Raw genomic sequence first — 57671 nt, 5'->3', positions numbered from 1 at the left:
ATATATCGATTGTGCCAATGCTTCCTCAGAAGCAGCTGTTTTTTTATACCACTTTTCATAGTCCGCAGCCGATTTAAGTCTGAGGTCCCCAGAGATATCAATAACCTTCAAGCCAGCTGCCAGAAGCTTTGGTGAAAGTTCTGCACTCACACCAGCTGGTGTCGCCAAGAACACAACGTCTGCTTTGCCCGCAATCAAGTTAACATCAAGCACATCTAGAATATCCACAACCACTTCCTGCAAGTGTGGAAAATGCTCCGCAAGCGGCGCCCCTGCATTAGAGGTCGAGATGACCGAAGTAATCTGTACCAAAGGATGCGCCTGCAATAAACGAATCAACTCCGCACCACCATAACCCGTGGCTCCAATAATAGCCGCCCTAACTCCATGACTCATTCGAATTTCCCTCCCGATGTTCCGAAAATATATGTATTATTATACAGTCGTATACATAATAATTCAATGAATTTTTTTATGCGGATTTTGACAATTAGATTGTGCCTGTGCAAGGCATTTCAAGGCTTTTTTACATTAAAATCGACAAATCTTTTATTCTTTGGGTTCCTGCCTTCCGACAAGAAGTATACATAATATGCATCAATTAAACGTAACATGTGCATAAAAACAATGCTTTCTCATCGATACCCGTTTGATTGTCAAATCAATTATCACAAATTATACGCTATACAGGCAAATCCTGTATGTGAATATTTCAAGTTATTCAAGAAGTGTGGGTAAGTAATATGGTTATCCACAGATTATGCACACTTTATCCACAAGCGACTCTTTCCTTAACAAAGTTATGCACAAAAAGACGCACCTTAAGTGCGCCAATCTATCACAAAGCTTCTCGCTATGCATGTCGTTTGAAACCTTCCCCTAGAACCTCATTCGTTTCGCTCAAAATGACAAAAGCCTGCGGATCCACCGACTGGACTAGTGTTTTCAATCGACTTACTTCATTTTGTTTCACAACGACCATTAAGACCGTTCGCGATTCGCCTGTAAATCCTCCGGACCCATTAAGCTCCGTAAGTCCACGGTCCAAATCATATAAAATCGCCTTGCGTATGGCTTCTGTATGATCAGAAATAATGAAGGCCACTTTGGCATAGTTGAAGCCGAGTTGAACGATATCTATTGTTTTCGTGGTGACAAATAACCCAATCAATCCGTATAGTGCATTTTCCGGTGTAAAAACAAGCGCTGAACCTAGAATGACCAGACCATCAAAAATCGCTACCGAGAAACCTAAACTTAAGCCTGTGTATTTATGTAGGATTTGAGCAGCCAGACCGAGTCCGCCTGTAGACCCGCGTCCTCGGAAGACGATGCCGAGTCCAAGTCCAACGCCAATACCTCCATAGACAGACGCGAGCAAGGGATTTTGCGTTGGTACCCCTAAATGGCTTGTTACAAGTACGCACAGTGGAAATATAACCGACCCGACAGCCGCCTTAACCCCGAATTGCCCGCCAAGCAGCCATAGGGCTAACAAGAAAATCGGTATATTCAGGGCCCACTGCGTAATCGCTGGATTCAGACCCGTCAAATGCTGAACAATCGTAGAAAGACCTGAAACCCCACCCGTCGCAATTTGATTCGGGTTCAAAAAACAGTTAAAACTAGCCGCCATAATCAGCGAGCCGATCAGCATCAATATATACTCAAATACGGTATGTGCTGGGCTTCCTATCCGTATTCGCGGTTCTTTTCTGGGCACGAACGGCCCTCCTCTCGGTACCAATTAAACATGCCCATATCCCTTGTAGCATGTGTTTCAAGCCTACTCCTACAACAAGGGTGCACTCATATTTTTACCGTAAAATATCTCGTCCATCTCCCACTTTACACTTTCCGTAATGTCCTTCTGCTCGGCTACGCTCAGCTTGTCTTTCGTATAACCGAACAAATAATTGTTTAAATCAAATTTCTTCAGCTTACATTTCGTATGAAAAATATTTTCCTGATAGACGTTCACATCAATCATGTCGTACATGCTTTTAATTTCCTCAGGAATGTAGTTCTGAATCGAACTAATATCATGATCAATAAACAGCTTATGCCCGTTGATATCCCGAGTGAAGCCGCGAACCCGATAATCCATCGTCATAATATCCGTATCGAAGGAATGGATTAAGTAATTCAGTGCCTTTAGCGGCGAAATTTCCCCGCATGTAGATACATCAATATCCGCCCTAAACGTGCTAATCCCTTCATCAGGATGATATTCCGGATAGGTATGAACAGTGATATGGCTGGTGTTCAGGTGCATAAGCACCGTCTCCGGCAGAGGCCCTGGGGATTCCTCAAATGAAGCGTCAGGAGCGCCCTCCACAGGACCCTCAGAAACCAACATCGTTACGCTTGCTCCTTGCGGATCATAATCCTGCTTGGCCACATTGAGCACATGAGCACCGATGATATCCGCGACCGCTTTGAGAATTTTGGTTAGCCGGGCTGCATTGTACTGTTCGTCAATATATTCTATGTAGGCTTCGCGCTCTTCTTTGGTTCTGGTGTAGCAGATATCGTACATATTGAAGCTCAATGATTTTGTAAGGTTGTTAAAGCCGTGCAGTGTAATGCGCTGCTCTGTCGTAAGTGTCATGTTTCTTCTTCCTCCTTGTTGTTCCATCCTACTCTTTCCTTACCCAAACCCTGAATGACATTAAACTTGAAAAAATCCTACACCTTTCAGATGTAGGATAAACGTCTATTGCTCTATATATGCGTTTTGCGATTAGTAATGGTTCGGTGCACCAAGCTCTTCCAGCACACAGCTCATGTACCTGTTCTACTCCGGCTTCCGAATCTGATGACGCAGGTAAGCATCGATGAACATATTGAGATCTCCATCCATCACTGCGCCAATATTACCTGTTTCCGCTGAAGTCCTGTGATCTTTGACCATGCTATAGGGATGAAACACATAAGAGCGAATCTGGCTTCCCCATGCAATGTCAGACTGCTCGCCGCGAATCTCTGCGAGATGCTTCAGCTGCTCTTCGATCTTCCGCTCGTAGAGCTTGGAACGCAGCATCTTCATCGCTTTCTCGCGGTTCTTAATCTGCGAGCGTTCTTGCTGACAGCTCACCACGACACCCGTTGGTATGTGCGTTATCCGCACAGCCGAATCCGTGGTGTTGATGTGTTGACCGCCGGCGCCGCTCGCGCGGTACGTATCGATCTTGAGATCCTCGGAGCGGATCTCTCCCACATCCGTGTCGTCTTCGATCTCCGGCATGACGTCACACGACGCAAACGAGGTGTGACGACGACCGGAGGCGTCGAACGGCGAGATCCGAACGAGGCGATGCACGCCCTTCTCCGCCTTCAAATAGCCGTAGGCGTTGAAGCCTGTGATCTGCAGCGTGACACTCTTCACGCCGGCTTCGTCGCCGGGCAAATAGTCGAGCACCTCGACTTTGTAGCCCCGCTTCTCCGCCCAGCGGCGGTACATGCGCAGCAGCATCTCCGCCCAGTCCTGCGACTCGGTGCCGCCCGCACCGGGATGCAGCTCCAGGATCGCATTCAGCCGGTCATACGGCTGATTGAGGAGCAAGCCTAGCTCGAAGGATTCGAGCTTCTTCTTCAAAGCATCGATGCCTGACTCAATGTCTTTCGCTAGGCCTGCATCGCTCTCCTCTTCCTCGAGCTCGACCATGACCTGCAGGTCGTCGAACTCGTTCGAGAAGCCTTGGAACTGATCGACGACACTTTTGATGGCGTTGAGGTCCGCGATAGTCTTCTGGGCACGATCATTATCGTCCCAGAAGTCCGGCGCCCCCATTTTTTCCTCAAAATCCCCGATCGCTTCAAGCTTATGATCTAAGTCAAAGAGACCCCCGTAATTCGGTTAGTCGCTTTGCTGTCTCTCTTAAATCCTGTTTTACTTCTGGTTCCAGCATGTCTTACACCTCTTTTATTCTCTTGTGCCTAGGTTATACAGATCATGGTAGCAAGATAGCAGCGATTAGCTGCCTTGTCCGTGGCACTGTTTGAATTTCTTCCCGCTGCCGCATGGGCATGGGTCGTTGCGTCCAATACGCTGCTCATCGCCGCGCACGAGCGGTTTCTTCCCGCCGGCTTCATTCTTCGTATCCACCGCTTGACCTTCGGCTACTGCTTGACGCTCCAGGTTGCTTTGTACGTGAGCCTTCATGATGTACATCGCGACTTCTTCGCGGATATTCTCAATCATCTCTTGGAACATCTCGAAGCCTTCGAATTGATACTCACGCAGCGGATCCGTTCCGCCGTAAGCACGAAGATGAATACCTTGGCGCAGCTGATCCATCGCATCGATGTGATCCATCCATTTGCTATCTACCGCACGAAGAGCAACGACCTTTTCGAATTCACGCATGAATTCTTCACCAATCTCTGCTTCACGCTCATCATAACGTTTGCTAACGAGATCTTTGATGTAGTCAATAATCTCTTCTTGTTCTTTGCCCCAAATATTTTGATCCGTAATCTGGCCTTCTTCAGTTAAGAAGTTGTTGTTCACGAAGTTAGCCACTTCCTGAAGCTCCCACTCCTCCGGAATTTGTTCCTCCGGACAGTGCGCTTTCACGATGCGTTCGATAACCGCGTTGATCATACCTTCGATGACTTCACGAATATTTTCGGACTCCAGCAGCTCACGGCGCTGTTTATATATGATTTCCCGTTGTTGATTCATTACATCGTCATATTGAAGAACGACTTTACGAACGTCGAAGTTGTTACCCTCAACACGTTTTTGGGCCGATTCCACTGCACGCGTGATCAATTTGCTTTCGATCGGTTGATCTTCTTCCATACCGAGGCGGTCCATCATCGCCATGATGTTATCAGCGCCGAAACGTTTCATCAATTCGTCCTCAAGGGAGAGATAGAACTGTGAAGAACCAGGGTCACCCTGACGGCCTGCGCGTCCACGCAGCTGATTATCGATCCGTCTGCTTTCATGACGTTCTGTACCTATGATATGCAGTCCGCCTGCCTCATGTACGCCTTCACCGAGCACAATGTCCGTACCGCGACCCGCCATGTTCGTTGCGATCGTCACAGAGCCTGGTTGACCTGCGCGTGCTACGATTTCAGCTTCTTCTGCATGATACTTCGCATTCAGTACTTTGTGCTGAATGCCTTTCTTTTTGAGCATCTCCGACAATTTCTCAGAATTCTCAATAGACACAGTACCTACAAGAACTGGTTGGTTAAGCTTATGACGCTCAACAATTTGTTCAACAACCGCCTTGAACTTACCGTTCTCTGACTTATAGACCACATCCGGCAAATCCTTACGAATCATCGGACGGTTTGTAGGAACAATGATAACTTCAAGACCGTAAATTTTCTTGAGCTCTTCTTCTTCCGTTTTCGCAGTACCTGTCATACCCGCTAGTTTGCGGTACATCCGGAAATAGTTCTGGAATGTGATTGTCGCCAGCGTCATGCTCTCATTCTGAACTTGCAGCTGCTCTTTGGCCTCAATGGCTTGGTGCAGCCCATCACTATAACGACGGCCTGTCATAATACGGCCCGTGAATTCATCAACAATCATGACTTCGTCTTCTTGTACCACATAATCCACATCGCGTTTCATAATGAAACGAGCCTTGAGCCCTTGCGTCACGTGATGGTTGATATTCACATTCTGATGATCGAATAAGTTCTCAATGCCGAATGCCCGCTCCGCTTTAGCTACCCCTTCTTCAGTAAGAGCTACGGAACGCACTTTAATATCAATTGTGTAATCCTCTTCTTCTTTCAACTTAGCCACAAAACGGTCAGCCGCATAGTACAAGTCTGTCGACTTAGCAGCCTGTCCCGAAATAATCAACGGCGTTCTCGCCTCATCGACCAAAATGGAGTCAACTTCATCGATAACCGCAAAATAAAGCGGACGCTGAACCATCTGCTCTTTGTAAAGAACCATGTTATCACGCAAGTAATCAAAACCGTATTCGTTATTCGTACCATACGTAATATCACAAGCGTAAGCTGCTTGCTTCTCCTCATGTGACAGGTCATGGAGATTAACCCCAACTGTCAAACCGAGGAATTCATAGATCTGACCCATCTCGGCGCTATCACGTTGAGCCAAATAGTCATTGACCGTAACTACGTGTACGCCTCTTCCAAGCAAAGCATTCAAATAGACAGGGAGTGTTCCAACGAGCGTTTTCCCTTCCCCTGTTCTCATCTCCGCGATACGGCCTTCGTGAAGCACCATACCCCCGATGAGCTGAACGTCGTAATGACGTTTACCTAGTACACGTAAACCTGCTTCTCTAACGACAGCAAAAGCTTCCGGTAAAAGATCATCAAGTTCTTCGCCTTTTTCCAGGCGGTTTCTGAACTCAGTTGTCTTGCCTTTTAATTCCTCATCGGACAGCGGCTTAATGCTAGCTTCTAGGTCGTTGATATAATCAACGGCCTTGAGCATCCGTTTAATTTCCCGTTCATTGGAATCACCAAAAATTTTCTTCACTAGTCCTAGCATCGGTGAACCCCTTTCCCTTGCATTCGTATCCTTAAATTGTACCACTTTTGACGGTCTTGCCGCAACAAATGACCATTCTTACATCTGTATAAACCATCCACACTAGGTGAAAAGAGCACGTTTTTACTTATTTTCTATAGTATTGAATCGATGTTCCGATTGCATGCATGAGAAAAAGCTTAATTCGACAGAATCGAATCAAGCTCATTTTTTGTTTTAGGGATGTCTCGAGTTGCTCCGCTTTCTTATTAAACAGCCGGCTCAATCAGACCATACTTACCGTCATCTCGTTTGTAAACTACATTGACTTGATCTGTATCCATGTTCGAAAAAACGAAGAAATTATGGCCTACCATGTTCATTTGTAGAATCGCTTCTTCCACATCCATCGGCTTCAAATCGAAGCGTTTGTTGCGGACCAGTTCAAAGTCATCTTCCTCGTCCAAATAAGTGACAGGCGATGTTTCAACCTTAAATAAATCACGCTTGCCGCCATCTTGGCGAATTTTTCGATTCGTCCTCGTCTTATGCTTACGAATCTGGCGTTCCAACTTGTCCACGACCAAATCGATCGACGCATACATATCATTGTTGCGTTCTTCAGCTCGCAGCAGCACGCCTGTCAGGGGAATACCTACCTCAATCGTTTGTAAACCTTTAACCACACTTAGCTTTACTTGTACATCAGATGTAAGGGGAGCTTCAAAATACCTCTCTAGTCTGTTCAATTTCTTGTCGACATAGTCCCTGAGGGCTTCAGTTACTTCAAGGTGTTCTCCGCGAATGCTAATCATCATAGTTAAACATCTCCCTTCCTTCTTACATTATACTACATTCAACCCCCATCTTCATAATTCCTTTAAATTCCGAGCACACTATTTGCGCAAAAAAACACCCTAGAATAAAGCCCCAGGGTGCCAGTTAGTTCAGTAGATGTATTCAAGCGGCACAAAACGTACCGGAAGCTTATATTCTGCTTACATTAGCGGCTTGTGGTCCACGTGCGCCTTCTACGATGTCAAACTCAACAGCCTGACCTTCGTCTAACGTTTTGAAGCCTTCTGATTGAATCGCTGAGAAATGCACGAATACATCCCCGCCATCTTCACGCTCAATGAAACCATAACCTTTTTCTGCATTAAACCATTTTACTTTACCTTGCATAACGTACACATTCCTTTCGTTTTAAAAAATAATAAAATGTAAGCCCTTACTTTTCGACTATATCACCAGCCCGCTTGACCTGTCAATTTCTAACTTACCATTTGATGAAATATTTTGAAAATTCGGGTATATACAAGCCGTGGATAAGTGCAGAATTTGTAAAAACTTGTCGTATCGGGCTTCTTTACATTTTATCAACAAAGTTATGCACAAAACTGTACACATTATCCACAGGTTGAATTAGAGTTTATTCACAGGTCTAGTGTCTATTACGTATGGGTAGTACACATGTACAAAAGAAAAAGCAATCCAAACCAGTTGAACTGATTTTAGATTGCTTTTCTCATTCTTACTTCTGCACTTTAACAGTTGTTTGGCCAATAACTAAGTTACCATCCACATAACAACGGAACTCGAGGGTTACCTCAGATGCTGTCCAAGAGAAATCAGAACGTTCAAATTTAAACTGCCCTTGCTTCGCTTGGTTGTAGTAGCCGTTGTTGCTGGTCAGTGCTTTTACTCCATTAACTCTTGCTGTATTTAGATCGAAACCTTGGCTGTTCATGCCATTTGGCAACTCTACACGAACTGTGAAGACGCCATTGTTGCCTTTAATAACCTTTGGAGTAACCTCAATCGTTGCTGGTACATAAACTGTAATCTTTCTCTCGATTGTTGTACTCCATCCAGCACCATCTGTCGTAGTAACGGCGATCGTGTAAGTGCCCGGATTAGCTAATTGCAAGGTTTCTCCTTTAGTTAGAACTACTTCTGAAGCATTGTTAGGACCTACTACTGTCATTCTCTCAGAAGCAATACCTGACTGTTCATCTTTTGCCAAGTATGCCAATTGAACAGATGAGCCTAGTTTATACTCACTATTTACATCCATACTAATGACTGGTACTGTTTTATCAATCTTTACTTCTACAGTTCTTGCGACTTCTGTGTTGCCTGCTTCGTCAACCGAGTAGAAGGAGATTTGATTAATTCCTTCTTTCTCTACCACGATAGACGAGCCTTCCACATAGTCCGAACCATTTACTGCGTAATAGGTTTTCGCTACGCCGCTATTTGCATCTGCAGCTGTAAATGTTACAGCAACATTTTCTTTAAACCAGACAGTCGGTGTATTCGAGCTTGTTACTGGTGCTGTTTTGTCGATCTTTACTTCTACTGTATATGCAGCTTCTTTGTTACCTGCAGCATCGACTGAGTAGAAGGAGATTTGGTTCACTCCCTCTTCATCTACCACAAGGGACGTACCTTCTACATAGTCCAAACCATTTACTGCGTAGAAAGTTTTTGCCACGCCGCTACCTGTGTCTGTAGCTGAAAGTGTCAATGTTACATTTTCATTAGACCATGCTGAAGGTATGTTGGAGCTGGTTACTGGTGCACTTTTATCGATCTTCACTTCGACGGTTTGTGCAGCTTCTACATTTCCTACTTCGTCAACCGAGTAGAAGGAAATTTGATTGACACCTTCTTTGTCTACTACAAGAGTTGTCCCTTCCACATATTCCGTACCGTTTACTGCATAATAAGTTTTCGCTACACCGCTATTTGCATCCGCAGCCGTAAATGTTACAGCTACATTTTCTTTAGACCAGACCGTTGGTTCATTTAAAGCGGTCACTGGTGCTGTTTTATCAATTTTCACATCGATTGTTTGAGCTGCTTCTACATTGCCCGCCACATCAACTGTGTAGAAGGAAATCTGGTTGATGCCTTCTTTGTTAACTACAAGAGATGTGCCTTCTACATAGTCTGTACCGTTAAATGTGTAGTAAGTGCTTGCGATGCCGCTGCCTGTGTCTGCCGCTGTAAGTGTTACAGTCACATTCTCTTGTGTCCAAGCTGTAAGAGCATTAGCATTTGTCGTTGGTGCAGCTTTGTCAACCTTCACTTCTGTCGTTTGTGTGGACTCAACGTTGCCTGCCACGTCAACCGAGTAGAAGGAAATTTGGTTGACTCCCTCTTTGTCTATTACAAGGGATGTACCCTCTACATAGTCAGAACCGTTCAGTGCGTAGTAAGTTTTCGCAACTCCACTAGCAGCGTCTGCTGCTGTAAACGTTACAGTTATATTTTCTCTAGACCATACTGACGACGGTGCATTCGAGCTTGTGACTGGCTTGGTCTTATCAACTTTAACGGTAATGGTTTGTACCGCTTCTTTATTGCCTACTTTATCCACAGAGTAAAAAGATACTTTGTGAATGCCTTCCTCAGAAACCGTAAGTGAAGTACCTTCTACAAATGCTTGATCATTTACAGCATAGTAAGTTTTCTGAACACCTGTATCATCATCAGTAGCAGATAAAGTAACTACATGACTGGAATTTGTCCAATCAGACGATGCCTGAGCTGTAGTAGTAGGTGCTGTAGTATCCAGGATTAACTTGGCTAGGACTGTGTTAGACGGCTCCGATTCTCCAAATGAGTTACTATATGAAGTCACATAGTACTCGTGATCCGCATAGGACAAGTTAGAAACCGTGTAAGATAGATTGTTCAAGTTTTTCGTTAAAAGAACTGGTTTGCCATCGATGATTTCATAAACATTATATCCATTAGCATAAGTGATGAAATCCCAAGTAATGCGAGCACTTGTATCTGTTAATAGCTTCAAGCTTGCACTTGGCGGCTGCATAGTTGGATACACAATTGTTTCAGTTATTCTATTAGAAGCAATTGACTCTCCAAACCGAGTGTTATAAGCCGTTACTTCAAAATAGTGGATATCTTCAGTTAAGTTATAAATAGAATAGGTTAATGCAGTTCCCTTATACAATAATTGCCGTACTCCATCTGTTACTTTGTACACACGGTATTCATCTGCCCAAGTTACCACCGGCCAAGTGAATGTCATGTTGTTAGCATTAAACACCGAACCTTTCAGAATCGGAGGCTGGACAACAGGCCACACTAGATTGAAGTGGATTACGCCTGCTTTTGGCGATTCACCGAAAGTATTGTTAACGGAGTTCACCTCGTACGTGAAATCACCTTCCGGCATGTTGGTAAACGCTGCTGTCGTGCCTGTTACTGTTTTCACCAGTTCTCTTTCACCATTTTGAATTCGGTAAACTTTGTAAGAAGTGGCATAGGTAGCAGCAGTCCATCTTAAGGTAAAATCATTACCTTTTGTTATGCTGTAGGTCGGATTAGCCGGTGCCTGCATAATAGGGAAAACTAAATTGAAAATAACCTGTTTACCTTCATGGGATTCACCGAAGCGATCACTAAAAGAGTGAACTTCATACGTATACTCCCCTGCAGGCATGTTATTGAATGCTGTTGAAGTACCAATCTGTGTTTTTTTCAACTCTTTTTGACCATCAATGATTTGGTAAACTTTATAACTTGTGGCATAAGGAACTACATCCCACTTTAATGTAATGTTATTACCTGCTGTTATCGTTTGCGTTAGAGTTTCGGGTGCCTGCATCTCCTGGTATTCCAGGGTCAACGCAGCTATACTGCCTTCCGAAGATTCTCCAAAACGATCACTATAAGAGTATACCTCAAAGCGGAGATCACCGGCTGCAATTTTTATGTAAGTGACAGCAGTTGTGGTTAACGTACTTTTCAACACTTTTTGACCATCAATGATCTGATATACTTTGTAAGCTGTCGCAAAAGGTACTGCATCCCATTTCAATGTGAGATCATTACCGTTCGCAATACTGTTTGTCAAATTTCCTGGAGCATCCATATTTGGATATACTAAATTGAAGCTAACTTGACTGCCTTCTTGCGATTCTCCAAATCGAGAACTTACTGTGTGCACTACATACGTATGATTTCCTGCCACTACATTTGTTAAAGTAGTTGTTAAAAATAGTCCCGACTTCCTAAGAACCTTTTGATTATCTATGAGTTCATATACATTGTAGCTTGTTGCATTTGTTGCAGCTGTCCAAGTAAGAACAATGTCATTCCCTTTTTGAATCTTATACGCAAGATTAGTTGGAGGCACTATGATCGGATAAACGACGGTAAAGGATACCTGAGTGCCCTCTGCTGATTCACCGAAACGGCTTGATACCGAGTGAACCTCATATTTGTATTCCCCTGCAGGCATATTCGTGTGTGTCACGGTTGTCCCTGTTACTGTGCTCTTTAAAATTCGTTGTCCATCTACAACCTGATACACTTTATAGCTGTTCGCATTGGTTGCAGTTGCCCATGTCAATACGATGTCATTCCCATTTTGAATCTTATATGCAAAATTATCCGGCCGTAGCATTGGCACATCTGCTAGTGTAAATGAGACCACGCTACCTTCCACAGACTCACCAAAACGACTTGAGACGGAATGAACTTCATAATTATAATCCCCACTAGCCATCTTGGTGTATGTTACAGTCGTTCCTGTCACTGTACTCATTAAGACAGGTTGTCCATCAACGATTTGATATACTTTATAGCTATTAGCGTAAACTGCACTATTCCATGTTAATACGATATCGTTAAGGTTTTGAACTTTATATGTAAGATTACCAGGACTCGCCATCACAACAGCTTCTAATGGAACGGATACCAGACGCCCTTCGGCTGATTCACCGAATCGTGTTGAAAAGGAATGAATCTCATACGTATAATTCCCCGCTGGCATGTTCGTATAAGAAACAGTTGTTCCTGTTACTGTACTCTTCAACTCGGGCTTACCATCAACGATCTGGTACACTTTATAGGAATTAGCATTCGTAGCGCTTGTCCATGTTAGAACGATATCGTTGCCGTTTTGAATCTTGGATGTAAAGCTGTTAGGAGGCAGCATAGTTACCTCACCAACGGTTACGCTTATGCTACTGCTTTGTGTTGATTCGCCAAATCGATCACTGTAAGAACGAACTTCATAGCTGTAATCCCCGGATTCCATGCCGGTGTACTTTACATTTGTTCCGCTTACCGTGCTTTTAAGAACTAGTACAGCATCAATGATTTGAAATACTTTGTAATTCGTTGCGTATGGTACGGCACTCCAACTTAGATTAATATCATTAAAGTTTGTAACTGTAGATATTAGATTGCTTGGTGCCGTCATAACTGGATGAACCAGTTCAATTTGTTTTGTTGTAGATATAGATGATTCACCATACATGGAGTTAGCAGATGTTACTGCAAATGTATAGGTACCTGCAGTTGCATTAGTAATTGTATATGTACGTCCTGTTGTAGAAGTGACTAACGTCTGCTGACCGTTTCCATCAACATTGTAAAGCTTGTAAGATTGCGCGTGCTGGGAAGCTCCCCAATTTACCACGATATCATTTCCTTTTTGGACAGCAGCAGTTAACGTTGTCGGTGCCAGCATATCCGGATAGTCGATCGAAACGGTTATCGGTGCACTCGGTCCAGATTCTCCATCCGAGCTCAATGTTGATACAACATAACGGTACGAACCTTCTGAGAGGTCATTCCTCATATAGGTTGCACCAGTTACTGTGCCAAGCAGCATCAGCTGTCCTTCCGTTATTTCATAAAGATTGTAACCTGTCGCCCCGTATACCGGATCCCATGTAATCTTCACATCATCCGGGCTCAAAGCAGTGTAAGCTAGATTACTTGGCGGCAAGATTGAACTATTTGCTGCAAATGCACTGGCCGTCGAAAATAGTAATTGGAAAATGAGTAGAAATGATATCAATACCGACAACTTACTTTTCATTTTATTCGACATCGTTTTGTCCTACCTTTCGATTTGCATGGGTATTTAAGCCTAATAAAAAAGAACCTTTACAAGGTTCATAGAGGATCTTCTATGATTCCTTGTGGCAACCGGCTGCCATCCACGTTAACGAAACTGTGGTTAAGGCCCATAGCTTTGCGTATCATGGTTTCCCATGATTTGCCTTTATCACTGGGATATTGAGACTAGTACAATACTATACCTATCTCTATAATAGTACTTTTATGCTAGTAGTGTGAATAGGTATATATACCTATATCGGGATAATATGTCGAGAAAGATAGTTTGTCGCCGACTCTATACGGATAAACAAAAAAACCTCATGCCGCGGCAAAAGGTTTGAGAAGGGAATAATCAACTATTTCTTTTTATCAAAAAAAGCACCATACGGAGAAGACGAAGCACCATATCCTCCATACTGTTTATTAACAGCTTTACTAATTTTAATATTAGCTAGTTGGGATTCTAATTTTTTCATCTCCCGATCCATAATCGGGACTATCTTCTTATCAAATTCATAGGCAGGCTGAAGATAGGTTTGTTTTTGAGCTTCTGTTAAAGATACCCCTTCTGCAAACAGTCCTGATAACTGATCAATTATTACTTGTCTTTGATCCAAGAGCTCTATCCATTCCTCTGGTTCACTCTCTTCGTCTAGAACTCTCTCCTCCAAGGAAATAGTAAGCTTAAGTAAGTCGCTTAGCAAGGAATCCAGAGAAATAATATTCATTTATTCCTCTCCTTCTACACTCGTTGTTTGGACATAATCATAGCTTCCTTCCACGTATCACGAAACTGCGCGAATAAGTCTTCTATTTCGTCTAAAATAGACCCATCTTTATTGATGTTCGACTCAATCATTCGACGATTCATGTAATCATACATCATAAGAAGTTGTTCCGATATCGGGTAGGAACGATCTAACGTAATAACCAATTCACTGATAATATCCTGCACCCGAAGATTGAATTCGTTAGCTTTATCCAATTTTTTTTCTTGAAGAGCCAACTTTGTCTGTTTAATAAACTTAATTGCACCATTAAAGAGCAAAAGAGTTAGTTCTCCAGGAGTCGCTGTAGTCGCTTGATTGTTTTGATATTTCTGCGCTGCAGTAATCATGATTAATAGCTCCCTTTAATTCTTAGTTTGTTCAGCCAGATTGTTGTGCTAACCAACTGCTTTGGGAGTTAGCTTTACTCATCGCCGTTTCCATTGCACTAAACTGTTTCCAGTAGCGGTCTTCGATGTTTTTGAGGCGGGTTTCCCATTTATTTATGTCAATACCGATTCTTTTTAGATCTTTACCGATCGTACTGCTTTCTGAAAGAGAAACAGAGCTTCCTGCTTTTTCGGTGAGTTTACTCATGGAAGTATTAAGTTGATCATACAGCCGTTGCGCTAACCCGCTCTCATTAAATTTGGTAGTAGCATCTGTTGAACTACTAGATTTCGTGAACAAATCCATTACTTTGCTTCCATTTTGAGAAATTGCTTCACGTAGTTTGCTATCCGAAATATAGAGCTTTCCTTTTTCCGAATAAGTACCTGTTGTAATTCCAATTTCACTAAGAGTATCAAAATTAGAATCAACACCAGCAGCTGTTACTTTAGTCGAAAGAGCTTGGCGCATTTGAGATAGTGCACTATTGAGCATGGTATCTTGGCGCAACAAGCCACTCTTCGCCTTTGTCTCCCATTGTTCAATTTGCTTTTCAGATAACGATTCTTTTTCCTCATCTAATAGTGGCTTATAATCGAGGTATTTGGATTCACTTACTTTAACGTTAATCTTATCAATAATCTCGTTATATTTATCTACAAAGCCTTTAATGGAGTTGAAGACGGCATCCTCATCAGCTTTTACATTTACTGTGGTTGTTCCAACAGCTTTCATGTTAAATTCAACCCCGTCAAAAGTGAAAGTAGGACTACTGACGTTATAGGAAATACCATTAATTTTAACTGTTCCCGCAGTAGCGTCTTTTGAAAGTTGAGATCCAGAATCTGTAGTAAACGTCTCTGACGTACTATCAATCGTACCAACAGACAAGTTAAGTTTATTACTGGCTCCAAAGTCAGCACCGACGAGACCAATCGAAACAGCCGTACTTGCACCACTAGTCGTTGTTGTAATAGTAATGGATTTGTCATCTTGAAGATAACTAGCAGTAACTCCCGTTGTAGATGAAACATCATTAACTTTAGTTAGTACACTGCTAATTGTATCGGTGGCAGTGACATTAATGGTAGTCGTACCTATCTTAAAATCAAATGCCTCTCCAATCGCGGTAGACGAATCAGCTAAGCCGGCAGTGGTAAACTTCACAGACGCAGCCTTAGCCACTTGAGAGAGACTTGTTACCTCCACACTATATGTAGATAAGCTTGGAGTACCCTTTTGTATAGCAGAAACAATCGCGCCATTATCAGATGTTACAGCCTTTTTTAAGTAGGTACCTTGTAACTTAATGTCAGATGTCGTTTTCCTTAAATCTAGTAAAAGAGCGTTCATCTCTCTATACTGATCACGTCTCCACTCCTCCGATTGCTTTTTTTGGAGAAGTTTGTTTAAGGGAGCTTTCCTAGCGTTCATTAAACTCTTAACTATGGATTCTGTATCAAGCCCTGAAACTAAGCCACCCATACGAATGGAACTTACCATATTACTTCCACCTACCTCTTCTCATCTATTAGAAAACCGAGCTTGCTTTTCATTTCAGCAACCATATCTAACACTTTTCTAGAAGGGACTTCCCGTACAACTTCCTGTGTCTGGTCATCAACCACTTGAACATAGTATTCATTCAATCTATCATGTAGGACAAAGCTAAGATGTGTATTGCTAGATTGCATGAATTTATTTAGATCTCCAATTGATTTCTCTAACTCCAGTCTTGTATTTTCCTTAATTGGAATATTCTCTGCTTGTTCTGCTGGGACAATCACTTTGGTTTCCACAGGACCCCCTATCACCTTATCCGTCCTTAAAGATGAACGTTCAGGATATGATTGAGAGATACCGCTCACTGAATTAATAGAAGATATATGCATATACTCGCCTCCAGTTTATATCTATTACCAATACTATCGGATATTAATTGAATATATTTTAGGGTAATGGAGAAAAAAATTGATAATTTTAAAAAGTCTCTATGGTAAAATTCAGACGTTATCTGAGGAAGCGGTGGGGGTATAAAAAAGAGACCCTAGATAATGATAATCTAAGGTCTCTCTTTGTTTGACAAAAATTAACGAAGAAGTTGAAGTACGCCTTGTGGCTGCTGGTTTGCCTGAGCAAGCATCGCTTGCGCTGCTTGAGACAAAATAGAGTTTTTGGTTTGCAACATCATTTCCTTAGCCATGTCAACATCACGGATACGTGATTCAGCTGCAGTCAGGTTTTCTGAAGTTGCTCCTAGGTTATTAATGGTGTGTTCTAATCTATTTTGTTGTGCTCCAAGTGTTGACCTTGTGGTATTAATCGTATCGATAGCAGTTTCAATAGCTGCTGTTGCGGAAGCACTAGATAAAGTTAGAGCACCTTGAACAACCCCAACTGCAAACACATCTAGATCATTATCACTTACTACAATATTTTTTGTTGCTGAGAATACAGTTGCAGAGTTAAACTCGGTTGTAGTGATGTTTTTATCGATTTCTGCTCCAAGTTGCGTCATTTCAAGTTCAAGATTTGTTATATCTGATGCACTATTAGTTCCGTTTGCTTTTTGAACGGAAAGTTCTTTCATACGAACTAACATATCACTTACTTCGTTTAGCGCACCTTCTGCTGTTTGAATAAAAGAGATACCATCTTGTGAATTTCTTTGAGCTTGATCCAACCCGCGGATTTGTCCACGCATTTTTTCGGAAATGGATAGCCCTGCAGCATCATCTCCAGCACGATTAATTCGAAGACCAGAAGCCAGTTTCTCCATGTTCTTTCCTTGGTTTACTGTGTTCATTGACATCTGACGATGTGTGTTCAGTGCTGCGATGTTGTGATTAATTCTCATTGTTTTCTTCCTCCTTGAAGTTCATAACCCCACGTCCATGTGATGGTTGATTGTATTGAGAAGAGGTCAATTCAGGTCGGCCGCCCTTATCTCCCTCTCTCTAAATATATATATCGGAATGATCTTAAAGAAAGTTAATAGTATCTTGAATATTTTTCGTTCAAATATTACATTTTTTTTAAAAAGTTACTCAACTTATTTAGAGTAGCAGCCGGATTCGATGCTTCTTGATTGGATTCCTTGAGTGCAGCGTATATTTCTTTGCGCAAAATTTGTTGTTCCTTGGGCGCGACAACCCCAAGCTTGACTACATCTCCCTCTGTACTAAGTACAATGAGTTCTATTTGATCTCCGATCATTATGGATTCTCCAGGCTTTCTTGAAAGAACAAGCATCTCTTCACTCCCCTTCGTTCTTGTTAGATGCCACGATGAGATCGGATAACCGATGTTTCGTTCGGTATGCTGTATGGTTTAATATAATCTGCTTGGCCTGATTGCATTTGCGATTGATAATAATCGGTGCTAATAAGTTAATCGTCGTTTCTTGAATATGTTCACTTGTGGTAAGAATCGACCAAACTTCCACGTCTGATTCCGATTTAATCCCCAGCTCTATTTGATCAGCTTCTTCTATACGAAACTCATATTCCATGTGAACGTAGAACGGATTAATAATTACAAAATGCAATCTGCCTTCATCTATCGACTGTAAATAAGCAATTGGCTCTTCCTCGATTGATTCAATAACTAGATATCTTTGAAATGTTTCAAACCCTGGGATCCCTTGAGCAAACGTTATGACTTCCTCTTCTTCATAATTAATTTGTCCTAATGCTATCGTATCTAACAACATATTCCAGCATCCCTTCCGTCATTAATAAAAAAACGAGCTATAGTGCCGTAAGCAGCTATAGCTTCATTATTAAATGCTTTTAAATTTTTAAATCCATTTGCGGTGGTGTAATTTCTACCTTAGGGTATTGCAGCATATAGATTTCCAGCTTGCCGCGATGGTACTCTATTATGGGAGGATTAACTGTGACATTATGCTCCACCTTAGCTGGTTCGAATTGAACGTCAAGGTTACCAGCTTCATAACGTATATCTATATTATCCAATGAAGCTTCGCCGATATACATATACTTATAGAAATCAACGTCCTGTGTGCTTTCCGTAGCCAAGGCTGCAATCACATTCTCTCCCGTATGAATAGCAGCAAGCCGGTTGCCTTCTTCAACAATTTTCTCGATACCTTGAAGTGCAATATCCCGGCACCCCGAATAGATTCGATTCATCGCCTCGAGAGAAGGTCCTTGCCCTAAAGCATCATGCCACCTACTGTTGTCAATGGATAAAATGCCGGGATTAGCGTCAATTTCCAATTTAGCTGGAGTCGTAGCAAGCTCTTGTGTAGCTTTAGGCTGCTGGATGTCCAGCCGACCTGGATCAGCATCTATGCCAATTCGTCCATACTGTTGTGTTATTTGTATTTGCGGAAAAGAAACATTGCCCATTTAGCCTCCTCCTAACGAAGGAAATCAACAAGACTTGGACTAATTATTTTGGAACCCACCGATAAGGACGCCTGGTATACATTTTCATCCGTTTTAAGATTAGTAATGACTTCTGAAATATCAGCATCTTCTGTCTTTGATTGCAAAGATTGCAAATTTACACTTATGTCCTTTAACCGAGATTGGGCCAGCTCTATTCGGTTTGTTCTGGCTCCAACATCTGCCCTAGCTTCCAAAAATATATCATTTTGTGTATCAATCCGTCCAATAAGTGTGCCGACCTTACTCGTATCCCCTGCTCCAAGAGCGGAGACCAAATCTTTGAGCACTCTAAAAATATTGTCTTTCGTCCCAGGTACGTTGGGATCGTCCGGCTCTCCAAATACGCTATTACCAGGTTTGTTCGCAGCAATTCTCACACCGGTTCCAATTTCGAACTTAATTTCACCCTGATCGATTTTGTCTGTATCTGCAGTGGCTTCTGTATAGGGGGGCTTATCGGTCAGTTGACCATTAAACACATATTTCCCATTAAATTCGCTATTACCAATAGTAACCATTTGTGAGTATAGTTGCTGCATTTCGCTTTTAATCGAATCTAACGCCGCTTGCGGATTTGTACCGTTAGCTCCTTGTACCGCTAACTCTCGAGCACGCTGAATCACGGTGTTAGCTTGTCCAAGTGCCGTATCTGTGTAATCAAGCCATGAAATCGCTGCATCAACATTACTTTCATACTGTTCAGTAGCAGCTACCTCGCTCCGATAACGAAGGGAAAAACTAATTCCTACCGGATCATCCGATGGTTTATTAATTTTGCGTCCTGTTGATAGTTCATTTTGGTGGTGATTAATACGCGTTAGGTTTGTATTAATGTTTCTTAACAGCTGATTATTGAGCATTCCTTGCGTTACTCTTGTCGCCATGTTATTGTCCCCACTTCATTGTAATGAAGCTATCTATAGCCTAACGTCCAACTACGCCCATGCTATTAATAACTTTGTCCAGCGTTTCATCGAAAGTAGTCATTACACGAGCCGCAGCATTATAGGCATGTTGAAATTTAATCATGTTGGACATCTCTTCGTCTAACGAGACACCGCTTACCGATTGCCTTCTTGAATCGACCTGATCTACAAGGATTTGTTGATTTGTCGCTTGCCGAATAGCCTCTTGACTTTGTACACCAAGCTCCCCAACAATGGATCTAAAAAACTCGTCAAAGGTTCCGTCTGTTAAAATGGGTCTTCCTGTAGCCGAAGGATCAAAATTTGCTTTTTTATTGCGGACGCTTGCAAGCAAAAGTGCCATATCATTGTTCCCCTTCACTACCTTCTCGACCCCATCGGTATCGGTATAGGTTCTAGATGAGGATGAGATATTAGAAACATCCTTAACAATATCGGGATTTATCGTTATGCTACTTGCATCGAAATCGGTAGTGCCTGGTTTAGTGGTGAAGAATGGAGTGCCCGTTTTAAGGGGACTTGATGATGCATATCCCAATTGATGAAGCCCATTGAAGCCTTTTACGATCACGTTCGTATTTGCTCCAAGCGTCCTCTGAGCGATCGTGCCATTGAACACTTGCTGAGTTGTTGTACCATCCGCGTTGGCGATGATTAGCGTTGTTCCTGCTGGCACAACCATGCCCTCCGGAAGCGTAGTCTTCATATCCCCTTGAACAAGCGTCTTAATCATGCTATCTACCTGGAATTGGTAATTGGATATATTATAATCACGCGACTGAATCAAACCGTACACTTCGCCACTGTTCAAATCGGTTCCAGCAGCTGCCTCTAACGATGCTCTGGTAAATATGGTATTTACAGAATTACCTGTAACAAGTTGGGTATTCCCCATTCTGACATTATAACCCGATGCATCTTCCGTGTGAGTGATATTAATAATTTTGGAGATATCATCCATTAATAAGTCGCGTTGATCTCTGAGGTCGTTAGCGTTATCCCCAAGTCCTTCAATACGATAGATTTCTTCATTCAAGTGGGAGACTTGCGATAGGTATTGATTTGCTTGCCTTACCTTCACCTCAATGTTTTCCGTTAAATCACCAGACAGATCGCTTAATTGACGTGATGTTTGATTGAATGCATCTGTCATCGCTAGAGCCCGCTCTTTTACCAATACACGAGCTGTTGTGTTCTCAGGTGATTTACTCAATTCTTGCCAGGCATTCCAGAAACCTTCAATCGTCTGGCGGATACCCGTATCCGAAGGCTCATTAATAATAGCCTCCAATTTATCTAATGTATCCTTACGGATCGTCCAATCCCCTAAATTCTTATTTTCATTCTGAAACTGGCTGTCGAGGAATTTCTCACGAACCCGCGTAATACTATCAAATTCAACACCTTGACCCATCTGCCCCGGAACATTACTTCGCTGTAGCCCCGGATACTCGATTGGAGTGGATGCCACCATATTGACAACCTGTCTTGAATACCCTTTCGTATTCGCATTTGCGATATTATGACCTGTAGTCGTCAATGCTGCTTGTTGCGTAAACAAAGCACGCCTGGAAATTTCTAGTCCACTGAAGGTTGAACGCATATACGTTATCTCCTTTCATACTATAAGTATTTAAGCCTTTGTATCGAAAACCCCTAACCTTTTCGGTCCGTTAGCTTGTTGGTGTGGGTTCTGGTATACGACATCATCCTCAGGTGCTCCCAACACTAGATCAATTGAATAATTAATAAAAGAAAGTGATTGCTCTATCAATTGCTGATTGATAATGTTGCATTCCTTTAACTCTTTAATCGTTGTTAGCAATAGTTGTTGGGCTTGCGAAAGAGCTTGTTTTTCTTGTGCATTGAAAATTACTTTTATCAGATCATTCACTGTTATTTTAGGATTTGGATTATACCCTCTAGAGATCAAGTAAGAGCCGATGATTTGAATCCGTTGCTGATTCGCTTCTGCTATCGCTCTTACCCACTTGTTCTCTCGATTTACAATCATATTCAGTTGATCGATATCATTACTAACAAGAACCTGCGTTTTCCCCTTGGCAAGTTCAAGTAGTGCTTCATGCGCTTCCTGAAGCTTATCCATCGTTTCCAACAAAGGCTGTATCGACATGATCGTCACCTGCTTCTATCTGTTGTATACACTATTTTCTTACTTCAAATAAGGAAGGATTTTCTCAGCTAATTTACCTGCGTCCACACGGTAAGTCCCTGCTGCGACAGACGACTTTAATTCCTCAATACGAAGCGTTTGTTCTTCCGTTCGGGCACTTCCCGAAGCTCCTAGAAGTTCCTTTGCCTCAGCAGAAATTTCGACTTGATCCTTAGGCTTACCTTTCTTGCCGGCAGCATGAGCGAAAGTGGCGTCGCCTGCTTTTTTATAAGGATTTACTGCACCGATCCGTTGATTGTCATTAATTTTCATACGATAACACTCCTATTGCTGAGACATATAAAATAAAAAGCCGATAATCTTTACCACTATTATCGGCATCTTACCTATGAAACTTTATATCTCTATAGTCCTATTTAGAGAATAGTTAATGTCTATCATTCAAACGATCTTTGATTTTAAAACTAACTTGACTTTCCTTTGCTACTTTTTCCGTTTTACGCCGCTCATCCTCTGCATTATTCCTTACATCCTTCACAAGCTTGCTGCGGCAAGCTTCACAAATCGTGTTCTCACGAATCAGCGTTCCGCATACTTCACACGGAAAGGACATATTCGGCGCATGCATAATAGAGATTCGGCCATCACGAATAAATTTAGTGATCTGTTTAACCGCTACCCCTGTTGCCTCACTTAAATCATTTATGGTGGTACCTTTGTTTTCACGCAGGTATTTCAAGCATTTCTCATACTGCTGCTCCAAATCCTTCACACAATTCGGGCAAACCTCGTTAAAGCCTTTAACGAATATTTTCCCGCAGCGCGGACAATTAGCTACATTCATGCCCATTGTATAGCCCCCTCCTATTATTCCCATTACCCAATTATTAATTCCAGTTTACAGCAATTCGACAGCGTTTGCATAATAATATTTTTGACAGTTGTTATGACAATTCCTGCTACCGAGCCCACGTTAGACCGAATACTTCGGCAGATATGTACTCCCTGAGAACCTTGGCACATTGATTCATAGTGCTTCCAGTCGTATAAACATCATCCACGATATAAATAACAAACGAAGTAGCCGAAGATTCTCCCAGATAATCATGAATCGATTCATTCAATTCAAAAACATGCTCCAAATCATCCAGCCGTTCATTTCTCTTCTTGAAGCTTTGTTTATCAGTGTGCTTGGAACGCTTAAGAAGGGGTATGACAGGAATCCCTAATCTTTGACCTAACTCATTAGCCATTTGCTCCGCTTGATTAAAACCACGCTCCATCATTCTGCGCTCGCTCACTGGCACGAAAGTGATAAACTCCTTCACAAAATCGGATTCTGTGGGAAAAGTATCTCTATCCTTATGTAATAAGTGATACGAATGTACAAGCATTTGCCCGAGGACTGTCTTCAAACGCTCATCTCCACGATACTTATATCGCGCCAATAATTCCTTCATCGTCTCATCATATCTGACAGCGCTGCGGCTTCTTATAAAATAGGAATGCGGCCTTCGTTGACAGTCTGAGCAAAACTCCCCTCGTCCACAAGTTGGACAAAGCGCTTCTCGAATCCAAGGAATTCGTGTGTAACACGAATGGCAAAGTCCTAATTCATCAACATGGAGAGTGCTATTCTGTTTGCAAAGTAAACATTCTTTTTTCAGCGGACTAAGCAGCGAAGCTACCGAACCCATCACTTTTTTAATCAAAATCCTCAAATCTAATTGCTGATAGCTCATTCATTTCCCCCTTAATAAATAGCCCTGTTTACGCGCGATGCGATTCATCTGCTTAATTTGTCGAATGGCCTCCTTTTGAGATTGCGTGATTTCTTTTGCTGCAAAGTAGACCTTCCCTGCCGGATCGTCCTGCGACCTGCCTGCACGCCCAGCCATCTGAACAAGCGCTGCTTCATCAAATAGTTGCGAATCTGCATCCATAATGAACACATCCGACTTTGGCACCGTGACTCCTCGCTCCAAAATCGTTGTTGTGACCAGCACACGGATTTCTCTGTTTCGAAAAAGCTGGACCTTTTCAGTTCTAGCAAGATCTTTTGACGAGGTTCCTTCGATACACAAAATGGCTACACTCATGCCATGGCTTAATTTAGCCCTTAGGAGATTAACCATTGGCTCGACCAATTGAATGTTGGGGACAAAAACAAACACCTGTGCACCTCGTTCTACCGAGGCCACCAACTTTTTAAATAATGGAACCGGCATTGCTTTTGACTGTACCACTCTCTTCAGAGTTGGGACCGAAACCAACTGAGGGACTGGCAATGGGTGTCTATGATAGCGTACAGGAACCCGAACGTGCGGTAATCGCCCCCGCTTTGCAGCTTGCCTTGCAGCTCTCGGCGGTGTGGCCGAAAGCAAAATATTTGTTCCGCTTGGCTTGCAGACTTTAGCCGCTGCATAAGCAAGCATGGGATTGTTATGGTAGGGAAAAGCGTCAATCTCATCGATAATGACAAGATCAAAAGCCTCATGAAAGCGCAGCAGCTGATGCGTTGTCGCGATTGTAATCTGCCCTTGCTCCCAGCGCTGATCGCTTCCACCATACAGCGTCACTACGCTGTAATTGGTAAATGCGCGACCTATTCGCGGTTGCAGCTCTAACACCACGTCTTTACGTGGTGTCGCGATAAGCACACGCCCTCCTCTCGCAACGGTATGATGGATCAACGGAAAGATCATCTCTGTCTTCCCCGCGCCTGTAACTGCCCAGATCAAGAACCTTCGCGGGAATTGGTGGTTCACTTTTGCTTTTGCTTTTACTTCTGTATCAGCTCCCGCTCTTTCGCTGCCTTTCCTCGCTCTGCTCCCTGGCCAACCTACTCTTTTATAACCAGTCCGTTTCTCTCTAGAGTCCTCAACAGCAACACCACTTATATAGCGCAGCCCCTCCAACGAAGCCCGAGCCTGGGCCTCACTGAGCCCCCAAGGCTCAATATAAGCGCGAAGATGCTCCTCTTGTTCTTCCCTCTCTCGATCTTCCACGCCTCTTTGCCCTAACTGAGACCCCATTGTGTTTAACCCAGAAGGCGCAACCTCCCTCGAGCGCCCAATAACAAGCAAAGAACAAAACCGAGCCCTCCCCATGGTCAGGCACTCCTCACAATAAGGACAGGCTTGTCCGCAATGCAAGCAATCCGACCAAAACATGCGCTCCGCACCACTTCCACACCGCTTACAGGTGTAGCTCGTCGTTTTTCTAAATCCTCGACGCCAGCCCCAGCGCTCGGTCACTTCCAGCCCATTCGCTATCTCAATATCACCGTTGAGATGAGCAAGCTGCAGATAGGATAACCACGCATCTCCTGACCCTAAATCTACCCCAATCGCCAACAACAATTGTTGAAATTCCTCTACAAGCAGTGACCGACCGCTGCAAGCTTCCACAATAATGGCATATACATACGCATCCAACGTGTTACTTGGGTACTTCCCTTGCTTCCACACCTCATATATAATCTTTTGCATACGAAGATCTTCACCAATAGGGATATTGTATTCATGGACAAGCTTCCGAAGCCGCTCCAGCACTCTCTCGTCATGCGATTCAAACTCCAACCGATCATCCGCATTCAGCCTCTGAAGTATCCGCACACCCTGCCCTAACGAAATAAAAGGTTCGAACATTACGAGGCCGGCGTCGGCTGCGTATTGCTCGAACCAATATTGGATGTCCGTCTGTGAGTGAATCGTTATTCGCCACTCCCACTCTTTTCCCAAACAAACTGCGTAAAGTTGAACCTTCATTCCTCACCTTACTCTCTTTGTAACCTAAGTACTTGAAGCCGTTGCCTTCAACCGACATGGATCTTCACTAGATCCTCCCTGCTGCTTAGATGAACGACAGTCACGGGTTCACTATCGTGTTGACGTAAATAGTGGTCAACCGCGTCATAATCCGTCAGATACCGAAGCTCTAGCAAATGGCTATGGGATAAGCGCTCAATGATTTTCCTCGTATCGTCAGACGATCCTTCATCGAATATCGTTGCTTTCACTTCGTTGCCCTTAAATCGCGAGAAGAAAAACAAGGAGCGAATATACCATTCAATTTGGTTTTGATTATTTTTGGTGACGAGTAGCACATTAGCCGTTTTCTTGCTTCCACCTCTGCGAGTTCCGAGCAATAAATGGAGCACAGCAATGCTGATTCCGTAGCAACCTAAGATCCAAAGCAATCCAATCCACATAGCGGGTCCCTCCCTTACCTGCAGTGTATGCTGCAAAGTTAAGGGGGGTTCCTCTCGTGAAAATGGAGATTACAACGTTACCCAACCATTTTTAATTGCTATAATAACAGCTTGTGTACGATCATCAACTTCCATTTTTTGGAGGATGCTGCTGACGTGGTTTTTCACCGTTTTTTCACTGATATAGAGGAACTCTCCGATCAGCTTATTGCTTTTACCTTCCGCCATAAGACGAAGAACTTCTGCTTCTCGCTTGGTTAGCGGACTATTTGCATTATGTATGTATTTAAGAGCTGAATCTTTGACGCCTTGGCCAGAACCAACTACACCCACATCATCCAAATAGGTCATACGTCTGAGCTGATTAATCAGCTTGCCAGTAACCTTGGGGTGAATGTAAGCATGACCAGCCACTACGGAACGAATCGCATTAATAAGCGACTCCGCTTCCATATCTTTCAGCAAATAACCTGAAGCCCCCTTACGAAGAGTTTCGAACACATAGCTCTCATCATCATGGATGGATAAAATGATTACTTTGATATCGGGAAAAATAAGCTTAAGCCGTTCAGTCGCCACAACGCCGTTCTCGAGCGGCATATTAATATCCATGAGAACAATATCCGGCGTGATTTGATTGCACAGCTCGATAACCTGGATACCATCACCGCACTCACCAATGACTTCCATATCATCTTCCATATTAATAATTCGTTTAACACCTTCGCGAAACAGCTGATGATCGTCCGCAATGACAATATGCACATTGCGTTTATGACTCGCCGTGTTGTCCATTCTGTTTTTCCTCCTTGTTCTCTCCAACGCCGCCGATAGGGATTAGCATCGTAATTTTTGTACCTGAATCTTTTTCGGACTCTAGAACCATCGTGCCCTCCAGAAGCTCGACACGCTCACGCATGCCCAACAAGCCGAAATTATTTCCCTTGGCTATTCTTTGTTCTGTCTGCGGCACGTCAAAACCGATCCCGTTATCTACCACGTAGATTTGTACTTGATCCGGCTCCAGTGTGAGTTCAACAGATAGGAAAGTAGCTTTTGCATGCTTATTTACATTAGATAAAGCTTCCTGCACAAGTCGGAAAATAGCAATTTCAAGCCCAGACGGAATGCGAGTCTCCTTGCCTACGAGATTAAACTGTGTGCGAATTCTATGCTTATCTTCGAAATCCTGTACATATTTACGCAGTGTCGGAACGATTCCTAGATCATCGAGCGCCATCGGACGGAGGTTGAAGATGATCTTACGAACTTCTTCAAGCCCCCCTCTGACTTGACCCTTCAAATCTACCAATTCTTCCTTCACCGCGGGAATATCCTCTTTTACCAGCATACGCTGGGCAATTTCAGTTCGAAGCACTACATTCGCCAAGGTTTGAGCCATACCATCGTGAATTTCACGCGCAATACGCTTCCGCTCTTCCTCTTGGGCCAAAATAATCTTCAAACCGAGTAATTGCCTGTTCTTGGCGGATTCGAGTATACGAGTCACCTGATTGAGGTCGCCCGATAAATATTCCAGTACCACATTCATTTGCGATACGATTGTTTCTGCTCGCTCCACCTGCTTGTCCACATTTTTCGTGCGTACCTGCAGATCATTGCGCCGAGTCTTTAGATTATTTTCTTTTTCCCTAGCAATTGTCAGCTGTAATTGAAAAGCAATCGCGGCTTCATAAGCAATCTTGATATCTTCCTCACGGTACTTATTGAAATCACGACTGACCTCCGTGAGTCGAATACGAGATCGCCTGTAATCCTTCTCCAAATTGTCAACCAGCTCGATGGTAATACTCGTTTCATACTTAATCTCTTCGAGCTCGCGAGTGAGTGACTCTTTTTCCAAACGAGAAGCTTCAGCGATTTCAAACATTTGATACTTGCTGCTCTCCATGACGTTAATTGCGTTTTTAATGACACGATCTATAGCGTCTGGCTGCAAATGAAACGAGCTCCTTTATAAAACAATATTAGAAATTAGTCTACCCCATATTGTATCATAGTTTTACCCGTTTGCCGTGTACTTCTAGCACTATTTATTCGATCGTAATCCCATAATTTTTGGGTTCCCAGCCTACTTTAAAGCCTAATTTTTCTGAAATGAGTCGCAAAGGCACCATCGTCACATTATTCATGATTTTAGGAGACACTTCAGCGGTCACACGATCTCCGTTTATAAGCAGATCAGCATGATCAATCCACAGGTCAATTAGTTTGTCACCTCGTAAAACGGTTACCTTCCGCTCTTTGTCATCCCACTTCACATTACCGCCTAATGCTTCTGTTACAAAACGAAGAGGAACCAACGTATTATCATTCACAATCGTCGGAGCCTGCTCCAATGTATAGGATTTATCATTCAATGTCGCTTGTTTCTTATACACAGTCAATTTTACTGCATTTTTCGGCAGAGCGGCTAGCTGTCCTTTGTAAATGAAAGAGATATCGTCGATATTAATTTTCCCTTTTGGGGCCCTTTCATCCTGTCCATTCGCTGGATTAGCGACATATACACTCTTGATTTTGATCGGGAATTTGAGGTCGGACACATCGGCCTTTACCTTGCGCCAGCCTGTCCAGTTCATATTTTCAGTGAAACTTACGTAATTCAACTTACCATTCGCATCAATGATTTCTGCGCGCACCCAGTTAAAGCTTCCGTCACCGAGCACTTTGGCAGTGATAAATTCCGGTTCTCCTTCAATTTGAACACCGTTCATCCCATCGAATCTAGCATAAGCAGCTTTAGTTCCTGTTCCTTTTGTAAAATCATACGAAATTTCTAGACTCTTATTACCGCTATTCGGCACAATATTAACAGCTGAAACAACCTCTGCTGGATACTTATCTCCTGTTGTCATAACCGCAAATTTATCTAGATCATACCAAACCTTCTCCTGGCCAACTGGCAGGGTAACCATCGTGCTATAACCATCATATCTCGCAATAACCTGAGCAGCCTGAGAGCCCGAAGCGCTATCCACATGAAGAATACCGTCTTTCAGAGACCCTTTAACCCCACTTAGCTCCCAAGTTGCTGATGCCGCTGGCAATTCGCGTGTTGCACCACTCCTAGTCGTTACCGATATAGGCAGCTTGAAATCCCCGCCTTCTGTCAGTGAAAAGGCTCCTGAATTAAATTTCATGGAAGTAATCTGATTTCTTCCGACAACCTCGACGTCCATGGATGCTGAACCTTTGCCTGACTTGGCAATGATTTGGGTCTTACCTGGCAATGTCGGTGTAAACACATTATCTTTGAACGTACCATTCGTCGTGGAACTACTCCACTGTGGAACAATGCCTTCTACAGAAATCGGATTATAATAGTCATCATAAGCTTTAAATTGATAAGTGCTGGATTCATTCATGAATAAAACATGTTGACCTTTTAAAATAAGTCCCTTCAAATCGCCCTTCGGTGCCGTCGAATACACACCCACACCATTTACAACGGAACGCTGATTGCCATTCTCTGTTTTATTAACTAGCTTCGGATCAAAATCTCCGAGTGGTCTTGAAACCATTTGCGTCGATCCCCCGCCATCCAGGACCATTCCTCTCCAAACACCAGCACTAATCATAAACAGCTGAAGCTCCGGGAGCGTCATCCCTGCACTGCCTGCACTGCGATCCGAAGTAATGATATAAGCCGTCTTCATATCTTTGGAATAGCCTATTGCCGTTCGGGAACGCGGACTGTAACCACTGAAATCGCCAATATTACGTGTAAAATAACTCGGCTTCGCCTCATCCACTAGCAGTGTGCTGCCGCCAATGAGCATTTTAAAATTCTTCCAATCATACGTCTTAGACGCATCATGCGGGACCATATCATATTTGGTAGTGATCTTATCTCCGACTTTGAGGTGATTTACAATAAACTCCCGTGCTAGTCCTGAACCTCTTAGGATATAGCCATCTGCTGGAGCAACCATTTTAATATTCGTATCTACGGCAATTTCCTTGACTACATCATTCTGTATGAGTGCTTCAGTTGGAACATGGGTTCCATCAACCGCACGCTGCGTTAAAGCCCAGGCATTCGTATAGAGGAAAAGTCCGTCTGCGATCATCGCGACATCATTGTCGTCCCAATAATACGTTTTGTTCACACCGCCAAGCTCAAAAGAAGTCCCGTCCTTCGCCGTCACCCTGCCTTGAAAATCAAAAATATCAATAATCGGTTGATTCGTATTCGTAATCGCAAAAGAATAAAGTCCAGATATTTTCGCAGGTGTTGCCATGACTTGGCCATTCGTGATTTGCGCGCCTTCCGGAACACCTTCCGCCTGTGTATTGAAGAAATCCCCATTCACACCTGCCACGGCACCGGTATCCTTCACCATCCCCAGAACACTCTGGTTCTTCGTGAACTGATTCTTCGTCCCAGCCATTGCGTCTATCTTAACGTTCGGATTCGTCAAATCGACTTCTACCACATTGGCGTTCACCGATACGTCCTTATTGCTCCTAGTAGTCTTCCAAATGTAATTCTTCATAATTGCACCAGATGTAATCGTTTCCTGCGAACTAAGTGTCAACGTCGGCCCTGCCGCGTTTACCGTAGTCCCCGCAACCAATTGCCATACCAATGCGCAAGCCAGCGCACCCATTCCTACTTGCTTTTGTACCATCATGCTGCTTTTCCACTCTCCTCTTTCAGTTTAAGTCTAGTATCTATCTTTTCGGATATCTATATAGACTCTTAAACTAGTGAAAAAGTTACGATCTGAGAGAAGTTGTATTTATACGTCAAAAAAGGGATAGAAAACAGAACATAAAAAAAGAGAGAGTAAACCCTACTCGGATCTGCTCTCTGCTTGAGATACTTGATATTTTATTTAGACCATTTAAGCTTAGCTTCTTGCTCAATCGACCTAGCGGATAATAGTTCGATAATCGTATGCTGCTGCTCTTGAATAAGCTCCATCCTTTTCACCGTTTCATTGGTTTCCAATACAGCTTGCTTTATTTGAGCTTGTTCCAATTCCATTCTGTCTAATCTGTCTATCACTGGTGATAATTCAGCCCTAAGTAATGCGGTTAATGCTTCTTTCAAGTCATTATCCAACATCATCACTCCCGATCCATTTACTTAATTCTGTTTTACGATTATACCATAATAATTGACCCTCATGCATTTTCCGGCTACATATATATTATACCATAAAATAGAGCTTAAGCAAACATACGTTCTGGTTTCATTGCAATTTTTAGTTGTCACAAAATGCAAAAATGTCGCCCAATAAGGACGACTTTCATTAATTTTAAACCAATGCTTGTGTTTTCAAAGACTCAGCTTTATCTGTACGCTCCCAAGGAACATCCAGATCATTACGGCCGAAGTGACCATAAGCAGCTGTTTGACGATAGATTGGGCGACGCAGGTCAAGCTCTTTAATGATGCCCGCTGGACGAAGGTCGAAGTTAGTGTGGATCAGCTCAACAAGCTTCTCCTCACTTACTTTACCTGTACCAAAAGTATCCACAGCAATGGACACTGGACGAGCTACACCAATTGCATAAGCTAATTGAACTTCACATTTTTCAGCAAGTCCAGCTGCTACAATGTTTTTCGCAACATAACGCGCTGCATAAGCACCGGAACGGTCAACTTTCGTTGGATCCTTACCAGAGAACGCGCCGCCGCCGTGACGAGCGTAACCACCGTATGTATCAACGATGATTTTACGGCCTGTCAAACCAGCATCCCCTTGAGGTCCGCCAATAACGAAACGGCCAGTTGGGTTAATGAAATAGTTTGTGTTCGCATCCAACAAGTGAGCAGGAACGATTGGGTTAATAACGTGTTCTTTGATATCTTTTTGAATTTGCTCCAAAGTAACTTCTTCACCGTGCTGTGTAGATACAACAATTGCATCAACACGAACTGGTTTATCATCTACATACTCAACAGTTACTTGTGTTTTACCGTCCGGACGCAGGTATGGAAGAGTTCCATTTTTACGAACTTCCGTCAAACGACGAGCCAATTGGTGAGAAATCGAGATTGGAAGAGGCATAAGCTCAGGCGTTTCGTTAACCGCGAATCCGAACATCAGACCTTGGTCACCAGCACCGATTGCGTCAATTTCCTCATCAGACATCGAACCTTCTCTTGCTTCAAGGGCTCTGTTAACACCTTGTGCAATGTCAGGGGATTGTTCATTCAAAGAAACGAGAACCGCACAAGTTTGGGAGTCAAAACCATACTTCGCACGCGTATAACCAATATCCTTAATTGTTTGTCTAGCGATCGCTTGAATATCAACATATTCAGAGCTTGAAGTAATCTCACCGATTACCAAAACCAAACCAGTTGCTACAGATACCTCACATGCTACACGAGCATTCGGATCATTGGCAAGAAATGCATCCAATACCGAGTCAGAAATTTGGTCACAAATTTTATCCGGATGACCTTCTGTTACGGATTCGGATGTAAATAAACGACGTCCACGTACTTGCGCCATATCATTCATCCTCCTAATATCATTTAGTATGTTTGAAAAGCTTCTACACGATGCCTCTATATGAAAAAAAGTGGGCCCGGCTTTAGCGGCAGCTTTTCACGCCAAACGGAATCCCTCTTTTGCGCTCAAGCGCTAACAAGATCCTTGAATTCCGCAATGGTAAAAATTAGAATCAAACAGTAAATCCAGTAATCATGAATAAAGACAACAAAAAAATGAACCTTTCCCGATTGGAAAAGGTTAAATTAAATATTGACCTTCAATTAGTTATCTTACGTCATTTGTCGTCTAGTGTCAATGCAGCAAACCGTGAAGAAATTATGAATAATCACGAAAATCTATAAAGAAAATAGTGCTTCTTCTGCTTTCTGAATCAGTCTTTTAGTAATCGTTCCCCCTACTGCTCCTGCATCTCGCGATGAGATATGTCCCCAGTAGTCTTCTTTCATTGAAGAGGAAGGAATCGAACCCAATTCTGTCGCAAACTCCGTATCCGCATGAAGCGACATTTGTTTACCGACAGGCAAACCCAATTCAGCAGCAATCTCATACTTTAAAATATCTAATGCCTTTTTCGATTCAGGAACCACTTTATTATTGTTTCTAGCCATAACAAACGCCTCCTTAGAGTTTTTGTTGTGATTACGACACTCCATAAGCAATTGCCGATGATGTGAGTACATCACTAGTATGGCTAGATTCCTGAAGTCGAACCGCATAAGAACTTGTCAGATTGGGTAAAATTATGGAGAAGAGTTTTATTGAAATACGACCAAATGAACAAACATTTTAGTTTTAAAATTTGCAAAAAACTTTATTGAGCAACCTTACTTCCGTCGGCATTCAACAATAAATAGCTTCCGCGTACCATGACAAAGATGTCCGCCGTATTCTTAGGCGATGACTTAATACCACGGCCCTCGGCCGGGAAGATCAAAAGATGATTCAGCGCGACTTCCGTCCCCACTGAAAGATCTTTGCCTCCCGTTACATCCGGGATGCCATTTTCATCGTTGCTCACGGCGAGTACCCTGCCAGTTCGCACGATAAACTCGGCGCCAGCACCGGCGTAAAGCGTTTGTCCATTTTGCAATTGGACAACCTTCATTGTCGCTGGCGTGGAAGTGCCCGTGCCTCCGTTACTTCCGCTAGGCTGGCCTGCGCCAGCATTGGCCGCGATCGCGGAGGCGACAAGCTCCTTCACCTTTGCTTCGCTTAAGGTGTTCTGATCGAAGTAGCTCTTTGTGATCACCGGGTCGGTGGACGAGCCGGGGGTTGGAGCTTCGGCTTGAGAGTGTGAAAATAGATTAAAGGAAATTGAGATTAATACTACAGATATTAAAAACATCTTATACTTCACTGTATCCACCTTCTTTTTAATTTTTAAAACAAAAAGAGACCCAAATGGGTCACTTTTTGTTACATACTTATAAATTTATTTCCTACTATTATGGAGTAGTAATAGTTACAAATGTTGTTACGGATTTTCCATTAGCAGCGTATGCTTTCAATGTGAAAGTATCATTTGCTGCAGCACCAGTAACTACACCTGTTTTAGTGTCAACAGTAATTCCTGGGTTGCTTGAATCTTCAATAATGAATGCTACACCAATCAGATTGTAGAATTGTCCAACTTTAGCATCTTTGTACTCAATGCCATAGTTATCAACTGCTTTTAGATTCATCAATGTAGCAGCTTGAGTAGTTCCAACAACAGTAGATTTGCTTGCATCAGCAGTCAAAGTAGCAACAGTTACAGCATCTGTTTTAACAGTTACATCAAGTGATGCTTGTTTTTGCTCATCTTTAGCTGTTTTGTAGATAACATTAATTTTAGCTGTACCTGCTTTGTTACCAAGTACCCAACCAGTTGTTGTTGTTACACCAACATTAGCTACTGCAACATCATAGCTGGAGCTTGTTACAGATACGATACGGTCATTTGGCAATGATACGGTAGCTCCTGAAGCATCCTTCGCTGTAACAGCAACTTTCTTAGCTACAGTTCCAGTATCAGTTATTTTCTGAGCAGCATCAAGGATACCGCTATCTTTTGCCGCAAAAAGTTCGCCAATTGCATTCAAGGAGTAAGTCAACTCTTCTGTTGCAGCATCAGCATTGATGTAGCTTCTGCTAATGGAGTTAACATCTCTCCATTTCAAACCGCCACCAGTAACAGTTTCTCCATTAATATTCTTTTGAAGGACAGCTTTAAACTCAATTTTACCGCCATTACCAGATGCAGCAAGTCGAGCAGCAGGTGTTAGACCTGTAGTCGCCTCTGGGTTAGTTGTGAAATTGAAACCATTGTTAAATAGTCCAAATTGTGCTTGTGTATAAGTTTTATCAGCTCCACCAGCAATACCAGTAGCATAAGTAGCTCCAGTATGAGTATTAGTAGCCTGACCAGTAATTACTAGGTTAGTTGCATTGGCAGCAGCACTTCTAGTTTCTGTAGCTTGAACATATACAGAGTATGTTACTGGAACACCATTCTCTTGGTAAGTTACACCAGCTGGAACACCAGAGATTTTTTCGCCATATTGGTCAATTATGAAGATTTTGAAATCATCACCAGTGTTCAATACACCTTTAGTGTTTGCAGCTGTATCAACTTTGAAACCGTCCGGAGTACGAACTTTCTCAATTTTGATGGATTTATTAGCATAGCTATTAGCACCAGCAGTAGCAATGTAAGCAGTGAAATATGCTTGGCTACCTGATTGGCCTTTTACTCTATTCAAATGAATTTTACCTTTGTGCTCGCCAGTTGTTTGAATTTCAACAGGCCCTTCAACACCAGCTTTAACTAGGGAAACGTTAGTTCCTGATACTTTGATTTGTTGACTGTTTTGTGCATCAACAATCTCATCTGCTGTCAATTTGTTACCGTCAGCATCGAATGCTTCGATAGGTACATATTGGTCGATTTGATCGCCTTCAGCTAATACTTTAGTGAAGTCAGCAAATCCAACTTTTACAGCAAGCTTAGCGGATTTCACAGCTACTTTTGTTGTAGCAGTTGAAGAACCAGCATAGATTGTAATGTTATAATCATCTGATTTCTCAACACGACCAGCCAAGGATACACGAACTTCACCAAAGTTGTCATTATCGAAATCATCGTACTCTGCTTTAATTTTGTCAGAGTATGGAGCAACGATCAAGTTTACATTCGAAATTGCCGCTGAATCTTCTGCAACAGGATTTCCGTATTGATCGAACTGTGTTACAGGAATTGTAGCAACATCACCTGTAGAAGCAATTGCCGTTTTACCATCAGCATACTTAACAGTTCCAAATTCAACTTTGGATACGAAAGGTTGTGTACCCAATTTAAATGTTTTTTGTGCAGATACACGGGAATCGTTCTCGTATACGTATACAGGAATCATAGTTAAACCTGGAGTTGTTGCTACAGCACCTGCACCAGTTGTTGTCGTAGTGTCGATCGTTATAACCAATGCTCCAGTGTTGTCTTTTGTAATGCTGCTGTCAAATCCAGATGTTGTAACTGTAAAGTTACTAGCTGAAAGTGTTACACTCTCATCGTATTGGTTTTTAGCAATAACTTTTACTCTAGCTTTTTTGGATTGAGCAATTGTATCGTTAGCTTCACCAAAACCGATTGATTTTACAACTTCAACTGTACCCGTAAATTTAGCTGTTGCAGTAGCAACGGAATCAGCATCCAAACCTGCTAAAGTTACTGTGTATTCAGCATCTCCGATTTTAGCATTGTCTTTCAAAGTCAATACTGCGGATTTTTTGTCATCAGCAAACACTGTTGTAACGCCTACATCAACAGAACCTTTTTTCAAAGTCAAAGTAGCTTTAGCAGTGTCAACTGGTTTGTTGAATGTTACTGTTACTTTTTGAGCGCCAGTTGCTTTTGCTTCAGTTACAGCAACTTTACCTGGAGCCACGTATTGAGCTTTCGCTTCATAAGCACCAGTCAAAAGAAGGTCGCGAGTTGCATTAGCTTGACCACCGAATTTACCATCAGCGCCTGCAGGAAGAAGTTTCAATTCAAGAGCCAATGCTACATAGCCTTGTGCCCAACCAGAAACAGTTGTATCAGTACCTGTTTTTGCTTTTGCTTCAGCATCTTTACCCAGTACGCGAACCAAGAAAGTAGCAAGTTGTTCTTTTGTAACTTTACCAGCTGGGTTGTATTGACCTTCAGCATAGCCATCAGTGATACCAGCAGTTTTCAAAGCTTCGATGAAAGGAAGTGCGTAGCCATTAGCTGCGTCATCAACTTTAACATCGGAGAAGCTGGAAGTTTTAAGATCTTTGTTTACTTCGATACCAGTGATCAAAGCTGCAACTTTTGCGAATTGAGCGCGGTTCATTTCGTCTTTAAGACCAAATGTAGTTTCGCTCACTCCATCAAAAATACCTGCGCTGATCAATGCATCGAATTTCGCTTTTGTAGCTGCGTCAAGATCTTTAAGATCTGTGAAGTCAGCGGATGTTTTACCGAATGCTACGGAAGAAAACATGGATAATGCCATTGCTGTGGAAAGAATTACTGATAAACTTTTTTTCATAACCTTTTTTTCTCCTCCTTGAATATCTTTGGTTTTATTTTTTAGGTTGAATCTAACAATATTTGAGCTCGATTTACTCATTGTTTGGTTCACCCCCTTTCCAGAGTTAGAGCATAATATAACTAAGTTCGCGTGCAGCTCTAGTGGCTGCATTGGAAACTAGTAAACTTAAATTAGAAAAATAGACACCCACACCAATTTACATTATACATTGGTCGAATAGCGTCGTAAAGAATTATTTTCAATACGAAGGAATTTATGTAACTGTTTTTGCTTTCAAAGTATTAAACGCATAGAGTTCAAAAAAGTTGCGTTCTGGCGAAAAAAAATTCCAATCTAATATTTTCCTATTGAATTCATGAATTTAAAAGCAAAAGAGACCCCGAAGGGTCTCTTGAAAGCGAGCTGTTAGTTTTTAGTTACGTGCGTCGTTGTTGTTTTGCCATTGTTGGAAATTGTCTTCACAACGAACTCTTTTACGTTTCCTACTATATCGATTTTGCCAGTTGAAGAGTTGAATGTTGCTGTCCCTGTTCCTGTTCCTTCAACTTTTACATCGGAAATGATGTATTGAACTCCCAAGAAGTTTTGGTAAGTCGCAATTTCAGCCAATTTGTACTCAATACCATAGTTGTCTACAACTTTAACATTAATCATTTCAGCAACTGTTTGGCTTGCACTGTAAACGACGTTGTCATTAGCTGTTAGTGTCGCTACGGCAGGCGCATCTGCTTTGACGTTAACTTCATACGTGAAGGCTTGTGTTTCGCCATTAGCTTTGGATACAACCGCGGTAATCGTTGCTTTACCTGCTCGTTGACCCAATACTTTACCGTCAGGAGTTACCGTTGCAATGCTAATGTCGGAAGAGGAAGCTGTTTTAACAGCTTTCATTGCTGCTGGTACAGCAACCGTGTCACCGGACTTATCTGTCACTGCAACTTCTACTGTTTTAGCGAATAGGCTTTTCGTAGCATCTGCAAAGTCGCCAGTTTTCGCTACATCATTTGTTTGAATTGCAAACACATCACTCAATGCTTTCGCATTGTAAGTCAGGTCTGTGCTGCTAATTACTTCTACTGTTCTTTTTAGAACAGGGGAGACTTCAACTGCTCCTTTTTTGATCGAAACTTCCAATGTTGTTTTACCTGCAGTATTTGCAGTAAATGTAATTTCTTTATCGTTAAGATCTGCTTTCAAATCGGTAACGTTGCCTGCTGTTACGCCTGTTACTGCTGCAGAAGTTCCATCAACGTTAACGTTCACTGTGTAGCCAACTGGCACCGTATCTAGAGTTTCGCCGTATTGGTCTTTCACCAACACTTTCATCGTTGTCGTTGCATCTTTCAATGCCTTCTTAGCTGGCTCAGAACCAGATAGTACCGCACTTTCAGGCGTACGAGCTGCTGCTACTGTCAATGGAAGCTGAGCTTGTGTTTGAACGTTTGCGTTGTAGATCGACATATTCAAGTAAACAATGCCTCTCTCTTTAGCTTCAATCGCGCCTAATTTCAACATACCTTTGTGTTCGCCATATTTTACGATACCATTTGTTACTTCGCTATCGGTAGCTATCGTTGCACCCGATACTGCAAATTTAATGCTGCCTGCATTATCCACGATATCTTGTGCGGAAAGCTGCTTGCCTGCTGCGTCAAAAGCTACGATTGGGATGTACTTCGCATTCGTATCGCCTTCTGCTACAACACCGTTATAAGAACCGAACTCCAGTTTCGTTGGAACGCTTCCTGCAGTCAAAGCGATTTTCGCAGTTGCAGAAGCACCCATATCATAGTAAGTTACCGTGTATTCACCGGATTTTTCTACTTTTTTACCCGCTGCAACCGTGATAACCAATTTGTTATCAACCACTGCTTTGTCAAGAATGTTCATGTCATTTGGAGTAATGACAGGTGCAGTCGTTGTAGGCGCATCTGCAACCATCTTAAATCCGTATTGATCGTATCTTGTAATAGCGATTGTTGCTTTTTCTCCCTCTGCCGAAAGCGCAGTTTTCCCTGCTGCGTATTCTACTGTTCCAAGTTCAACCTTGGAAGTCAATTGCTCAGTTCCAATTTTGAATGTTTTGGACACGGAAACAGCTGATTGATTCATGCTTACGGTCAGCGGCAATACGCCGATTTCAGTTGGGTACGTTGTTTTGTTGCTTGTATCTACTTTAACTTCCAGTGAGCCCGTATCTGCATTGCGAGTTACTGTAGCACCAGTGTAGCCGAATACGGAATAGTTGCTGCCATTCAAGGAAGCATTCTGACCATATTGGTTCTCAGCTTTGAGCTCAATAACAAGATCTTTCACTTGCGGTACTTTTTCGCCTGCATTGACAAAGCTAAGTTTCGTTACTTTTTCATTTTCAGCCGTGAAAGTTGCTGTTGTTTTATCAACGCCTGCTGCATCAAGGCCGGAAAGCGTAGCTGTGTAGCTGCCTTCTGTTACTTTTACGTTAGTTAACGTTAATACAACGGACTTCTTATCATCAGCAAATTTAGCTGTTGTTGCTACATCAACAGAACCTTTTTTCAACGCTACTTTTGCTTTAGCTGTATCTACTGGTTTGTTAAAGCTTACTGTTACTTGTTGAACGCCAGTTGCTTTCGCACCAGTTACAGATACTTTACCAGCTGGTACGTATTGTTGTTTCGCTTCGTATGCGCCGGTCACAAGCAGATCGCGAGTTGCGTTTGTCATACCACCGAATTTACCGTCTGTGCCGTTGGAAAGAAGTTTAAGTTCAAGTGCAAGAGCGACATAGCCTTGTGCCCAACCAGAAACCGTTGTGTCTGTACCTGTTTTGCCTTTAGCTACTTCATCTTGACCAAGAACACGAACCAAGAAAGTAGCGAGTTGTTCTTTTGTTACTTTACCAGCCGGGTTGTATTGACCTTCAGCATAGCCATCAGTAACGCCAGCTGTTTTCAAAGCTTCGATGTAAGGAAGTGCATAACCATTTGCTGCATCGGTTACACTAACGTCAGTGAATGTCGATGTTTTCAAGTCTTTGTTTACTTCCAGACCCATGATCAATGCCGCTACTTTCGCAAATTGTGCACGGTTCATTTCGTCTTTCAGACCGAAAGTTGTTTCTGTCACGCCGTCAAAAATACCAGCAGTGATCATCGCATCGAATTTCACTTTTGTTGCTGCATCCAGGTCTTTCAAGTCTGTAAAGTCAGCAGATGTTTTACCAAATGCGACGGACGAGAACATGGAAAGAGCCATAGCGGATGTAAGAACTACGGATAGTGTTTTCTTCATAAAGGTTTGTTTCCTCCTAATAATATGAAAGTTTTTTTGTTATAAAAACTTATAACCAACGAGCGACAGTTGAATCTTCGCAAAAGATATATGATTCTGATAGACTCCTGTGTATCTTTTCGTCTATCACCTTGGCTACAAACTTAGTATACGTGAGTCTATACTTATTTTCATTGATAAGATTTTTCCAAGTCAATGTTATAAAAAACAAGAGACCTCTTGGGGTCTCTTGTTTAAAGCGAGCTATTAGTTTTTAGTTACGTGCGTCGTTGTTGTTTTGCCATTGTTGGAAATTGTTTTCACAACGAACTCTTTTACGTTTCCTACTATATCGATTTTGCCAGTTGAAGAGTTGAATGTTGCTGTCCCTGTTCCTGTTCCTTCAACTTTTACATCGGAAATGATGTATTGAACTCCCAAGAAGTTTTGGTAAGTCGCAATTTCAGCCAATTTGTACTCAATACCATAGTTGTCTACAACTTTAACATTAATCATTTCAGCAACTGGGATTGCACTGTAAACGACGTTGTCATTAGCTGTTAGTGTCGCTACGGCAGGCGCATCTGCTTTGACGTTAACCTCATACGTGAAGGCTTGTGTTTCGCCATTAGCTTTGGATACAACCGCGGTAATCGTTGCTTTACCTGCTCGTTGACCCAACACTTTACCGTCAGGAGTTACCGTTGCAATGCTAATGTCGGAAGAGGAAGCTGTTTTAACAGCTTTCATTGCTGCTGGTACAGCAACCGTGTCACCGGACTTATCTGTCACTGCAACTTCTACTGTTTTAGCGAACTTGCTTGTCGTAGCATCTTCAAAGTCTTCTTTCGCTACATCATTCGTTTGAATTGCAAACATATCACTCAATGCTTTCGCATTGTAAGTCAGGTCTGTGCTGCTAATTACTTCTACTGTTCTTTTTAGAACAGGGGAGACTTCAACAGCTCCTTTTTTGATCGAAACTTCCAATGTTGTTTTACCTGCAGTATTTGCAGTAAATGTAATTTCTTTATCGTTAAGAGCTGCTTTCAAATCGGTTACGTTGCCTGCTGTTACACCTGTTACTGCTGCAGAAGTTCCATCAACGTTAACGTTCACTGTGTAGCCATCTGGCACCATATCTAGAGTTTCGCCGTATTGGTCTTTCACCAACACTTTCATCGTTGTCGTTGCATCTTTCAATGCTTTCTTAGCTGGCTCAGAACCAGATAGTACCGCACTTTCAGGCGTACGAGCTGCTGCTACTGTCAATGGAAGCTGAGCTTGTGTTTGAACGTTTGCGTTGTAGATCGACATGTTCAAGTAAACAATGCCTCTCTCTTTAGCTTCAATCGCACCCAATTTCAACATACCTTTGTGTTCGCCATATTTTACGATACCATTTGTTACTTCGCTACCGGTAGCTATCGTTGCACCCGATACTGCAAATTTAATGCTGTCTGCATTATCCACGATATCTTGTGCGGAAAGCTGCTTGCCTGCTGCGTCAAAAGCTACGATTGGGATGTACTTCGCATTCGTATCGCCTTCTGCTACAACACCGTTATAAGAACCGAACTCCAGTTTCGTTGGAACGCTTCCTGCAGTCAAAGCGATTTTCGCAGTTGCAGAAGCACCCATATCGTAGTAAGTTACCGTGTATTCACCGGATTTTTCTACTTTTTTACCCGCTGCAACCGTGATAACCAATTTGTTATCAACCACTGCTTTGTCAAGAATGTTCATGTCATTTGGAGTAATGACAGGTGCAGTCGTTGTAGGCGCATCTGCAACCATCTTAAATCCGTATTGATCGTATCTTGTAATAGCGATTGTTGCTTTTTCTCCCTCTGCCGAAAGCGCAGTTTTCCCTGCTGCGTATTCTACTGTTCCAAGTTCAACCTTGGAAGTCAATTGCTCAGTTCCAATTTTGAATGTTTTGGACACGGAAACAGCTGATTGATTCATGCTTACGGTCAGCGGCAATACGCCGATTTCAGTTGGGTACGTTGTTTTGTTGCTTGTATCTACTTTAACTTCCAGTGAGCCCGTATCTGCATTGCGAGTTACTGTAGCACCAGTGTAGCCGAATACGGAATAGTTGCTGCCATTCAAGGAAGCATTCTGACCATATTGGTTCTCAGCTTTGAGCTCAATAACAAGATCTTTCACTTGCGGTACTTTTTCGCCTGCATTGACAAAGCTAAGTTTCGTTACTTTTTCATTTTCAGCCGTGAAAGTTGCTGTTGTTTTATCAACGCCTGCTGCATCAAGGCCGGAAAGCGTAGCTGTGTAGCTGCCTTCTGTTACTTTTACGTTAGTTAACGTTAATACAACGGACTTCTTATCATCAGCAAATTTAGCTGTTGTTGCTACATCAACAGAACCTTTTTTCAACGCTACTTTTGCTTTAGCTGTATCTACTGGTTTGTTAAAGCTTACTGTTACTTGTTGAACGCCAGTTGCTTTCGCACCAGTTACAGATACTTTACCAGCTGGTACGTATTGTTGTTTCGCTTCGTATGCGCCGGTCACAAGCAGATCGCGAGTTGCGTTTGTCATACCACCGAATTTACCGTCTGTGCCGTTGGAAAGAAGTTTAAGTTCAAGTGCAAGAGCGACATAGCCTTGTGCCCAACCAGAAACCGTTGTGTCTGTACCTGTTTTGCCTTTAGCTACTTCATCTTGACCAAGAACACGAACCAAGAAAGTAGCGAGTTGTTCTTTTGTTACTTTACCAGCCGGGTTGTATTGACCTTCAGCATAGCCATCAGTAACGCCAGCTGTTTTCAAAGCTTCGATGTAAGGAAGTGCATAACCATTTGCTGCATCGGTTACACTAACGTCAGTGAATGTCGATGTTTTCAAGTCTTTGTTTACTTCTAGACCCATGATCAATGCCGCTACTTTCGCGAATTGTGCACGGTTCATTTCGTCTTTCAGACCGAAAGTTGTTTCTGTCACGCCGTCAAAAATACCAGCAGTGATCATCGCATCAAATTTCACTTTTGTTGCTGCATCCAGGTCTTTCAAGTCTGTGAAATCAGCAGATGTTTTACCAAATGCGACGGACGAGAACATGGAAAGAGCCATAGCGGATGTAAGAACTACGGATAGTGTTTTCTTCATAAAGGTTTGTTTCCTCCTAATATTTTTTAAGTTTTTGTTATAAAAACTTATAACCAACGGGGCGACAGTTGAATCAAGGCATGACTCTATGTAGCTTCGCGTCTATCACCTTGGCTACATGGATTAGTATACGTGACTGCATGCATAATTTCATTGATAAGTATTTTCCAATTGCAAAAAAGCAGCTTGCCATTTAAGGCAAGCTGCTTTTGAATTATTCATATTTCTATGGAACCATCTTTTGTTGCTTCATTACACGATAGCCAATAATAGAAGCTTGTGCTCGTGTAAGTAACTCAGTTGGATCAAAACGCAATGTTTCTTTCTTCTGTTCAGCTGTTACCGCATTAGGAATCCCTTCAATTAAACCCGCTTTAGCAACTGCTTCAACGGACGGTCTTGAGTAGGATTCGATATTATCAGCATCTGTGAATGTCTTTTGCAAGGAAACTAACGATTTCTTCAGGTCTGTGTTTAATTTCATCTCTGCTGCTCGGGCAATCATAACAGCCGCATCTTGCCGAGTAATGGATCCGCCTGGATTAAAACGATTACTTGCTTGTCCGCGAATAATTCCCGCTCTTGCTGCAGTTTCGATATATTTATAATCGTAAAGCATACCAACAGCATTATCAATTTTCAACACATCTGAGAAAGTGCCGTTTCCACTGTAGTTCAAAGGAATCTTGAAGATTTTCACTAGCATCTGAGCAAATTCACCACGTGTAATGGAATCGTTCGGTCCAAAGGAAAATGTCGTTTTAGCTTTCATGACACCTTTGGAATAGAGTGTTTCCAGCTCATTTCTAGCAAAAGAGTGGCCTGTCATATCATCAAAGCTGCGATCCATATACATAACTTGATAGTATCCAAACTTCTGGAAAGGAACAGTAATTGTATTGTTCTTAGTATCTACAACTCCACCAAGGTTCTTCCATCCGTAATCCGTCGTATTCGCATAATTTGCGTAGATGTCGTAAAAGAATACTGTGATATACTTACCGGCATCTTGACGAATTGATGGATCGAACTTCAAGGTTAATGATCCTTCTTGTGTAGGAACCACAATTTCGTCATTCAAACGATAGAAATAAGCCCTACCTGAATTACTAGCATCATACGGATCATAACCAGTCCCATTTAGCCCTTTTTTCAGATCCTCTGCTGTTGTTGTTGTCGAATTTGGAGCAGGAATGAATCCAGCATCCATATAGTAGAGATCACTTGCGGGATGGTACGTATCTTCCGGTACTTTTACGCTTATTTTTGATTTAAAATAACCATTTGCCGTCGGATACAACGTTTTATCAACGCGGCCGTCGTCAGAATCAGCGATACCAAATAAAATTTTGCGCCCTGTCGTGATGTATTGATTATTGTTGCTATCAGGCTTGTTTCTCATCAGCTTCGCATCTTTTGGAAATGTTAGTTGCAAGCCTCCGTTAAAGAGTTTGAACTTGGCGCTCATATCTTCCAAAAGCTCTGCACCCTGCACATTCGTATTCGTATTGAAAAGGATAAACGTCCCATCTACTTTGGTGGTTCCTCGATAAATCGTAAATTTAATCTGGTTTTTACCGGGTTTCAAATCTATTGCTTGATACAAGTATTGATCTACAGACAATACAGTTCTCTTCGTTGCTTCTTCTTTACCAAATAGCACTCTGTCTGCATTTTCCGCTTCAATAATAATGTTATAAAAATTACTGTTGATGTTGGATTGTAGTTGTCCATCAGCATTTTCAACTAACAGCGGTTGAACGACTGTGTAAGGAACATTTTGTCTGGTAATCGTAATTGATTTGGTTGATGTAATATTAGAATTGTTGGTGATCCGGAACTCAAACACGACATCTGTATCATCCAATAACTTAAATTGTGTTGTTGTAAAGTTTTGATTATTCAAGGCGTTATTAAGGGCGGTGAAGTAATCCGCTCCTCCACTTGCTGTAACAATTCTAGAATTTGCTGTTTGATCAATAACAGCAATACTATTGCCAATCGTCTGCTGATAAACCAAGGCATCCCCTTTAGAATCCTTCGTATGAACGACCAGAGTCAACGCCTTAATTGCTGATGCTGCTCCTGCAGCGTCAAGGCTTGTAAACAACCCACTAAAAGAAACCGTACGCTGAGTGGTTGAGTACGTATCAGCATCTTTGCCAACGATATACTGTGTACCACCAGTTCCACTTTCAACTGGTTTGATTGCTGTGAATTGCGGAGCATCCGTTGTAAATAAATAAATATCGTAGCTTTGTTCTGTAATAAAGACATTGTTAACATAAATCTTAAATCTAAGGGTGTTCTTACCCTCAACCATTACCTTAGGAAGATCTGCAGGAACATTATTTACAAAGTTAACAAGTGGGAGAACAAAAACATTAGTTGTTGGATTAAAATCAGCATCTGCTGTATTTGAGTTCAACGTCACAAGTTTCTCGTTCATAAATACTTCAACTTTATTGACCGGTACAGCTGGAGCAATGGCAGGGTCTTGATAAAAGTTCACAAGACGACCAGAAATACAAGCTTCCGTCGTAGAGCATGTGAGATTCTTAATATTCTTGATCGACATATTATTGGAAACATTATTAATCAAAACATAAGGGGCATTGCTTATCGTTAAATTGTACTCCGCTGTACTGTACGGTGTACCTGTTCCGCCTACATTATTATAAAGTTCAATACTTAACTTCTTGTTCCCATCGCTGATCCCTTGCAGCTTGAGATCGTATTTATATAATTGTGTCGTTGCGTTCCACACCCCGACAATAGGTGTACTATTAGGATAGTAAGCACCATCAATTTTTGTCTTAATTGACAGGGTTTTATCATTAGCATAAATATGCAGGTCTGCTGGAAGCTCATTCACTTCATTTGAATTAGTTAAACTAAGTTCATTTTCAATGGTGCCGTTTGTTTGCGTTACTTTTTCAATATACGGATTATTTGGATCTACGTATTTAAATTTATACTCACTAGTGACTGGAGCCAAGCTATTCGCAATATCACGGAAAGTAAACGTTATGCGCTGCTCATTAGCTGCATAACTGGGAATATTAGGGATACTTATACTTAAATTCTTAACCCGATATTCGCCACTTCGCGACAGGGAACTATCAGCTGACGCAGAATACGTCACACCGGAAACAGTTGTTGGGGGAACAGTCGCTACACCCAAATCGATTCCAGCTACGATCTGATCATTTACCGCTACATCCACAAAACGATACTGAAGAGATGTTCCTGATGAATCATAATCACTCTTGACACTTGAAGTAAATGTAAGAGCACTTGTTTTAAAAGTCGGTATTGTAATTAAATCTTTAGCAGTTGTTGCATCAGCAGTATCTTGAATTTTACCATTGAAGGCAAATGGTTGACCATTGTCATACCACAGCTTTTTGATAACTTGATACTTATTCGTATCATTGCTAGCAACAAAACTTACGATATTATCACCTGGATTCAAACAGAAGCTCGTAACCGAGGAACAAGTTGACGAAGCCTTATTCTTGTCATCTCCAGTAAAATAGAAATAGCCGTCATTGCTTTTAAAACCTTGCTTCGCCAAGCTATCGCCTGTCAAAGTCGCTTGAACAGCACTAGCATTTGATGCTTTCGCCTTAATCTGAATACCTGTCGTTCCCGCTTTCAAAGGGCCTCTATCTACAGGATATATTTTGCCTTCTTCAAGCTGGATGTTATTAACCGTAATATCAGATAGGTTGGTAGTAGGTGCATAGTACAGCCAACCAGGAGCTGATGCAAGAGCATCGGTCTCACCGAGATATACAACAACTTTATTTAAACCTTCTGTAAGTTGGATATTTTCAAACTTAACTAGATTGGAACCTGCAGACTGAGCCTTATTATTTTTCTCTGTTGTTACAATTCCTGAATTCATATTCGTAATCTGAAAATATATGGATGGGATTTGGGAATCAGTTACACTAGTAGTCTCTACATTCAGAGAAAATGGAAGTTGCGTTACACGGGTAACTAACGTGTCGTCAGTTGGTCTGGCGGTTGATGTCCCCGCATTTGTGGTATCCGTATACAAATTCTTAATTACAATGGTAGAAGCTGCACTGGCTGTCATTGGGGGCAGCAGAGCTAGTAGCATAGTGATTAATAAGCTCATGCTAATCCACTTATTTCTTTTTTGCTTGGTTTTCAAAACTAGTTCCTCCTTATGTAATCTAAATGTTGTTAGTTTAGCCATAGTATAAGTATTAACTTTCATTTTACTTGCTAGATTTCGACAATCCCTCCCATATTCTTCTATCATTCCACATGATTAGACGCGGCTAATAGACAAAAGTTCTCGTACTTTACTTATCGGTCGGAACAAAGGAAATGTTTAGAGAAAGAAAAAAATCCTAAAATGCAAAAAAAATCCAACCCGAAGGTTGGATTCCGATTTTATAGCTTACTTGCCCATTCTATCGCTCTGAACTTGCTTGCCTACAAGCCTCTGAAGGAAGTTCAGCACCGGTTTACGGCTCTTACTGATGATACCAATAGCTTCTGCTCCGACTAGCATAACTAGAAAGAGAGCAACGATGATCATGATAAGACCCCAAGTGGAATCTTGGGAGATAAAGACTGAGCAGATCACCGCGCTGCCGCCGAAGATGGAGGCAATTCCGTAGATGATCAGTACGCTTGTACGATGACTAAATCCGAGCTGCAGCAAACAGTGGTGCAGATGGCTTTTATCCGGTGCAGAGATCGGTAATTTATTAACGTAACGACGCATGATTGCAAAGAAAGTATCGGATAAGGGCACGCCTAGAATCATAATAGGAATTAAAAGTGAAACAACGGCTGCTTGCTTAAAGCCAAGAATCGATAGTGTTGCTAGGGCAAAGCCTAGGAACAAGGCGCCGGAGTCGCCCATGAAGATTTTGGCCGGATGGAAGTTATAGAACATGAAGCCTATGATACTACCTAGTAAAATAACACAAAGTAAAATTACGGTAACATTACCCATCATAAGAGCAAGAATTAGAATAGTAGTTGTAGCAATACCCGACACGCCCGCTGACAAGCCATCTAGGCCGTCAATCAAGTTAATCGCATTGGAAACACCGACGATCCATAATATCGTAATCGGAATACTTAGCCAGCCAATTGGCAGGTTGGTCGTTCCGAAAGGAATGTTAACGAGTTCGATCTTAAGACCAAAGGAGACAACGATGCAAGCGGCAATCAGTTGCCCGAGCAGTTTCCATTTGGGAGATAGTTGATAACGATCATCCAAGGCACCCGTGACGACAATCACAAAGCCTCCGATTAGCAACCCAAATGCGGCATTGGAGTTAACGGCATCAAGTGCTGGAGAGACGACGAAATAAGCTCCGACGAATGCAAGGAATATCGCTAATCCTCCAAGACGCGGCATTATTCGGGTATGTACCTTACGATGGTTAGGGGCATCAACGGCTCCTACCCAGAAGGCAAATTTTTTGACTAGGGGTGTCAGCAGCAGCGCCATTAAGCACGCAGCGATAAACCCAATCGCATATAATCCATACATGTCTTCTTCACAGCTCCTCTTGTCTTGGGTGGCAGGTAATCCGCCGAAATGAATTATACTCCCATTTGCCCACAAATACCACTGCTAAATTCATCTGAAATGACCGTTTTCAGCCAATTTTCATAAATATTCTCATGGTTTGGTGACTTTTTCTTTGTCACGCATCACTTTCAATGCGAATTTCGGGAGTAGAAGCATTCGTTTGTAACGCCAAGGCTCCTGCATCAGGCGGTAAAACCATTCAAGACGTAGTTTTTGAAATAAAACGGGTGCTCGTTTTAGCTTGCCCGAAAGAACATCAAAACTTCCCCCAACACCCATCATGACCGGGACACCGATCTGTTGTTTGTATTTCCCAATCCAAGGCTCTTGATTAGCAGCAGATCTTCCTACGAATAGGAGGTCCGGAGCTGCATCCACGATATCTTGAATCACTTCAGCATCCTGCTCGTCTTTAAAATATCCGTCACGTACACCAACCAGCTTTACCCGCGGATAGGCGGTACGAAGCTTCTCAGCTGCAGCTTGGATAACCTCATTGGAAGCTCCAAGTAAGTATACTTTCCAACCTTTCGACTCTCCGACTTTCATCAGCTCATGGATCAAATCATAGCCGGGAACCCGTTCTACAACTGGCTCACCTACATATTTAGCTGCCCAGACGACACCTGTACCATCAGGAACGATGAGTTCAGCGCGCTGCATCATGCTCAGATAAGCAGGATCATCTTGCGCAGCCATGACCATAATGGGATTGGCGGTAATGACCTGATGGGGTTGTCTTTGTTCAATAGCGTTCGTAAGGTAAGCTACGGTTTGGTCCATACTCATTTTGGAGATGGGTACTCCGTAGATGCGAACTTTGGGTATTGCGTTCGCAGATGCGACCTTAGACTGTATCGTTGTTGATGTTGAACTCATAGATATCTCTTCCTTTAATTGACGTTGGAAATCGGATTTTGGTTGCTTTTTTATTCTTTCCTATTTGTTCGTTCTTTGTTTATAAAAAGAAATGATGCGCTGCGCAGGAAGCTGAGCCTGCGCTTTGAGCTCTTCGATGGCGGCGCGGCTGGACGCCGCCCAAGCCTCTCGGCCGGCCAGCAGGCGCTGCGCCTCGGCCGCAAAGGCATCCGCGTCGAAGCGAGCTGTCGATGCAGCGGCTTTCATACCAAGCCTATGGAGGAACTGGTCGATCTTCGGATCGTACGAGATGCCTACCATAGGCACGAACTGCGAGGCTGCATAAATCAAAGAATGCAGCCTCATCCCGATCAGCAGGTCGCATTCCGCGACCTGCGCGAGCATATCCTGCGGATGGGTGACGCCTCGCACCATCTCCACCCGGGACCCGTGATCGCCGAGCCGGTCGATCACGTACTGCGACGCCACCTCATCCGAGGGGAGGTGGAAGGGCAAGAATCGCAGCCGCACGTTCGCATCGGCTGCGAGCAGCATTTGCAGGGACCGCGAGAGAGCTTCCAGCTCCGAGCGGTCCTCATTCCAGAAGCGGACGGACACGCCGACCGTCCGGACTAAACCATCCGGCGCGAGGTCCGACGCGCCGCCACCAGAACCGGTCCCGCGCAGCGGCAAGCCCATGACCGGGTCAGGCACTACCGTGATGCGTTCCCGCGGGAGCCGCATTTTCCCTAGCAGCTCCGCGGACTCCGTGTCGCGGACCGAGACATACGCGCAGCGCTGGAACACGCTGCGGATCCAGCCATAAAACATAGGGCGGCTAACCGGCCCGATGCCTTGCGAGTAAATAAAAGTTGGCTTGCCCAGCAACTGCGCAATTTTCAAGACAGCCAAATAATAAGGGATCGTCTTCGAGCTTGTGGCATCCTGCAATAAACTGCCACCGCCGCTAATCAAGCCATCGGCTTCACGCAAAGCTCGAAACAGCGAACCAGGCTTCATCCGATGATAGGCCTTCACCCCATACATCGCTGACGTTTTCTCAGGATTTGCAGAAAGAACGATAGGCTCAATTTGTAATCCTTGCTCTCGACCTTGCTCCTGCAAAGCAAACAAAATCGATTGCAGCACAGCTTCATCTCCGCTATTATCGAAGCCATAGTAGCCGGATAGCGCTATTTTGACAACTGTGGCACCCATCGTTTCCAACTCCTAATGATTATTTCCCAAGCTGCAATCAGAACGAGGCCAATCAAAGCGCCAAACACAAGGCCGTAGCTTATACGGATCAGAGAGATATGAAGCGGCGTATGCAAGTGAGCGAATGTATCTACAATAGAAAGTTGCCCAATAACTCCGATGAATATCAAATAGACGGCATGTCTATATCGAACTGACAAATAGGCGCCTAACAGGAATAAAGGATGTGCAACCAAAAATTCTTTGGTTCGCGGACGTACGCCCAGTGTATTCTCCAAGAAGGAACGGAATAATTTCTCCACGGTAGAAGCTTGTCCTTCATTTCCAGTACGGGATAAGTAGTAGAACACAGCGGCTAAAGCTACCCCCGCAACTACAATCCATAGCACGCTGATAAAGGAAGAAAGAATACGGCGAACATTCGTAATCTTATCCCTGTACGTGTTATTTTCGCTAAAAAACAGTAAATACACGCCTGCAATCGCGATGGGAAATAAATGCAGCACACCAACGCCGCGGAACTGCTGCAGCACGAGTAAATACGTAACGTGATTGAGAAGCGCCACTTCGTAAACGACACCAATCAACGAGATCGCAGAAGTTTTAACCAATGTCCATAAAGCGTAAGCAAGACCTGACTTCCATTTCGCTGCGGCTCCTGAACGAACGGAACGAATGGCTAGCATGATCGCTATGCTCGGTGCACTGATGGCTGTACTTAAGGCAAGACCTTGCGCGTATAGATTAGCCGAAAGTGTATGTAAAGCAACAAAACCAAGCATACCTAAGACGAAGAGGAGCAGTACGGCTTCCGGTATGAAGAAAGACGCCATCAGCACGATTAAACTAACGCCGCCAAGCAGCATGAAGATGCGCGCGATTTTCTGCCATCCTGTCGTTTGTACGTCAAATGGCTTTGCTTGTCCAAGCGTAAACCCGACTTCTTGGATGCGTGGAATAGCGCCGTCTTTTCCTTGCAAACTTTCATAGTAAGCTGCTAACGGATCGACTAATTTGCCTTTATCCAAGCTTTTTACTGGCTTTGCATTCAAGAAAACCATGCGGATATTGCGGTCTTTCACTGCAAGGACTAAACGATCCGCAACACCTTGAATACGATCCTGCAGTTCCGATTTTTTGAGCGGCTCCGTTAACTTTTCTCCGTCTTTCTCTGTGAACGAATGCAGTCGAACGACGTTATAATTCGTTTGCTTTGCTAGCGTACTGAACCCTTTTTGCGGCTCTTTTAATAACTCAATAGCTGCTAGGCCAATGCCGTTCTTATTAAGAAGATCTGCCATTTTATTCAGGTTAATTTCCGTATTTTCTTCTGTGTAACCCGGAACTTCATTGCCATCGACAATGATGCGCTTCACGCCGAAATCATGGAGCTGCTTCAGCAGGCGATCCATTTCATTGGTTACAAAGGGTCTGCGATTCGATAGACGAACCACGATTTGGAACCCTTGATCTTTCAGCATTTGTAATGTCATCGGGTCTGGGTCCATACCCTTGATCGATGCATCGTCCATGCTCATTTGGATGATGAGTCCGTTTCTATTTTTGAAACTCCACGGCTTCGTGCCAACCTTCAGATCCGCGAACGTTTTCTGAATCAAAGGCTCCAGCTTCTGCTTTGCGGCACTGTCTGCAAACAGCACGTAAGTAAAATTCTCATTAGGATCACCCAAGGTCTGGGTAAGTGCGGCAGCGTCTCGAGAGTTATATACCTCGATGCGGCGGCTCTCTTTAAGCTCCGCTAGTGTACTCTCATACACGGCCATTGAGCTAATGCCCGCTGCTTTCATATTCTTCAACTGCTCAGTGACAAAAGTCTGCGGATTCGTCTGAATATCCGAAATATCCAACAAATCACGATAATCGAAAACAAACTCGACTTGATTGGCCGAAGTTTCCGTTTGGTGACGTGTGTAGGCTAGCGGAAGGGAGACTACCATTCCAATAATGACGAGCCACCATAGGAGATTTTTGAGAGGTTTATTCCATGTTTGATACCATTGTGCCAAATTGTCCACTCCTTAGAGCTTTCCAATAGAAAGCTTTCTTCGTAAAGCATGTACTTACAGTCGAAAACCCCTTCAGGTCCTACTCGGGTAATAGGCCAAATGAATGCGGATTTAATTTCCATCTATTCATTAGACGACCTATCCCTGACTTAGGTTCTGAAGAGGTTCAGTTTTCCTATTTCATTATCCGTCTACACGGTTAAGCACATATTGAATGATGCCATCCAGCTGCTGTGCGGCTGCTGGACCTGTAGATCCTTGTACCGCAAAATAAAACTTAATTTTCGGTTCCGTTCCAGAAGGACGCAAGCAGAACCATGAACCATCATCCAGCTTAAATTTCAGCACATTTTCACGAGGAAGGCCATCTATGCCCTCTGCGTAATCTTCCACTTGGCTTACACGAGTGCCACTGATCTCCGTTGGCGGATTCGTTCTCCAAGCTTCCATGATGCGTCCTATTTGTTCTACGCCGTCTTTCCCTTTCAGCGTCCTTGATTCAAGCTTTTCCAAAAAGTAGCCAAAGGATTCGTACAGCTCCTGAAGGACTTCATATAAAGTCTTGCCTTGCTTTTTATAATAAGCTGCAGCTTCAGCAATCAGCATCGCTGCGATAACTGCATCCTTATCTCGGGCATAGTCCCCGGCCAAGTAGCCATAGCTTTCTTCATATCCGAATAAGAACGTATACTTACCGTTTTGTTCGAACTGGGACATTTTCTCCCCAATATATTTAAAGCCGGTTAATGTATTTAATGTAGGAATACCGTAATGATTGGCGATAACTGCGCCCATTTCGCTTGTAACGATCGTTTTGACGACAACGCCGTTCGCAGGCAGTGTTCCACGCTCTTTCAAGCTTGATAATAAATAATTTACAATGATGGCACCAGACTGATTACCTGACAAAACGACATACTCGCCGTTCGGATCCTTCACAACTGCTCCCATGCGATCGGCATCAGGGTCGGTTCCGATGATGATATCGGCATCCCAGTCTTTCGCTTGTGCAATTGCGAGTGTAAAAGCTTCCCGCTCCTCCGGATTCGGAGACTTAACAGTCGAGAACTGTGCATCCGGCAGCTCTTGCTCGGCTACAACACGTACTTGTCCGAAGCCAACTGCTTTCAGCACTTCGCGTACCGGCACATTACCCGCTCCATGTAAAGGAGTGAAGATGATGCGGAAATCGCCTTCGATCTGCTTAATCACATCTGGATTTTGGCTAATCGCAGTTACGGCCTCGATGTACGCTTGATCGACCTCTTCACCTAACCAAGAAAGCAGCCCTTGCGCTTCCGCTTCTTGCTGGGTTATTTTCTTGACCTTGTTGAAGGAATCGATGCTCTGTACCTGTGCAATGACTTGCTCCGCAAACTCAGGAACGAGTTGTCCCCCGTCTGCTCCATATACTTTATATCCATTATATTCAGGTGGGTTGTGACTAGCTGTAACGACAACCCCTGCGGACGCACCTAAGTATCTCACTGCAAAGGATAGCTGTGGTGTCGCGTGCAGCGTTTTAAAGAGATAAGCCTTGATTCCATTCCCTGCGAACACGAGAGCAGATTCTAAAGCGAACTCGGGCGACATATGACGTGAATCATAAGCTAGAACAATGGAAGGACTTGTAGCGCCTGTCCCATTCACATATTGTGCCAAGCCTTGGCTTGCGCGTCCAACGGTATACACGTTGATTCGATTCGTTCCAGCGCCAATCACGCCGCGAAGTCCTCCTGTGCCAAATTCAAGGTCTCTATAAAAGCGATCCTCAATTTCTCTTTCATCTTCCCGAATAGCACGCAGTTCTTTCTTCGTTTCGGCATCCACTGCTGGATCCTCTAACCATAATTGATACTCTGTTTGTACACGCGTCATAGTAGTCAGGTTCATCTCCTTTTTATCTATGGGTTATTTATTAGCAAGGGCGAACATAAGCTCGCCTTCGACTACCACTTTGTCGCCTACCTTAGCCACAGCTTGGCCTTTGACAATGGTTCCTTTTACACGCGTAATCGTCATCTCTAAAGTAAGTGTATCACCAGGTACGACCTGTTGGCGCCAACGAATACCATCCGCACCCGCAAATAAACCAATTTTACCTTTGTATTCAGGCATCGACAGAACAGCCACAGCACCTACTTGTGCCAAAGCTTCCACAATCAGCACACCGGGCATAACCGGATAGCCAGGAAAGTGTCCTGCGAAGAACGGTTCATTGATCGTAACATTCTTTATACCTACAGCTCTAACACCTTCTTCGACCTCCAAAATACGGTCAACCAGCAGGAAGGGAGGGCGATGAGGAATGATCTCTTGAATCTGGTTAATATCTAGCATAGCGGGTTAAAAACTCCTTTCAAAATGCTTGTATAAAATACAAGGTAATCACTTACAATAGGGATGTCCCTTCATTAACTGCAGAAATGAAGGTTCATATAGGGGAGCTTATGTACAGGGCTGTGTTACAGACTTATACATAGGCTCTTTTTACGTAGTATACATTATTTCAATTTGGCTCCTCGATTTAATACAAGGAACTGAATAATATAAATGAAGGAAGTTAGGAATGAGACCCCGATTACAAACCACAAATAGGTAATGGCAAATGTTAAATGAAAAACGATGAAGAGGATAGCAAAATAGTACAGAACCGTCGTTAACTTTCCCATCACATTGGCGGGAACCGTTAATTTGCCCCTAAAGTGAAAGAAAGCAGAGCCCATAATCATACCTAAATCACGAATGAACATCGCCGCAGCTGCCTGCCAAGGAATCAACTCTGAGATGAGCAGAGATAGGATCACTGCAATCATCATGCTCTTATCCGCGAGTGGATCCAGCATGACACCAACTGGTGTGATAAGCCCGCGCGTTCTTGCGATATAGCCATCTAGGATATCCGTAAGTCCGGCTGCCAGTAAAATAAAAAAGGCAACTTGGATATGGCCATTAAAAAAAATCACGAGGTACACAGGGATTAGAACAAACCTGCTGATGGTGAGCATGTTCGGTATATTCAAAGTACCCCTCCTGCGCGTTAGTATCCGATATCTGGTACATTTAACCTTCATTCATTATACCGCTGCTTACACAAAAATAAAACTCCCATGCGGGAGTTAGAGTTAATTCGCAAATACCAGATCGTATAAATGCCGCCAAGTACTCATATGAAAGATTTCCCCCGCTGGCTGATGACCAAGCTTGGTATAGCCTATCCATAGGCCGATAAAAACAGCCAGCACGCATAGCACTGGAATACGAATGATTTTGAAAATAAGCCATATAATATGAAGCCATTTCGGCCTTGGTTTCTTCTTTGGTGGAGCAGGCTTGTCTGACATCGAGCCCTATCCCTCCCTTTCTAAGATCAGGCGCGCAAATTATTAGCGATATTCATCATCTGATCCGAGGATGTAATAGCTCGGGAATTGAGTTGAAGCGCTCTTTGCACGATCACCAGATCTGTCATTTCATCCGCAAGAGTAACATTGGATTGCTCCAGAAAACCCTGCATAAGGCTAACACGGTTAGCCGGGTTATCAACCAAGGGGTTCACATCTTGTAAGATATTCGCCTTCTCCGCAGCCGTTATGCCATTAGGAATCGCATAAAGGTTATCTCCAACGTCTTGGAGCAGCTGTGGACGTACAACGCGAACTAGCTTGATCTGTCCCAAATTAATGGGTGCTGCACTTGGATCCTGCTCATTGTATCCTTTGATTGTACCGTTCTGTTCAACGACAGGTCGAAAACCAGCCGGCACACGAATCGGGTTGCCATCCACGCCAGTAATGAAGTGACCTTCTTTGGTTGTAAGCACGGTTCCTCCAGTCGCATCCGGACTTAAACTGAAAGCACCATTACGAGTCCAAGCTGGCTGGAACACGGGGTTGCCGTTCTCATCTGCCTTACTCATGGATACTTCAAACAGCCCGTCCCCTTGAATCGCAAAGTCCGTCACATTCCCCGTGGACTGAATCGGTCCTTGGGTCAAATTCGTCTGGATTTGCACCAGCTTCGATCCCCACCCTTGGTTGAAACCAAGTGGTGAAAACCGTCCTTGCTGACGGAATCCTTCGGGTTGCGATTGGACGTTCGTCAGAACGTCCTCGAAGGAGGCTTCCTTCTTCTTAAAACCGTTCGTATTCACATTCGCTATGTTATTGGAGAGAATATCCAGCTTTTGCTGTAAGCTGTGCATGGATACCGATGAATTAATCATGGAATTGTTCATGGTTTGCCCCTTCGCAAGCTAGATTAGACGCGTCCTACTTCGTTCGCAGCTTTCTCCATACTTTTATCATAAGATTGAATAACCTTTTGGTTCGCTTCATAAGCA

45 protein-coding genes and 1 riboswitch (2 of these 46 cut by a window edge) are annotated in these 57671 nt (G+C 43.0%); all 45 genes read right to left on the bottom strand.

Going from position 1 to position 57671, the window contains the following annotated elements:
- Nucleotides 1–396, bottom strand: the 5' end (the start) of a protein-coding gene (gene argC / locus QFZ78_RS23630; RefSeq protein WP_307551180.1) for an N-acetyl-gamma-glutamyl-phosphate reductase. The gene continues 654 nt to the left of window position 1, outside the view; 396 of the gene's 1050 nt are visible here — the first part of the coding sequence; it begins with the start codon at nucleotides 394–396; its stop codon lies beyond the left edge, outside the window.
- Between the two features lie 457 nt (nucleotides 397–853).
- Nucleotides 854–1723 carry a YitT family protein gene (locus QFZ78_RS23625; RefSeq protein ID WP_307551178.1) on the bottom strand — a complete coding sequence of 290 codons (870 nt, stop codon included), beginning with the start codon at nucleotides 1721–1723 and terminating at the stop codon, nucleotides 854–856.
- Nucleotides 1724–1792: 69 nt separating this feature from the next.
- Nucleotides 1793–2611: an adenosylmethionine decarboxylase gene (gene speD, locus QFZ78_RS23620; protein WP_307551176.1), complete on the bottom strand. Its 819-nt coding sequence runs from the start codon at nucleotides 2609–2611 to the stop codon at nucleotides 1793–1795.
- 186 nt (nucleotides 2612–2797) lie between these two features.
- Nucleotides 2798–3911 (bottom strand): peptide chain release factor 2 gene (prfB, locus tag QFZ78_RS23615; RefSeq protein WP_307551174.1). Its coding sequence is split into 2 segments (ribosomal slippage): nucleotides 2798–3838 and nucleotides 3840–3911, totalling 1113 coding nucleotides; the frame shifts between segments, so codons are not numbered across the junction.
- Nucleotides 3912–3976: 65 nt separating this feature from the next.
- The gene (gene secA, locus QFZ78_RS23610; protein ID WP_307551172.1) at nucleotides 3977–6496 is read right to left on the bottom strand and encodes a preprotein translocase subunit SecA; all 2520 of its coding nucleotides are present in this window, start codon (nucleotides 6494–6496) and stop codon (nucleotides 3977–3979) included.
- A gap of 248 nt (nucleotides 6497–6744) precedes the next feature.
- Complete coding sequence (gene hpf, locus QFZ78_RS23605) at nucleotides 6745–7293, bottom strand: ribosome hibernation-promoting factor, HPF/YfiA family (RefSeq protein WP_307551170.1); 549 nt, start codon at nucleotides 7291–7293, stop codon at nucleotides 6745–6747.
- A gap of 169 nt (nucleotides 7294–7462) precedes the next feature.
- On the bottom strand, nucleotides 7463–7660 hold the full coding sequence (locus tag QFZ78_RS23600; RefSeq protein ID WP_047682118.1) for a cold shock domain-containing protein: 198 nt from the start codon (nucleotides 7658–7660) through the stop codon (nucleotides 7463–7465).
- 349 nt (nucleotides 7661–8009) lie between these two features.
- A complete protein-coding gene (locus QFZ78_RS23595; protein WP_307551168.1) occupies nucleotides 8010–13352 on the bottom strand; it encodes an OmpL47-type beta-barrel domain-containing protein in 5343 nt (1780 codons plus the stop codon).
- Nucleotides 13353–13442: 90 nt separating this feature from the next.
- Nucleotides 13443–13535, bottom strand: a riboswitch (cyclic di-GMP riboswitch).
- A 184-nt stretch (nucleotides 13536–13719) separates the two neighbouring features.
- A complete protein-coding gene (fliT, locus tag QFZ78_RS23590; protein ID WP_307551167.1) occupies nucleotides 13720–14091 on the bottom strand; it encodes a flagellar protein FliT in 372 nt (123 codons plus the stop codon).
- 14 nt (nucleotides 14092–14105) lie between these two features.
- Nucleotides 14106–14480, bottom strand: coding sequence for a flagellar export chaperone FliS (gene fliS / locus QFZ78_RS23585; protein ID WP_373461063.1), 375 nt, complete (start codon nucleotides 14478–14480; stop codon nucleotides 14106–14108).
- Between the two features lie 31 nt (nucleotides 14481–14511).
- Nucleotides 14512–16023, bottom strand: coding sequence for a flagellar filament capping protein FliD (fliD, locus tag QFZ78_RS23580; RefSeq protein ID WP_307551166.1), 1512 nt, complete (start codon nucleotides 16021–16023; stop codon nucleotides 14512–14514).
- Nucleotides 16024–16034: 11 nt separating this feature from the next.
- Nucleotides 16035–16319, bottom strand: a complete 285-nt coding sequence (locus QFZ78_RS23575; RefSeq protein ID WP_307551164.1) for a flagellar protein FlaG — start codon at nucleotides 16317–16319, stop codon at nucleotides 16035–16037.
- Between the two features lie 290 nt (nucleotides 16320–16609).
- Complete coding sequence (locus QFZ78_RS23570) at nucleotides 16610–17377, bottom strand: flagellin N-terminal helical domain-containing protein (RefSeq protein WP_307551162.1); 768 nt, start codon at nucleotides 17375–17377, stop codon at nucleotides 16610–16612.
- A gap of 167 nt (nucleotides 17378–17544) precedes the next feature.
- On the bottom strand, nucleotides 17545–17772 hold the full coding sequence (gene csrA / locus QFZ78_RS23565) for a carbon storage regulator CsrA (protein WP_307551160.1): 228 nt from the start codon (nucleotides 17770–17772) through the stop codon (nucleotides 17545–17547).
- A 4-nt stretch (nucleotides 17773–17776) separates the two neighbouring features.
- On the bottom strand, nucleotides 17777–18232 hold the full coding sequence (gene fliW, locus QFZ78_RS23560; protein ID WP_307551158.1) for a flagellar assembly protein FliW: 456 nt from the start codon (nucleotides 18230–18232) through the stop codon (nucleotides 17777–17779).
- A gap of 79 nt (nucleotides 18233–18311) precedes the next feature.
- Nucleotides 18312–18893, bottom strand: a complete 582-nt coding sequence (locus QFZ78_RS23555) for a DUF6470 family protein (RefSeq protein WP_307551156.1) — start codon at nucleotides 18891–18893, stop codon at nucleotides 18312–18314.
- 11 nt (nucleotides 18894–18904) lie between these two features.
- A complete protein-coding gene (gene flgL, locus QFZ78_RS23550; protein WP_307551155.1) occupies nucleotides 18905–19819 on the bottom strand; it encodes a flagellar hook-associated protein FlgL in 915 nt (304 codons plus the stop codon).
- A gap of 40 nt (nucleotides 19820–19859) precedes the next feature.
- Entirely contained in the window at nucleotides 19860–21464 is a 1605-nt protein-coding gene (gene flgK, locus QFZ78_RS23545) for a flagellar hook-associated protein FlgK (RefSeq protein ID WP_307551153.1), read from the bottom strand.
- A gap of 30 nt (nucleotides 21465–21494) precedes the next feature.
- Nucleotides 21495–21995 (bottom strand): flagellar protein FlgN, encoded by a 501-nt coding sequence (locus QFZ78_RS23540; protein ID WP_307551151.1) that lies wholly within the window; start codon nucleotides 21993–21995, stop codon nucleotides 21495–21497.
- 39 nt (nucleotides 21996–22034) lie between these two features.
- Nucleotides 22035–22307 (bottom strand): flagellar biosynthesis anti-sigma factor FlgM, encoded by a 273-nt coding sequence (gene flgM / locus QFZ78_RS23535; RefSeq protein WP_307551149.1) that lies wholly within the window; start codon nucleotides 22305–22307, stop codon nucleotides 22035–22037.
- 115 nt (nucleotides 22308–22422) lie between these two features.
- On the bottom strand, nucleotides 22423–22845 hold the full coding sequence (locus QFZ78_RS23530; protein WP_307551147.1) for a TIGR03826 family flagellar region protein: 423 nt from the start codon (nucleotides 22843–22845) through the stop codon (nucleotides 22423–22425).
- A gap of 109 nt (nucleotides 22846–22954) precedes the next feature.
- The gene (locus QFZ78_RS23525) at nucleotides 22955–23737 is read right to left on the bottom strand and encodes a ComFC family protein (protein WP_307551145.1); all 783 of its coding nucleotides are present in this window, start codon (nucleotides 23735–23737) and stop codon (nucleotides 22955–22957) included.
- Nucleotides 23738–25765 (bottom strand): ATP-dependent helicase ComFA, encoded by a 2028-nt coding sequence (locus tag QFZ78_RS23520; RefSeq protein WP_307551143.1) that lies wholly within the window; start codon nucleotides 25763–25765, stop codon nucleotides 23738–23740.
- A gap of 47 nt (nucleotides 25766–25812) precedes the next feature.
- Nucleotides 25813–26208, bottom strand: coding sequence for a hypothetical protein (locus tag QFZ78_RS23515; protein ID WP_307551141.1), 396 nt, complete (start codon nucleotides 26206–26208; stop codon nucleotides 25813–25815).
- Nucleotides 26209–26277: 69 nt separating this feature from the next.
- Nucleotides 26278–27003 carry a response regulator gene (locus QFZ78_RS23510; RefSeq protein WP_307551139.1) on the bottom strand — a complete coding sequence of 242 codons (726 nt, stop codon included), beginning with the start codon at nucleotides 27001–27003 and terminating at the stop codon, nucleotides 26278–26280.
- The gene (locus QFZ78_RS23505; protein ID WP_307551137.1) at nucleotides 26981–28168 is read right to left on the bottom strand and encodes a sensor histidine kinase; all 1188 of its coding nucleotides are present in this window, start codon (nucleotides 28166–28168) and stop codon (nucleotides 26981–26983) included. Before QFZ78_RS23505 ends, QFZ78_RS23510 begins: the two co-directional genes overlap by 23 nt.
- 94 nt (nucleotides 28169–28262) lie before the next feature.
- A complete protein-coding gene (locus QFZ78_RS23500; protein ID WP_307551135.1) occupies nucleotides 28263–30866 on the bottom strand; it encodes a stalk domain-containing protein in 2604 nt (867 codons plus the stop codon).
- A 200-nt stretch (nucleotides 30867–31066) separates the two neighbouring features.
- Nucleotides 31067–31306 carry a hypothetical protein gene (locus tag QFZ78_RS23495; protein ID WP_307551133.1) on the bottom strand — a complete coding sequence of 80 codons (240 nt, stop codon included), beginning with the start codon at nucleotides 31304–31306 and terminating at the stop codon, nucleotides 31067–31069.
- Nucleotides 31307–31496: 190 nt separating this feature from the next.
- Entirely contained in the window at nucleotides 31497–32702 is a 1206-nt protein-coding gene (metK, locus tag QFZ78_RS23490) for a methionine adenosyltransferase (protein WP_307551131.1), read from the bottom strand.
- 338 nt (nucleotides 32703–33040) lie between these two features.
- On the bottom strand, nucleotides 33041–33313 hold the full coding sequence (locus QFZ78_RS23485; RefSeq protein WP_029194931.1) for an alpha/beta-type small acid-soluble spore protein: 273 nt from the start codon (nucleotides 33311–33313) through the stop codon (nucleotides 33041–33043).
- Nucleotides 33314–33516: 203 nt separating this feature from the next.
- A complete protein-coding gene (locus tag QFZ78_RS23480) occupies nucleotides 33517–34062 on the bottom strand; it encodes a hypothetical protein (protein WP_307551128.1) in 546 nt (181 codons plus the stop codon).
- 88 nt (nucleotides 34063–34150) lie between these two features.
- Nucleotides 34151–37336: an S-layer homology domain-containing protein gene (locus QFZ78_RS23475; protein WP_307551126.1), complete on the bottom strand. Its 3186-nt coding sequence runs from the start codon at nucleotides 37334–37336 to the stop codon at nucleotides 34151–34153.
- A gap of 327 nt (nucleotides 37337–37663) precedes the next feature.
- Nucleotides 37664–40531, bottom strand: a complete 2868-nt coding sequence (locus QFZ78_RS23470; RefSeq protein ID WP_307551125.1) for an S-layer homology domain-containing protein — start codon at nucleotides 40529–40531, stop codon at nucleotides 37664–37666.
- Nucleotides 40532–40777: 246 nt separating this feature from the next.
- Nucleotides 40778–43639, bottom strand: a complete 2862-nt coding sequence (locus QFZ78_RS23465) for an S-layer homology domain-containing protein (RefSeq protein ID WP_307551124.1) — start codon at nucleotides 43637–43639, stop codon at nucleotides 40778–40780.
- 226 nt (nucleotides 43640–43865) lie between these two features.
- The gene (locus tag QFZ78_RS23460) at nucleotides 43866–47822 is read right to left on the bottom strand and encodes an S-layer homology domain-containing protein (protein WP_307551122.1); all 3957 of its coding nucleotides are present in this window, start codon (nucleotides 47820–47822) and stop codon (nucleotides 43866–43868) included.
- A 252-nt stretch (nucleotides 47823–48074) separates the two neighbouring features.
- Nucleotides 48075–49184 carry a glycosyltransferase family 4 protein gene (locus QFZ78_RS23455; RefSeq protein ID WP_307551120.1) on the bottom strand — a complete coding sequence of 370 codons (1110 nt, stop codon included), beginning with the start codon at nucleotides 49182–49184 and terminating at the stop codon, nucleotides 48075–48077.
- A 132-nt stretch (nucleotides 49185–49316) separates the two neighbouring features.
- Nucleotides 49317–50105 (bottom strand): WecB/TagA/CpsF family glycosyltransferase, encoded by a 789-nt coding sequence (locus tag QFZ78_RS23450; protein WP_307551119.1) that lies wholly within the window; start codon nucleotides 50103–50105, stop codon nucleotides 49317–49319.
- Nucleotides 50106–50165: 60 nt separating this feature from the next.
- Nucleotides 50166–51302 (bottom strand): polysaccharide pyruvyl transferase CsaB, encoded by a 1137-nt coding sequence (gene csaB, locus QFZ78_RS23445; protein WP_307551117.1) that lies wholly within the window; start codon nucleotides 51300–51302, stop codon nucleotides 50166–50168.
- Nucleotides 51278–53338 carry a DUF5693 family protein gene (locus tag QFZ78_RS23440; RefSeq protein ID WP_373461062.1) on the bottom strand — a complete coding sequence of 687 codons (2061 nt, stop codon included), beginning with the start codon at nucleotides 53336–53338 and terminating at the stop codon, nucleotides 51278–51280. The genes csaB and QFZ78_RS23440 overlap by 25 nt, the downstream gene beginning before the upstream one ends.
- A gap of 174 nt (nucleotides 53339–53512) precedes the next feature.
- The gene (locus tag QFZ78_RS23435) at nucleotides 53513–55216 is read right to left on the bottom strand and encodes a phospho-sugar mutase (protein ID WP_373461135.1); all 1704 of its coding nucleotides are present in this window, start codon (nucleotides 55214–55216) and stop codon (nucleotides 53513–53515) included.
- 24 nt (nucleotides 55217–55240) lie between these two features.
- The gene (gene fabZ / locus QFZ78_RS23430; protein WP_029195635.1) at nucleotides 55241–55669 is read right to left on the bottom strand and encodes a 3-hydroxyacyl-ACP dehydratase FabZ; all 429 of its coding nucleotides are present in this window, start codon (nucleotides 55667–55669) and stop codon (nucleotides 55241–55243) included.
- 164 nt (nucleotides 55670–55833) lie between these two features.
- Nucleotides 55834–56352 (bottom strand): CDP-alcohol phosphatidyltransferase family protein, encoded by a 519-nt coding sequence (locus tag QFZ78_RS23425; protein WP_307551111.1) that lies wholly within the window; start codon nucleotides 56350–56352, stop codon nucleotides 55834–55836.
- 102 nt (nucleotides 56353–56454) lie between these two features.
- Complete coding sequence (locus QFZ78_RS23420) at nucleotides 56455–56673, bottom strand: DNA-directed RNA polymerase subunit beta (protein ID WP_307551109.1); 219 nt, start codon at nucleotides 56671–56673, stop codon at nucleotides 56455–56457.
- 26 nt (nucleotides 56674–56699) lie between these two features.
- Nucleotides 56700–57566 (bottom strand): flagellar hook-basal body protein, encoded by an 867-nt coding sequence (locus tag QFZ78_RS23415; protein WP_307551108.1) that lies wholly within the window; start codon nucleotides 57564–57566, stop codon nucleotides 56700–56702.
- A 23-nt stretch (nucleotides 57567–57589) separates the two neighbouring features.
- Nucleotides 57590–57671, bottom strand: partial view of a flagellar hook-basal body protein gene (locus QFZ78_RS23410; RefSeq protein ID WP_307551107.1) — the 3' portion only. It continues 812 nt past the right edge of the window; only the last 82 of its 894 coding nucleotides appear in the window; its start codon lies off the right edge, out of view; the stop codon is at nucleotides 57590–57592.

The organism is Paenibacillus sp. V4I5, assembly GCF_030817255.1.
Taxonomy (GTDB): Bacteria; Bacillota; Bacilli; order Paenibacillales; family NBRC-103111; genus Paenibacillus_E.
Note: the sequence above shows the minus strand (reverse complement) of the source record. Positions and strands in the feature narration are given on the sequence as shown.

Coding starts and splice junctions, on each gene's coding strand:
- speD (WP_307551176.1), bottom strand. CDS start 2,611: ATGACACTTACGACAGAGCAGCGCATTACACTGCACGGCTTTAACAAC.
- secA (WP_307551172.1), bottom strand. CDS start 6,496: ATGCTAGGACTAGTGAAGAAAATTTTTGGTGATTCCAATGAACGGGAA.
- hpf (WP_307551170.1), bottom strand. CDS start 7,293: ATGATGATTAGCATTCGCGGAGAACACCTTGAAGTAACTGAAGCCCTC.
- QFZ78_RS23600 (WP_047682118.1), bottom strand. CDS start 7,660: ATGCAAGGTAAAGTAAAATGGTTTAATGCAGAAAAAGGTTATGGTTTC.
- QFZ78_RS23595 (WP_307551168.1), bottom strand. CDS start 13,352: ATGTCGAATAAAATGAAAAGTAAGTTGTCGGTATTGATATCATTTCTA.
- fliT (WP_307551167.1), bottom strand. CDS start 14,091: ATGAATATTATTTCTCTGGATTCCTTGCTAAGCGACTTACTTAAGCTT.
- fliS (WP_373461063.1), bottom strand. CDS start 14,480: ATGATTACTGCAGCGCAGAAATATCAAAACAATCAAGCGACTACAGCG.
- fliD (WP_307551166.1), bottom strand. CDS start 16,023: ATGGTAAGTTCCATTCGTATGGGTGGCTTAGTTTCAGGGCTTGATACA.
- QFZ78_RS23570 (WP_307551162.1), bottom strand. CDS start 17,377: ATGAGAATTAATCACAACATCGCAGCACTGAACACACATCGTCAGATG.
- csrA (WP_307551160.1), bottom strand. CDS start 17,772: ATGCTTGTTCTTTCAAGAAAGCCTGGAGAATCCATAATGATCGGAGAT.
- fliW (WP_307551158.1), bottom strand. CDS start 18,232: ATGTTGTTAGATACGATAGCATTAGGACAAATTAATTATGAAGAAGAG.
- QFZ78_RS23555 (WP_307551156.1), bottom strand. CDS start 18,893: ATGGGCAATGTTTCTTTTCCGCAAATACAAATAACACAACAGTATGGA.
- flgL (WP_307551155.1), bottom strand. CDS start 19,819: ATGGCGACAAGAGTAACGCAAGGAATGCTCAATAATCAGCTGTTAAGA.
- flgK (WP_307551153.1), bottom strand. CDS start 21,464: ATGCGTTCAACCTTCAGTGGACTAGAAATTTCCAGGCGTGCTTTGTTT.
- QFZ78_RS23540 (WP_307551151.1), bottom strand. CDS start 21,995: ATGTCGATACAGCCTTTGTTGGAAACGATGGATAAGCTTCAGGAAGCG.
- flgM (WP_307551149.1), bottom strand. CDS start 22,307: ATGAAAATTAATGACAATCAACGGATCGGTGCAGTAAATCCTTATAAA.
- QFZ78_RS23530 (WP_307551147.1), bottom strand. CDS start 22,845: ATGGGCATGAATGTAGCTAATTGTCCGCGCTGCGGGAAAATATTCGTT.
- QFZ78_RS23525 (WP_307551145.1), bottom strand. CDS start 23,737: ATGAGCTATCAGCAATTAGATTTGAGGATTTTGATTAAAAAAGTGATG.
- QFZ78_RS23520 (WP_307551143.1), bottom strand. CDS start 25,765: ATGAAGGTTCAACTTTACGCAGTTTGTTTGGGAAAAGAGTGGGAGTGG.
- QFZ78_RS23515 (WP_307551141.1), bottom strand. CDS start 26,208: ATGTGGATTGGATTGCTTTGGATCTTAGGTTGCTACGGAATCAGCATT.
- QFZ78_RS23510 (WP_307551139.1), bottom strand. CDS start 27,003: ATGGACAACACGGCGAGTCATAAACGCAATGTGCATATTGTCATTGCG.
- QFZ78_RS23500 (WP_307551135.1), bottom strand. CDS start 30,866: ATGATGGTACAAAAGCAAGTAGGAATGGGTGCGCTGGCTTGCGCATTG.
- QFZ78_RS23495 (WP_307551133.1), bottom strand. CDS start 31,306: ATGATGTTGGATAATGACTTGAAAGAAGCATTAACCGCATTACTTAGG.
- metK (WP_307551131.1), bottom strand. CDS start 32,702: ATGGCGCAAGTACGTGGACGTCGTTTATTTACATCCGAATCCGTAACA.
- QFZ78_RS23485 (WP_029194931.1), bottom strand. CDS start 33,313: ATGGCTAGAAACAATAATAAAGTGGTTCCTGAATCGAAAAAGGCATTA.
- QFZ78_RS23475 (WP_307551126.1), bottom strand. CDS start 37,336: ATGAGTAAATCGAGCTCAAATATTGTTAGATTCAACCTAAAAAATAAA.
- QFZ78_RS23470 (WP_307551125.1), bottom strand. CDS start 40,531: ATGAAGAAAACACTATCCGTAGTTCTTACATCCGCTATGGCTCTTTCC.
- QFZ78_RS23465 (WP_307551124.1), bottom strand. CDS start 43,639: ATGAAGAAAACACTATCCGTAGTTCTTACATCCGCTATGGCTCTTTCC.
- QFZ78_RS23455 (WP_307551120.1), bottom strand. CDS start 49,184: ATGTATGGATTATATGCGATTGGGTTTATCGCTGCGTGCTTAATGGCG.
- QFZ78_RS23450 (WP_307551119.1), bottom strand. CDS start 50,105: ATGAGTTCAACATCAACAACGATACAGTCTAAGGTCGCATCTGCGAAC.
- csaB (WP_307551117.1), bottom strand. CDS start 51,302: ATGGGTGCCACAGTTGTCAAAATAGCGCTATCCGGCTACTATGGCTTC.
- fabZ (WP_029195635.1), bottom strand. CDS start 55,669: ATGCTAGATATTAACCAGATTCAAGAGATCATTCCTCATCGCCCTCCC.
- QFZ78_RS23420 (WP_307551109.1), bottom strand. CDS start 56,673: ATGTCAGACAAGCCTGCTCCACCAAAGAAGAAACCAAGGCCGAAATGG.
- QFZ78_RS23415 (WP_307551108.1), bottom strand. CDS start 57,566: ATGAACAATTCCATGATTAATTCATCGGTATCCATGCACAGCTTACAG.